Here is a 43,024-nt window from a genome sequence, read left to right as displayed (position 1 = left end):
CTCCACACCCGAAGCCCTGCGCTGCCTCAAACGCCGCCTGGCCCGCGTCGTCTACGGCCACCTGCACACCGACCACAACAATCGTCAAAAGCCTTGCCAAGCGGCAGCGGCTTGACATAGGAGAAACGTGTGGCCACGATCAAGATCGATACGCCGGGCGGTCCCATCGACGCGCTGCTCTCAGCGCCGGCCGGCGAGGGCCCGTGGCCGGCGATCGTGGTCGTGCACGACGCGATCGGCTACGGACCGGACAACGCGGCGATATCGGCGCGCATCGCCGAGGCGGGCTACATCGCCATCACTCCCGACCTGTACTCGCGCGGTGGCAGGGCCCGCTGTATCACCCGGGTGTTTCGCGAACTGCTCAGCAAGCGGGGTCGCGCGCTCGACGACATCCTCGCCGCCCGCGACCATGTGCTGGGCCTTTCCGAGTGCACGGGCGCCGTCGGCATCGCCGGATTCTGCATGGGTGGGCAGTTCGCGCTGGTGATGTCGCCGAAGGGGTTCGGCGCGTCCGCACCGTTCTACGGCACCCCGCTGCCCCGCCGACTCGACGAGACGTTGACCGGGGCGTGCCCGATCGTCGCCAGCTTCGGCCGCCGCGACCCGATCGGCATCGGGGCGGCGGACCGGTTACGAAAAGTGGTTGCGGACAAGCAGATTCCCGCCGACATCAAGGTGTATCCGGATGCCGGGCACAGCTTCGCGAACAAGTTGCCGGGGCAGCCGCTGTTGCGGATCACCGGTTTCGGCTACAACGAGGCGGCGGCCAGCGACGCCTGGGCGCGGGTATTCGAGTTCTTCGGCGAACACCTGACGGCTACCCCGCGGGGTTGACCGCGGGCTTGATCTCGATGCCGATGTGGATCTTGTCGATGCCACCGCGGATGAGCGCCTGCGGGATCCACCACCACGCATGCCACCAGTAGCGCCGGGTGACCTTGTCGAAGACGCGGCGGGTCTCCTGTTTGGGCAGCACCCGGGCGACCGCTTCGACCGGGTCGCCTTTCGGCTTGCCCAGCGCCGTGGACTTTTGAATCGTCACCCGCGGGGTGTTGTTGATGCGCTTGGTCTTCCACGACCCGTCATCGGTGATGACGAGCAGCTTGTCGTCCTCGGGTGCACCCCAGATCGGGGTGGGCTTGGGCCTGCCGTCCTTGGTGAACGTGGTCAGCAGGATGTACTTCGAGCGGGCGACGTCGTCGAAGGTGTCGGCCATGGTCAACCCGGCTTGATCTCGATGGTCACGTTGTTCTTCATTCCCCCGCGCAGCTTCGAGAAAACGTTGAACGTCTTGCCCAGCAGGCCGTAGCGTTTGCCGATCGCGTCGTAGGTCGCGCCGTTGGCGGACTTGTCGAGAACCGCGGCGACGGCTTCGACCGCCTCCCCCTTGGGGTTGCCGCGCATGTCGCACGGCGCGATGGTCACCCGCGCGGTGTTGCGGATCCGCTTGACCTTCCACGAGGACTCCTGCGTGATGGCGATCAGCCCGTCGCCCTCGGGCACCGCCCAGATCGGCGTCGGCTTGGGTCTGCCGTCCTTGGTGAACGTGGTCAGCAGGATGTACTCGGACTTGGCGACATCGGCGAAGGTGGCAGACACCTCCCCAACCTAGCCCTCCAGGTCGCCTTCGGTCTCGAGCAGCACCTTGCGCAAACCGTCGAGCGTCGCCTGCTCCGGGGCCGCCCACATTCCGCGGTCGGCGGCCTCCAGCAACCGTTCGGCCATACCGTGCAGGGCCCACGGATTGGACTCGGTCATGAACTTGCGGTTCTCGTCGTCGAGCACGTATTCCGCCGACAGCCGCTCATACATCCAGTCGGCCATCACGCCTGCCGTGGCGTCGTAACCGAACAGGTAGTCGACCGTAGCGGCCATCTCGAACGCACCCTTGTAACCATGCCTGCGCATCGCGTTGATCCAACGCGGGTTGACCACGCGGGCGCGGAACACCCGGGTGGTCTCTTCGGACAGGGTGCGGGTTCGCACGGCATCGGGGCGGGTGTTGTCGCCGATGTAGGCGGCGGGGTCCTTCCCGGTCAGCGCACGAACGGTGGCGATCATGCCGCCGTGGTACTGGAAGTAGTCGTCGGAGTCGGCGATGTCGTGTTCGCGGGTGTCGGTGTTCTTGGCCGCCACCGCGATTCGGCGGTACTGCCGGCTCATGTCGTCGGCGGCCGGTGCGCCGTCCAGACCGCGGCCGTAGGCGAATCCGCCCCACGCCGTGTACACCTCGGCGAGGTCGGCGTCGTCGCGCCAGTTGCGGCTGTCGATCAGCTGCAGCAGCCCGGCACCGTATGTGCCCGGTTTCGAGCCGAAAATCCTAGTGGTGGAGCGACGCTCGTCGCCGTGCTCGGTCAGGTCGGCCTGGGCGTGCGCGCGGACGTAGTTGTCCTCGGCCGGTTCGTCGAGGCCGGCGACGAGGGCCACGGCGTCGTCGAGCATCGTGACGACGTGTGGGAAGGCGTCCCGGAAGAAACCGGAGATGCGCACGGTGACGTCGATGCGAGGCCGTCCGAGGTCGGCCAGCGCGATCGGTTCGAGATCGACGACCCGCCGCGACGCCTCGTCCCACACGGGTCGCACACCCAGCAGGGCGAGCACCTCCGCGATGTCGTCGCCGGAGGTGCGCATCGCCGATGTGCCCCACACCGACAGGCCAACCGAGCGCGGCCAGTCGCCGTAATCCTTGCGGTACCGATCCAGCAGCGAATCGGCCATCGCCACACCGGTTTCCCAGGCCAGCCGTGACGGCACCGCCTTGGGGTCGACCGAGTAGAAGTTCCGCCCGGTGGGCAGCACGTTGACCAGCCCCCGCAGCGGCGATCCCGACGGGCCGGCGGCGATGAAGCGACCGTCGAGCGCGCGAAGGATATGGGTGATCTCCTCCGCCGTGCCCGCGAGCCGCGGCACCACTTCGGTCGCGGCGAACCGAAGCACCGCGGCGGCGTCGGCGTTGTCGGTCAGCGTGTCGACCACCTCGGGGTTCCACCCCGAATCCTGCAGCGCAGCGACCAGTTTCCGGGCTTGTGCTTCGGCGGCGTCGACGGCGGCGCGTTCGTCGTTGCCGTCCTCGGCGAGGCCGAGCGCTTGGCGAAGGCCCGGCACCGTCTGCTCGCCGCCGAAGAGTTGGCGTGCCCGCAGCACCGCGAGCACCAGGTCCAGTTCGTCTTCGCCGCTTGGTGTTTGGCCGAGGATGTGCAACCCGTCGCGGATCTGGACGTCTTTGATCTCGCAGAGCCAGCCGTCGACGTGCAGGAGCATGTCGTCGAACGAGTCCTCTTCGGGCCTTTCCTCGAGACCGAGATCGTGGTCCATCTTCGCGGCGCGCATCAGCGTCCAGATCTGCTGACGGATCGCGGGCAGCTTGCCGGGGTCAAGCGCCGACACGTTGGCGTGCTCATCGAGCAGCTGCTCCAAACGCGCGATGTCACCGTAGGTTTCGGCGCGTGCCATGGGCGGGATCAGATGGTCGACGAGCGTGGCGTGGGCGCGACGCTTGGCCTGGGTGCCCTCACCGGGATCGTTGACCAGAAACGGGTAGATCAGCGGCAGATTGCCCAGCGCGGCATCGGATCCGCAGGCCGCCGACATGCCCAGCGTCTTTCCCGGCAGCCACTCCAGGTTGCCGTGCTTGCCGAGGTGCACGACCGCATCGGCGGCGAACACCGACTCGATCCACCGATACGCAGCCAGATAGTGGTGGCTCGGCGGCAGATCCGGATCGTGATAGATCGCGACCGGGTTCTCACCGAAACCGCGCGGCGGCTGCACCATCAACACGACGTTGCCCGCCTGCAGGGCTGCGATGACGATCTCACCGTCGGGGTCGGCGCTGCGGTCGACGAACATCTCTCCTGGCGGCGGACCCCAGTGTTCGACGATCGCGTCGGTGAGCTCGGCAGGCAGCGTGGCGAACCAGTCGCGATACTCCTTGGCCGACACCCGGATCGGGTTCCCCTCGACTTGACCTTCGGTAAGCCAGTCGGGGTCCTGGCCGCCGCGTTCGATCAGATTGTGAATGAGTGCGTCGCCGTCACCGGAGGCGATGATGGTGTCGAGGTCGCCGTCACCGTCGCCGATCCGGTAGCCGTGCTCGCGCATCGCGCGCAGCAGCGCGATCGCGCTGGCCGGCGTGTCGAGCCCGACGGCGTTGCCGATGCGGGCGTGCTTGGTCGGGTAGGCGGAGAACACCACCGCAATCCGCTTGTCCTGCACCGGGATTGCACGTAACCGCGCATGGCGGACGGCCAGCCCGGCGACCCGGGCGCACCGTTCACGATCGGGCACGTACGAGGTGAGGCCCTCGTCGTCGATCTCCTTGAACGAGAACGGAACCGTGATGATGCGCCCGTCGAACTCCGGCACGGCGACCTGGGTAGCGACGTCCAGCGGCGAGAGCCCGTCGTCGTTGTTCTGCCACTGCGCCCGTGGGCTCGTCAGGCACAGCCCCTGCAGGATCGGAACGTCCAGCGCCGCGAGGTGCGCGACGTTCCATGCGTCATCCGTGCCGCCGGCTGACACGCTCGACGGGGTGGCGCCGCCTGCCGCCAGCACCGTCGTGATCAGCGCGTCGGCCGTCCCGAGCAGTTCGAGCAGGTCCGCGTCGGCGGTGCGCAGCGACGCGCAGAACACGGGCAGCGCACGGCCACCGGCATCCTCGATCGCGTCGCACAGCGCGTCGACGTAGGCGGTGTTGCCGGCGAGATGTTGCGCGCGGTAATAGAGCACGGCGACCGTGGGTCCGTCGCCGCCGCCGTCGCGGGGCACGACGCCCCACAGCGGTGTGCTCTCGGGCGGTGAGAACCCGAAGCCGGTCATCAGCAGGGTGTCGCACAGGAACGCGTGCAGGTGACGCAGGTTCGTCACGCCGCCCTGAGCGAGATAGACGTGTGCCTGCAGCGCGACCCCCGCGGGCGTGGTCGAGCGACCCATCAACTCCGCGTCTGGTGACTGTTCGCCGCTGACCACGACGGTGGGCACGCCGCTGCCCACCACCTCGTCGATGCCGTCCTCCCAGGCGCGGTAGCCGCCGAGAATCCGCACCACCACGACATCCACGCCGCTCAGCAGTTCACCGAGTTCACCGTCGACCAGCCGGGACGGGTTGGCCCACCGGTAATTGGCGCCGCTGGACCGGGCGGTGATGAGGTCGGTGTCAGAGGTGGACAGCAGTAGTACGGCAGGTTCCGGCACCCCCCATTCCTACCCCACACGCTCACCCCCGTTTTCCGCGAGCGTGCGGGTCTGTCGACGACACGCCGCGTAGTGTGCGCACGCCACGCACCGTCGGCGGGCGCGAGCGTGCGGAACGTGCTGAATTCTCGCGGCGTGTCGTGTGCAGACGCGCACGCTCGCGCAAGAAGGGTGAGGTGTCTAGCGGCGGTTCCAGCGGCCGTAGGTGCTCTGCGGATAAGGCAGTCCGAGGGCGGCGATCAGTACGACCAGAATCGCACCGAACACGATGAGTTCGAACATCGTCGTTCCTTCCTGACGGGTTACTGCACACGCGTGCAGTAACCCGGAACTTACGACGTCAGCGGGTATTTGAGACCGACTTGTGTGGCACGGATCACTAGAGGTTCTAGTGTGACGGCCGTCACTTTTGCGCGGTGTGGATGGTGAAGTCCGACAGCACCGGCGAAGCCAGCAGCCGACGATGCCGAACGGGTTCCCAGGGGAACAGTTCCGGCAGACCGTTCTTGTCGAGATACCAGCTGTTGCAGCCGGTGGTCCAAACCGTCTGCGGCATAGCGGCTTTCATCTCCTCGTTGTAATCCTTGGTGGCGACGTCCGTAGGGGATGCGGCGATGATGTCGCCGTTACGGATGCGTTCGATCCACCACATCGCGTAGTCGGCCTGGTTCTCGGCGATGATCACCAACGACTGTTGTCCTATCGGAGAGTGCGGGCCCATCAGCATGAACAGGTTCGGGAATCCCGGCACCGCGACCGACCGGTAGGCCTGCGGCCCGTCTGCCCAGGCCTCGTTGAGTGACACTCCGTGCTCGCCGACGATCTCCATCGGACGCACGTAGGCGTGGGCGTCGAAGCCTGTGGCGACGACGAGCAGGTCCACCTCGTGCAGTGTCCCGTCCGCAGTGACGACACCTTTGGGCTCGATGTGGTCGATCGGATCGACGACGACGTCGACGCCCGGCCTCTGCACGGACTGGTAGTAGTGCCCGGCCGCGATGATGCGCTTGCACAGCGCCTGGTAGTTCGGCGTCAGTTTGCTCCGCAGTTCTGGGTCGCGCACCGAGAGGTTGAGATTCCACCGGCACATCGCCGACACCAGGCGGCGACGGAATCCCGGCGAAACCATGGCCTTGGCGAAGAAGTTCTCGTACACGGCCTGCCAGAAGCGGTAGCCGAGACGGCTCATCGCCGGGAAGCGTCGAAGTGCTGCTTTGGTGACCGGTGAGTAGCGCGGGTTCGGGAACGGGAAGACCCATTGCGCGGTGCGTTGGAAGATCGTCAGACCGCGGACGTTCCCGCCGAGCTCAGCGGTGATCTGGACACCGGTCGAGCCCGTCCCGATCAGCCCGATCCGCTTGTCCTGCAAGGACACCGAGTGGTCCCAGCACGATGAGTGAAACATCGGGCCCGCAAACGTGTCCAGGCCGCGAATGTCCGGATAGCGTGGCACGCGCAGGATTCCGGTGGCGGTGATGACGATGTCGAACGCTTCTGTGCCGCCGGTGGTGCTGACCCACCACGTGCCGTCGCGGTACTGCGCCGATGTCACCGCTGTGCCGAATCTGATGTGGGGTCGAATGTTGCGCTCGGTGGCGATCTGCATGAAGTAGGACTGCACCTCGCCACCCGGCGGCAGTAGCCGCGTCCATTCGGGATTGGACCGGAACGTATACGAGTAGAAGCGCGACGGCACGTCGCAGTGGAGTCCGGGATAGGTGTTGTCGCGCCAGGTGCCACCGACTTCGTCGGCCTGCTCGAAGATCGTGAAGGTGTCGATGCCCGCATCCTGGAGCCTGGCCGCCATGCAGATGCCCGACATGCCTGCGCCGACGATCGCGATACGCACTGCGCGTTTCTCTGCCATCGAACCCCCTCCGGCTACCGGAAGGGTACGCCTGACCAGCGTGGTTGTCGTGGCAATCGGGGCTACGGCACGGTGACGAAACCTTCGGCCACCATCCAGTCCCGCGCGACCTGGCTCGGGTCGCGGCCCTCCACGTCGACCTGCTTGTTCATCTCCATGATCGCCTCGTTGGTCAGTGCGGCCGTCACCGGTGCCGTTACCTCGGCGATCTGCGGATGTGCTTCGTAGAAGGCATGTTTCATGGTCACCGACGGGTTGTAGTGGGCGAAGAACTGCTTGTCGTCGACGAGTACCACGAGGTCGAGCGCGGAGATGCGGCCGTCGGTGGTGAACACCTCGCCGAAGTCGCACTGCGTACCGTCCGCGGTGGCCTGATAGATGATCCCGACCTGCAGTACCGGCGTCTGCGCCCGCGCCGGATCGAACCCGTAGGCCGCCGCCATTCCGGGAAAGCCGTCCTGGCGGGCCCGGAACTCGGTGTCCACGCACGTACGCGCGGCCGCCGGATCGCGCTTGACCAACTCGGCGTACTGGGAAAGCGTGCGCACACCGGTCCGCTCGACGACCGCCCTGCTGGCCGCCAGCGCGTAGGTGTCATCCATCGGTGCGGGCGGCAACCACACCATGTCGTTGCGGGCCAGGTCCTCGTCGCGGACGGCCTCGAACTGTCTGCGGCTGTCGGGAATCGGCTTCTCGTGGCCGAGGTAGTTGATCCATGCGTTGCCGGTGAACTCGTAGGCGACGTCGACCTGACCCGACAACTGGGCTTCCCGGGTGCTGCGTGAGCCCACGATGCCGGTGAGGTCACGCACGTCGGCACCGGCGGCGGTCAACGCGAACTCCAGGATGTATCCCAGGATCACCTGTTCGGTGTATTCCTTGGAGCCCACCGTGATTTGCACTCCTTCGAGTGCGGCGACGGGCTGGATGGAGCCCGGGCCCACCTTGAGCGGCACGGTGCTGCCCGCTCCCAGCCCGCACCCGGCGAGCAGCAGGCAGGCCAGCGCGGCGATCGAGCGGCGGATCATCGAAGGCCCTTGGGATTGAGGTAGAACTCGGCCAATCCGCCCATCCAGTCGACCAGCAGGGCGAGGCAGACCGCGAGCACGCTGCCGAGGATCAGGGTCACGTTGTCCTGCAACTTGTATCCGGTGTCGATCAGGATGCCCAGACCGCCGGCGTTGACGAGGAAGCTCAGTGTCGCGGTTCCCACGGCGAGCACCAACGACGTGCGCAGTCCGGCCAGGATGTACGGGATCGCCAGCGGCATCTCGACCCGCGTCAGCACCGAACGTCGCGACATGCCCTGTCCCAGTCCCGCATCCACCAGCGATCGGTCCACCTGATTGATGCCGAGGATGGTGCTGGCCAGCACGGGCAGCAGTGAGTACAGCGCGATCGGAAGGACGCCGATCCAGAACCCGGTCCTACCCGACCACAGGAACAGCAGCACGAGCAGCCCGATGGCCGGCGCAGCCTGGCCGATGTTGGCGACGCCCATGAACAACGGGCGCAACAGTTTTGCGCCGGGGCGGGTGACCAGTACCCCCAGCGGAACGCCGATGGCGAGCACGATCGCGGTCACCGCCACGGTGATCAACAGGTGCTGCCAGATCAGTGTGGCGATGTTGCCGGGGTTGATGTTCTCCTGCTGGGTGGCGGTCAGGTCGCGGTTGAACGCCCAGAAGATCACGGCGGCAGCGATGATCAGCACCAGGACCGGCTGGATGAGCAGTCGTGTGCGCTCGCCCGAATTGGCACCCGACGACTGAGCGGGATCCGCGACCGCGGTCATGGCTGTCCGTCCGTGTCCGCCTCTGCCGACGCCCTCAGCCAGGTGATCGTGTCGATCAGTGTGTCCAGGGTGACGACGCCCTCGTACCGGCTGCCGGCACCCACGACCACCGCCGACGCGTGCTGGTCGGCGAGGATCGCCTCGAGCGCGTCCTCGAGCGTGGAATGTGTGCTGACGACATCGAGCGGTTCGACGACATCGGCCAATGTCGTGGCGTGCGCGAGTTTGGCGCCCCGGACCCAGCTGACCGGCCGGTCGCGGTCGTCGAGCACAACGACCCAGTCGAACTCGCTGCCCGCCAACGTCTTCCGCACATCGTCGATCGAAGCCGTCTGGCGCACCGAGGGATGCGGCCGCAGCTCGACATCCTTGATCCGCGTCAGCCCCAGCTGGCGCAACGAGGCGCCGGAGCCGACGAAGCCGGCCACGGTGTCGTCGGCTGGGTTGGCCAGGATGTTCTGCGGCGTGTCGTACTGCAGCACCTTGGACTGGTTGCCCAGCACGGTGATCCGGTCACCGAGCTTGACGGCCTCACCGAAGTCATGGGTGACGAATACGATGGTCTTGCGCAATTCGCCCTGCAACCGCAGCAGTTCGTCCTGCAGCGTGCTGCGGGTGATCGGGTCGACGGCGCCGAAGGGTTCGTCCATCAGCAACACCGGAGGGTCCGCGGCCAACGCGCGCGCGACGCCCACACGTTGCTGCTGCCCACCGGACAGTTGGCGTGGATACCTGTCGGCGTACTGGCTCGGCTCCAGCCCGACCATGTCGAGCAGTTCGTCGACCCGTTCGGCGATGCGTGTGCGGTCCCAGCGCTGCAACCCGGGCACCAGGCCGACGTTCTGGCGGATCGTCATATGCGGGAACAGCCCGGCCTGCTGGATGGAGTAGCCGATCGAGCGGCGAAGTTCGGTCGGGCGGATCGACAACGCGTCCTTGTCGCCGATCATGATCGTGCCCGACGTCGGCTCCGACAACCGGTTGATCATCCGCATCATCGTGGTCTTCCCGCAGCCCGACGGGCCGACGAACACGACGATCTCGCCTGCGGGGATCTCGAGCGACACGTCGTCCACCGCAGGGCGGTCGGAGCCGGGATAGACCTTGGAGACGTGGTCGAGCAGGATGCGCACGCCGGTGCTACCGTTCGAGGCCGTGTCGTCCGGTGCGATGTGCTCTGCCTTCGAATGCCCTGTCATCGAATACCTTTCGACGTGGTGAGGCGGCCGATCAGGACGAGCACCGCATCGAGCGCGAGCGCGAAGATGACGATGAGCAGCGTCCCGGCCAGCGCCATCGGGACGGCCGTCGGGCTGCCCACCCGCGCCAACCCGGTGAAGATCAGGTTCCCCAGCCCCGGTCCTTTGACGTAGGCGGCGATCGCGAGCACGCCCATCGACATCTGCGTGCTGATCCGCATGGCCGACAGGATCGACGGCCACACCAGCCGCAGTTCCACCCGGGCCAAGGTGTCGAGCCTGCTCATCCCGATGCCCCGCGCCGCGTCGGTGAGCGCGGGGTCCACCGCGGTGAGCCCGACGATCGTGTTACGCACAATCGGAAGCAGTGAGTACAGCACCAGCGCCGTGATGCTGGGAACCACGCCGAGCCCGAACAACGGGATCAGCAGACCGAGCAGCGCGAACGCCGGGACGGTCATGATCACGCTGGATGTCGAGGTGGCGAGGTTGGCGGCCACCGGGTTGCGGTAGGTCAGCACACCGATCACCACGCCGACGATCGTCGCGATGAGCACACTCTGGACGACCGCGCTGACGTGCTGGTAGGAGTCGAACGCCAATTGCGCCTGGTGGGTCCAGATGTAGTCCCACAGTGCCCTCACGGCGGTGAGCTACCCGATCTTGATTGAGCCGAAACACCTGCCCTGTTCGATTCGCGCTGAGTCGAACGGTTTTCGTCACACGGTCCTGAGGCCAACCTGATCACTACGTTCATGCACCGTCTGGAGGTTCTCACGTGCCGTCATCGTTGCGGGTGGTCAAGCTCGGGGCTCACATCGGCGCCCGGATCGAAGGCGTCGACCTCAGCGCCGGGGTCGACGCGAGCACCGCGTCGGCGATCAACGCGGTGCTGCTCGAACACAAGGTGATCTTCTTCCGCGACCAGCACGGTTTGGACGACGACGGTCAGCTCGCCTTCGCGCAGGCGTTGGGCACCCCGACCGCCGCGCACCCGACGGTTACCTCGCGCGGGGACCGCTTCCTGCCCATCGATTCCCGCTACGACAAGGCCAACAGCTGGCACACCGACGTGACGTTCGTCGACCGGATCCCGAAAGCGTCCATCCTGCGCGCCATCACCCTGCCGCCGTACGGCGGCACGACGACATGGGCATCCACGGAGGCCGCCTACGACCGTCTGCCGGCGCCGTTGCGTGCGCTGGCCGAGAACCTGTGGGCCGTGCACACAAACCAGTACGACTACGCCACGCTGCACGACGAGCCGGGCGCGGCGCTCACCGCCGAACAGCGGTCATACCGCGATGAATTCGTCTCCGACTACTACCAGACCGAGCATCCCGTGGTCCGCGTGCATCCGGAGACCGGTCGGCGGGTGCTGCTGCTCGGCCACTTCGTCAAGAACTTCGTCGGGCTCGGATCGACCGAATCGGCCACCCTGTTCAACCTGCTCCAGGCACGAATCACGAAGCTGGAGCACACGATTCGATGGGACTGGCGACTCGGCGACGTCGCGCTGTGGGACAACCGCGCCACCCAGCACTACGCCGTCGCCGACTACGACGATCAGTACCGCCGGCTCAGCCGCATCACCCTGGCCGGGGACGTCCCGGTCGACATCTGGGGCCGGCCAAGCCGCGCCATCGTCGGTGACGCCTCGGCATATTCGGCCGTGGTGAAAGCCTCCGGCGGGCAGGCCCCGGCGCTGGCCAGCTGATCAGAGCCGGACGCACTCCCGAGACAGCAACGCTTCGTCGAGGTAGGCAAAGCGCTGTGGATAGTGGTTACGCGCGGGTTGGCGGCCGCTGTGGTGCCAGAGCCCGCGCACCGCATCCAGCGCCGAGGGCCAGTGCCGGTGCGTCGGTGACGGGAATCGGGCGGCCGCGGTGCCGAAGCGCACCTGCTCTTCGGTGATCAGCGTCGGTTCGGCCGTCGGCGCCGGACGTGTTGAAGAGTGTTCTGTCGACGGACGCCTCGTTCTGGTCAGTTCGGTCATGGCGACTCTCCCACCGTGCTCGCCCGGTCCACCTCGGACCTGGATGTTTGTGAAGTTAGGAGCCCGCGGTAGGCCACGCACGCGTAAGGCGCTACCTGTGTTTGCGGGGACCACCCACGGACTACCGTGAACTCGTGGCCAGGACCCGCGACCAGGACGCCTGCCCCGGTGCGCTGCAGGTGCATCGGGCGGCTGACGGCGCGTTGGCGCGGATGCGCCTGCCGGGCGGGGTGATCACCGCCGCGCAGTTGGAGGCGCTGGCACGGGCGTCCACCGACTGGGGCGCGGGCACGTTGGAACTGACGTCGAGGGGCAACCTCCAGATCCGCGGCGTGACCGACACCGGGGCGGTCGCCGAGGCCGTGGCCGCGGCGGGACTACTCCCTTCGCCGACCCATGAGCGCGTGCGAAACATCGTCGCCTCGCCGCTGTCGGGTCGGGTGGGAACAGCCGCCGACATCCGTGGGCTGGTCACCGAACTCGACGACGCCATCCAGGCCGATCCGGAACTAGCCACGCTGCCCGGCCGCTTCCTGTTCGGCATCGACGACGGGCGCGGCGACATCTCCGGTCTCGCCCCCGACATCGGCCTGCACGGCGCGGCCGCCGACGCCGCGCTGTTGCTGGCCGGGCGCGACACCGGTGTCCGGGTGCCGATGCAGACGGCGGTGTCGACGATGGTCGACGTGGCCCGTCGCTTCGCTGCCACGCGCCAAAATGCTTGGCGTGTCAAGGAACTCAGCGAGACCGGTGCCCTGCTGGGCGGGCTGGTGCCGTCGGTGGAACCGGGTACGGTCTGGCCGGCGGTGACCCGGCCGCCCGTCGGTTGGCTCCAACAGCACGACGGCCGCATCGCGCTGGGTGCGGCGGTTCCTCTGGGAGTGCTGCCCGCCCGCACGGCGGAGTTTCTCGCCGCGATCGAGGCGCCGATGGTGATCACGCCGTGGCGCTCGATGCTGGTGTTCGACCTCGCCGAGGACGTCGCCGACGTCGCGTTGCGCGTGCTCGCCCCGTTGGGCCTGGTGTTCGACGAGAACTCGCCCTGGCTGTCGGTCAGCGCGTGCACGGGGCGCCCCGGCTGCGAGCACTCAATGGCCGACGTCCGCGCCGACGCCGCCGCCGCGGTGGCACAACCGGCCGCGGGCCACCGCCACTTCGTCGGATGCGACCGGGCCTGCGGCAGCCCGCCCACCGGTGAGGTGCTCGTGGCAACCGGAGACGGATACCGGACGCGCGACGCTCACCCGTAGGGTGATCGCGTGCTCGACTACATCCGCGACGCCGGGGAGATCTACCGACAGTCGTTCGCGACGATCCGCGACGAGGCGGACCTGTCGCGGTTTCCCGACGATGTCGCCCGAGTGGTCGTGCGGTTGATCCATACCTGTGGTCAGGTCGACGTCGCCGACCACGTCGCGTACCGCGATGACGTCGTCGCCAGAACCCACGCCGCGCTGAACGCCGGCGCCCCGGTGCTGTGTGACTCGTCGATGGTCGCCGCGGGGATCACCAGGTCGCGGCTGCCCGCCGACAACGAGGTGGTCTCGCTGGTGGCCGATCCGCGCGCCGCCGACCACGCCGCGCGCCTCGGCACCACCAGGTCCGCGGCGGCCGTCGATCTGTGGGCCGACCGGCTCGACGGCGCGGTGCTGGCGATCGGCAACGCACCGACCGCGTTGTTCCGGCTGCTGGAGCTGCTCGATGAGGGCGCCCCGACTCCCGCGGCGGTGCTCGGCGGCCCGGTCGGCTTCGTCGGCTCGGCGCAATCGAAACAGGAACTCATCGACCGCCCCCGCGGGATGTCCTTTCTGGTGGTGACCGGCCGTCGCGGCGGCAGCGCGATGGCCGCCGCGGCCGTGAATGCGATTGCGACGGAACAGGAATGAGGGGCAGGCTCTGGGGTGTCGGGCTGGGCCCCGGTGATCCGGAACTGGTGACCGTGAAGGCGGCACGAGTGATCGGCGAGGCCGACGTCGTGGCGTACCACAGCGCACGGCACGGCAAGAGCATCGCGCGCGGTATCGCCGAACCGTACCTGCGCCCGGGTCAGATCGAGGAGCACCTGGTCTATCCGGTCACCACCGAGACCACCGACCACCCCGGCGGCTACGCAGGCGCGATGGAGGACTTCTACCGCGAGGCCGCCGACCGCATCGCCGCCCACCTGGAGGCCGGCCGCAACGTGGCGCTGCTCGCCGAGGGCGACCCGCTGTTCTACAGCTCCTACATGCACATGCACACCCGGCTCACCGAACGGTTCGACGCGGTCATCGTGCCGGGGGTGACGTCGGTCAGCGCTGCGTCGGCGGCGGTCGCCACTCCCCTCGTCCAGGGTGACGAGGTGTTGACGATCCTGCCGGGCACGCTGCCCGCCGACGAGCTTCGACGCAGGCTCGCCGACACCGACGCGGCGGTGATGCTCAAACTCGGTCGGTCGTATCCGGCTGTGCGCGAGGCACTCTCGGCAACGGGTCGGTTGGGCGACGCGTTCTACGTCGAACGGGCCAGCACGCCGCAGCAGCGGGTGTTGGGCGCCGGCGAGGTCGACGACGCGACCGTTCCGTACTTCTCGCTGGCCCTGCTGCCGGGCCGACGCGATCGGGATGCGCCGACCGGAAGCGTCGCGGTGGTCGGACTGGGTCCGGGCAGCACCGACTGGATGACTCCCCAATGCCGTCGTGAACTCGCCGCGGCCACCGACCTCATCGGCTACGGCCCCTACCTCGACCGGGTGGGCAACCGCGCCGGCCAACGCAAGCATCCCAGCGACAACACCGACGAGCCCGCCCGCGCCCGACTCGCGTGCACGTTGGCCGAGCAGGGCCGCACGGTCGCGGTCGTGTCCTCCGGCGACCCGGGGGTTTTCGCGATGGCGACCGCGGTGCTCGAGGAGGCCAAGCAGTGGGCGGGTGTGTCGGTGCGGGTGATCCCGGCGATGACGGCGGCGCAGGCCGTCGCCAGCCGGGTCGGCGCGCCGCTGGGCCACGACTACGCGGTGATCTCGCTGTCGGACCGCCTCAAGCCGTGGGACGTGATCGAAGCCCGGCTGACCGCGGCCGCGGCGGCCGACCTGGTGCTGGCGATCTACAACCCGGCGTCCAAGACCCGCACCTGGCAGGTCGGCGCGATGCGCGACCTGCTGCTCAACCACCGCGATCCCGGCACCCCGGTGGTCATCGGCCGCGACGTGTCCGGTCCCCGGGAGGAGGTCAAGGTGGTGCGCCTGGCGGACCTGGACCCCGGCGACGTCGACATGCGGTGTCTGCTGATCGTCGGCTCCTCGCAGACCCAGTGGTACACCGATGACGGCGACCGGGTGTTCACCCCGCGCCGCTATCCGGAGTGAATCTGGGGGCCTACCCGGGTTGCGCGGTGACCTCGATGATCCCGTGAGCGCCACGTTCGGCGTCGACCATCGCGTGGGTGACGAACGGATAGCGCCCGGGCTGATCGAAGCTCAGCTCGACGAAACCGCCTTGGGCTGCTGACAATCCGAGGGCCTGCGCGCCGCCGGGGCCCGGCCGCAGCCGGTAGTCACCCTCGGACCACACGGTGTCGAATTGGCCGCCGACGACGTGAAAGGAACTGCCCCGGTTCGGCCCGGCCGCGAGTACCCAAATCCGCACTCGCTCGCCGATCCGCACGGTCAGCGGCGCGTGGTCGTACTGGTTGGCGTAACCGTTGAACACCACCAGGTCGGGCTTGTCGGCGGCGACCTTGGCGGCGTCGACCTCGCCGCCCTGCGGGCCGAGGTAGTACTCCGACTGCACGAGAAGGTATTCGCGGTCGACGGGCGCCAGGTCCGGCGGGACGATGACCACCGCGCCGAACATACCGTTGGCGATGTGCACCGACATCGGCATCGTCGAGCAGTGATACATCCACACACCGGCACGGCTCGCGGTGAACCGGTAGACCAGGCGTTCGCCGGGTTGGATGGTGCGCATCGGCACGTCCGGGGCGAGCGCCCCGGCATGGAAGTCGATCGAGTGCCCGATCGTGCTGTCGTTGACAAGGGTGACCTCGAAAACGTCGCCGACCTCGCCCCGCAGCGTCGGCCCGGGCGCCGTGCCGCCGAATGTCCACTGCCGCTGCGTGATTCCCGGCGACACTTCTCGCGTCGCTTCGGTCACCGCCAGGGTGACGCGGTGATCGGGCGTCGCGGCGGCCAAGGCCGCGTCCCGCGGCACGAAATCCGGGCCGGGTGTCGCCGCAAGACTGCGCGCGACGTCGTCACCGGCGATCGACGTCGCACTCACCTGGTCGTGGTGGCCGGCGTGCGCCTCGGCCCCCGTCGCGCGCACCGACATGGTCATCCCCATCTGCCGGTGCCCGGCCACCGAACACCAGCCGTCCATATCGGCGCCGATCACCCCGGCGTCGAGGACGGCGGTTTCCCCGACCGCGAGGCGCCCGGTGCTGGCCCCGTTGGCCAGGACCAGATCGTGACGGTCCGAACCGCTGTTGACGAGGGTGATCACCAGCCGGTTGCCCACGGGCACGTCGATGGTGTCGGGCACGTAGCGCATCCCCTCGACATGCACCTCGACCTCGGTGGTCTGTCCGGTGGCGGTCACCGATACCTGCGGCTCGTCGGCGATACCGACCGCGGCGGGGTCGGCGGCCACCGCGGCCGCGGCCGTCAACACCACGACGGCCAGCCCGGCCGCCGCGACGCCGAGCCGCTGTCGCACCGGCGGCCCCGACGGCGGCGGTCCCGGCGTCGACGGCGTATCGCGGAGCTTGCGTGCCCGCCACACCGCCCGCACCAGCAGCGGCAGGAACGCGGCGTAGGCGGTCAGCACCAACACCGACGCCGCCACCCGCAGCAGGCTCGGAGTCGGCAGTACGCACAGCAGCAGCGCGACGTTGGCGACGGCCAGCCGCCACGGTGCGCCGCGTTCCAGTTCGATTGTCGCCGCGATGGAGGCGGCGCGCCCGCCGACGACGATGGTGGTCAGGTACGACAGCGCACCGAGCAGAACCTGAACCAGGAACCCGGCGAGCATCGCCGCGGTGAGCGGATCGGCCCGGTCCAGCAGTGCGGACCATGTCGGTACGGTGGCGAAGGCGACCACGGCGTAGCTCAGTGAGCCCAGCAGCCACACCACCCCGCAGAGCACCGACAGCGTCGCGAAGTTGCCCGGCCGCTTGCGGCGGACCTCGTCGAGGTGGGGCCACAGCACGTAGCCGACCGAAACGAGGTAGGCCAGCGCGCCCGCGGCGCTCATCATCGGCGAGCCGGCCACCGCCGCCGACACCGCCACCACCAAACCTCCGACCAGCAGGGGCAGACCGCGCCGGGCGGCGACCTCGACTCCGTCCGCCATCCGGGTGCGCAGCATCGTCGGCCACAGGGTCACCAATGTGCCCAGCACCGTGAGCCCGATGAACCCGAACAGGTTGACCGCGGCGTGGGCCACGACGAACCGCGCGTGCAGGGCGCCGGGCAGCGTCGCGTTGGCCATCGCGACGCCGAGCCCAGCCCCGACCGAAAGCAGCGCTGCCGCAGCGACGTAATAGCGCACGGTGTCGCCGAAGCGCGAAGGCAGCGCGCTGCGCAGTTGCCGCACCAATGTGACGGCGTGGGTCAACGCGACGGCGGCGACCGCGACACCACCGGCCAGCACCACCGGCCAGAAGGAGACGGCCATGCCTGCCACCACCGCGACCGCGCCGACGTTGAAAACCGCGAGGGTCCAGGCCTGCCCGGACCTCGACGGGTCTTGTGGACGGCGCAGAAGCGCATCGGTGAAGTGTCGGCTCCAGATGAGGATCGCGTTGCCTGCCGCCCCCAGACCGAGCAGGTGGATCAGCAGCCAACTCGATATCGGCACCGACCTGTGAACCAGCGCAATCACGACAAGTGCTGTGAGCCAGGCGAATACGATCGCCCCGACCCGCAGATGCCACTGGGAGCGGTTCATACCGGCGTCCCGATCGTCTGCCGCGCGGCCGCGCGGACCGCGACGCCGACGAACGCGAGCACCGCCACGATGTTAAGGACGCCCCCGGCCTGCACCGCCCACTCGACGCCGCGCACGTCACCGATGACTATGCGCAACAACAGCGATGCGTGCAGCAGCATGACCGGCCCGTACATCGCCGGGGTGTACGGCAACGGACGTCGCAGCACTGCGGGCAGGATGACCGGTGCGTGGGCCATGATCATCGACAGCACGAACCCGAGCATCACCGCGTGCACGATCGCGTCGTATCCACCGCCCGAGCTCACCGCGCCGACGAGAAGCCACGCCAGGCCGGGAACCAATAGCCACGCGTAGCCGGCCAGCAAGCCCACCGCCATATAGCGTGTGAGGCCTGTGGTGTGGATGGTTCGCCTGGCGACGTCGAATCGAAACAGCCAGCATGCGACCCCGAGGACCGCCGCACCGAGAAGTGCGAAACCGACTGTCGGCCAGACTAATTGCGTCACCGCACCGATGACGAGTGTGACCGTTGCCGCGCCGAGCAGCATCTCGGCGCGGGTATCCGACAGCGCCACCCGCGCCAGTTCCAGGCGCTCCCCCGCGATGGTCAGGATGAGGAAGCCGGCCAGCCAGCCGAGCAGGTCCGGCGCGGGAAACCCGGCCGCCCACAGCAGCGCCGCTCCGGTCGCCAACACCGCACCCGCGGCCTGAACCAGCACCGCTGCATCCCAACTGCGCTGCCACAGCGGCACATACACCGCGACCAGTAGCGAGGCGCCAGCCAGAAGGGCGGTATCGGCGAAGAGTCGCGGGGCAGGGCTGACGAGAAGAATCGCCCCCAGCCCGGACAGCGCCGGGGCCAGATAGCACCACCACCGGCCCGATGCCACAGCGCGTTCCAGCGCGATCACGGTGCCGACGAACCCGAGCACGAGCACGATGCCGTGCACCTCGGCCAGCTGGACCGTCTCCACCGGGGCGGGCAGCCCGAGACGCAACAGCGCGGCGTCCAATCCGGCCAACAGCGCGAACCCTCCCGGTATCAGCAACACCGCCCGGAGCGGAATCCGACTCTCAGTCATGGCTTTTCACCACCGGATCGGGTAGGAACAGCCGACAGGCGCCGGGTTCGGCGAACGGGATCAGGTCCAGGCCCGGCCCGGTCGGCGCATCGACGCTGTGCAGCAACCCCTCGACGATGCCGAGGTGGACCTGGCAGACCACGCTCGGGTAGCGACGGGCGGCCTCGAGCAGCGGACAGCGCCGCAGCGCCACCCCACGCTGCGGCCCGTCGTCTTCGGGAGCAAAACCCAGCCGGGCCAGTGCATCGAGGACCGCCTGGCGCGGATCACTGTCGGTGCGGCCGATCTCCTCGGCTACCTCGCGGCCCCATTCGACGCCGGCCGCGCGGGCGTCGCGCTCGGGCTCGGCGCTGGTCCGGGCGATGTGCCCGGCCAGCGCCGTCGCGAGGCTGGCGTAGTCGCGGACCCGCAACGCGGGGTCCGCCGCCGAGGGCCGGTACAGCGCCGCCGGCCGGCCACGTCCGGCGGCGGGTTCGGTGGTGCGTTCGACGAGGCCGAGGTCGACGAGCGCATCCAGGTGCTCGCGCACCGTGTTCTGATGCAGCCCCAGTTCGAGGGCCGCGTCGACAGTCCGAACCGGAGCGTGCACCCGCACGTGCTCGAGCACCCTCAACCGCTGTCCCGACAACGGCACGGGACCGGTTGCGGACGGCACCGGCGAAGGCCCGAGAGGCGGTGCGCTATTTACCACGGAAATTATTGTAGTAAATTGCTAGCTGTAGGACCAGCACAGCCGAAAGGAATCCGTCATGACTGTCAACGGACTGATCGTCGCCACCACACCCGCGGACGCGGAGGCGGCCGAGACGGTGAAGACTCACCACGCTGAGCTGGCCGGACACCTCAAGACGCTGACCGAGGCGATGTTGTCGGCGGCCGAAGGCGGCGCCGGTTTCGAAGCGGCGCGCGCCGCGGCCACCGAATTTCTGACCGACGAGTTGCTACCGCACGCCGCAGCCGAGGAGGCCCGGCTGTATCCGGCCGCCGCCCACACCGACCGGGCCCGGCCGCTGATCGAGTCGATGATCGCCGCGCACCGAGTCATCGGCGGTCTGGTGGACCACGTCCGCACCGAACAGTCTCCCCTGCGTGCCGCGGCGGCCGGGCACGCGCTGCGGGTCGTGTTCGAGGCCCACCTCATCGACGAGAACGACCGGATCCTGCCGATCGTCGCCTCCGACCCGGAAATCTCGCTCGCAGACTCCCTCGACGGAATGCACGAACTGATCGGCGGGCACCACCATGCCGAGGGCGGCCACAGCTGCGGTTGCGGAGCCGACGCCGAGGAGCCCGTGCTCGACGTGCGCGAGGTGCCGCACTCGATCCGGCACGCCACGGTGTTCGGCGCGTTCGACGCGGTTCCGGTCGGGAGCGCGTTGGTGCTCGTGGCTCCCCACGACCCGGTGCCGCTGCTGCGCCAACTGCACGACCGCACCTCGGGCCGGATCTCGGTGGACTACCTCGAACGCGGGCCGGAGGCCTGGAAGCTGCGCCTTACCCGGCACTGACGCGTCGCGAGGGTGTTAATGTCCGGCGCGTGACATCCGTACTCGCCATTCCACGGGGGCCTAAAGATGTAACGCCCGCGTGGCTCGGATCAGTGCTGAGAACCGACGTCGACACGGTCGAGGTCACGCCGATCGGAACGGGCCAGACCGGCGCCACGTACCGAGTGTCGGCGACATACGGCGCGGACACCGACCTGCCCGCCTCGTTCGCGATCAAGCTGTCCGCGCAGGACGACGCGGTGCGGGAGCGGGTTGCGCTGGGATACCGATCCGAGGTCGAGTTCTACTCGCTGATCGCCGACCGGATGCGAATTCCCGTCCCGCGCAGTTTCCATCAGGACATCTCCGACGACGGCACCGACGTCGTCCTCCTGCTCTCGGATATGGCGCCCGCGGTGCAGGGCGACCAGATCGCCGGGTGCAGCCCAACCGAGGCGCGGCTGGCCGTCGAAGCGCTGGCCGGGCTGCACGGCCCGAGTTGGTGCGCGCCCGAATGGATGGACCTGTCCGCCATCGTCATGCCGAAACCCGGTGACGACGAAGCCGCCAAGGACATGGGCGATGTCTGCAAGATGGCCGCCGACATCGTCATCGACCGCCTCGGATCGTCGATCAGCCCCGAGGATCAGGAAACACTGTCCGCGGCAATGGCTTCGGTCACCGACTGGCTGAAGGCCGAACCGGACCGCTACGCACTCATGCATGGCGACTACCGGCTCGACAACATGTTGTTCGATCCCGACCACACCCGCATCACGGTGGTCGACTGGCAGACCATCGGCATCGGGCTACCGACGCGCGACCTCGCGTACTTCACCGCAACCAGCCTCGAACCGGCGGTGCGCGCGCAGATCGAGCGTGACCTCGTCGAGCGCTACCACCGTGCGCTGATCGGTTACGGCGTCGGTGATTACAATCTCGCCACCTGCTGGAACGACTACCGTCTTGGCGTCGTGCAGGCGCCGCTGCTCGTGGCGCTCGGTACAGCGTTCGCGACGTCGACCGAGCGAGGCGACGAGATGATGCTGGCGATGTTGAGCCGCGGCTGCCGGGCGATCCGCGAACTGGAGACCATGGAGCTCATCGCATCGTATCGGTAGGCCGACCGGTGAAGTAGGAAGTCGGTGCCCGCAGGCCGCGGATGATCGAGGCGGTTGCTGCTCCCAGCTTGCTCGACCGTGGCACTGCAGAATCCCCTGACTTCTTCTGGTATCTGAAGGATCCGGCGGGCAACTTCTCGGAGTACTACTCCTACATGGATACCGTTCCGGAAGACGAACTGTGGAGCCCAGAGGTGCTTCACGGCCTGCGGGGGCTCTACGCCTGGGGGCCGCCCCCTCCACCGTCGTTCCTCGAACCCGACGACCTCGCAGCCCTGATGATCGGTGCCCACTCTGCTGCGAGGCAGTGAGCCACCGCGCAAGAGCCCTGCAGTCAGTCGCTCGTCGGCGCCTTCCGAATCGCCGTGACCCATTCGACCGCCTCATCCGCCGTGGCGACGCTGGTCACCCCCGCGGGCAGCGGTGGCCGGTCCACCATCACCACCGCGACCCCCAGCGCGGCGGCGGCGTCCAGCTTGGGCCGCGTCATCGACCCGCCGCTGTTCTTGGTGACCAGCGCGTCGATGCGATGCTCACGCAGCAGCGCCAGCTCCTCGTCGTAGCGGTACGGCCCGCGCGACAGCAGGACCTGATGCCGCGACGGCAGGTCCCCGACATCGGGTGGGGTGACGGCACGGATAAGGAACCACGCGTCGACGCTCCCGAACGCCGCGGCGCCGGATCGCCCGGTGGTCAGAAAGACCCGCTGAAACCCCTCGGCGGCAACGACCTTCGCGGCCTCGCGATCGTCATTGACGACGATCGCGTCACCGGCCGGCCAGGCGGGTCGCGCCACCACCAGGTGCGGCAACTCCAGTTCGGCGCAGACGGCGGCGGCGTGGGCGGTCATCGTGGCGGCGTACGGGTGCGTGGCGTCCACGACGGCGTCGACCTGTTCGCCGCGCAGCCACTGCCGCAGGCCCTCGACGCCACCGAACCCGCCGATGCGCACGTCGCCGACCGGCAGCGCGGGGTCGGGCACCCGTCCGGCGAGGGAGCTGATCACCTCGACGTCGGGGTGCAGCCGCGCGGCGAGTGCACGCGCCTCCGATGTGCCGCCCAACAACAGGATTCGCATCAGTGTCGTCCCCGCCGTATCCGCCCCGACGAGTACAGGTAGCTGTCGGCGAACCCCTCGGCCGTCAGCACGTCGCCGACGACGATGACCGCGGTGCGGGTGATGCCCGCCGCCTTCGTCTGCTCCGCGAGATTCTCGAGCCTGCAGCGCACCACCTGCTGCTGGGGCCACGACGCGAACGCGACCACCGCACAGGGCGTTTCGGGCCGGTAACCACCGGCCAGCAGGTCCGCGGCGATCGTATCGATCTGCGCGGCCGCCAGGTGCAACACCAGTGTGGCGCCCGGCGCCGATAGTGTCTGCAGGTCCTCCCCCGGCGGCATCGCAGTCGACAGGGTGGCCACCCGGGTCAGTGTGACCGTCTGCGCGACACCGGGAACCGTGAGCTCGCGGCCCAGTGCGGCCGCAGCCGCGGCGAATGCCGGTACACCGGGCACGATTTCGTAGTCGATGTCGATTTCGTCGAGGCGGCGGCACTGTTCGGCCAGGGCACTGTAGATCGAGGGATCGCCGGAGTGCAGCCGCGCCACATCGAGATTCGCGGCGTGGGCGTCGGCGAGTTCGGTGATGATCTGGTCGAGTGTCAACGGCCCGGTGTCGACGACGCGCGCGTTCGGCGGGCACAGCGCGAGCAGATCCTCGGGCATGATCGAGCCGGCATAGAGGCAGACCGGGCAGCGCTGCAGCAGTCGCTGTCCCCGAACGGTGATCAGGTCGGCAGCACCGGGGCCGGCGCCGATGAAGTAGACGGTCATCGTTTGGTCACCGTCCACTGGGTGATGGGCATGGCAGGGCGCCAGCCGGTGAAGCCGCCGAGCGGCTCTCCGCGGTGGTACTCGAAGCGCCGCAGCTCCCCGCCGCGACGTGAATACCACTGAGCAACAAGAGATTCGGATTCGACCGTGACGGCGTTCGCGACGAGCCTGCCGCCGGACGGCAACCGCTCGAAGCACGCCTCCAACAGGCCGGGTTGGGTGATGCCGCCGCCGATGAAGACGGCGTCGGGCGCCGGTACGGAGTCGAAAGAACCGGGCGCATTGCCCTGCACCTCGACGCGCGCACCGAACGCAACGCTGTTCTCGGTGATGCGTTTGCGGCGTTGCTCGTCGCGTTCGAACGCCACCGCGCGGCAACCCGGCCCGCTACGACACCATTCGATCGCGATGCTGCCCGATCCGGCTCCGACGTCCCAGAGCATTTCGCCGGGCCGCGGCGCCAGGGCGGCCAGCGTCACCGCGCGCACCGGTTGTTTGGTGATCTGACCGTCGTTGGCGAACATGTCGTCGGGCAGCACCCCGAGCCGCCGCTCGTCGGGCAGGTAGCGCACCGCGACCACGTTGAGGTCGTCGACGTCACCGGGAGGCCGCGCCGCCCATTCCCGTGCTGTGGCGGTCCGGCGCCGCTCGGCTGGTCCGCCCAGTTGCTCGAGCACGCTGACCTCGGAATCGCCGCGGCCGGTGTCGGTCAGCAGACGCGCCAACGCCGCGGGAGTGGAACGGTCGCGCGACATCACGACCGCCTGCCCGCCGCGGCGCACCGCGATGTGCGGGTCAGCCGACACCAGGCTGATGACCTCGGTGTCCTGCACCGCCCAGCCCACCCGCGAGCAGGCCAGGGTCACCGACGACACGTGCGGCAGCACCGCCACCCGGTGCGCGCCGTACAGCCGGATCAGCGAGTTGCCGACGCCATGCAGCAGCGGGTCGCCGCTGGCCACCACGTGCACGTCGCCCTCGGCCCCGTCGAGCAGCGTGCGCAGGGCGGGCAGCATCGGTGACGGCCACTCCCGCCGCGGCGCGGTGACGGTGTCGTCGAGTAGCTCCAGTTGGCGCCGCGAGCCGCAAATCACGATGGCTCTTGCGAGTTCGGCCTTTGCGACCGGCGACAGTCCGGGCATTCCGTCGGCGCCGATGCCGACGACGACGATCACCGCGGTAACCTCCGCCACACGAACCGCGGCGTCATCCGGAACGCCGCCGCCAGCACGGCCAGCGGCGCGGGTACCCACACCGTGGCGCGGCCCTTACGCAGCGCACGCACGGTGGCGTCGGCGACCCGCCCGGGCGTGCTGGACAGCGGCGCCGGTGCCATGCCCTCGGTCATCCGCCCGATCACGAAACCCGGCCGAACCACGAGCAGGTGCACCCCCGAGCCGTGCAGGGCGTCGGCGAGCCCGCTGCAGAACCCGTCCAGCCCCGCCTTCGCGGACCCGTAGACGTAGTTGGCGCGTCGCACCCGGACGCCGGCCACCGACGAGAACGCGACAATGGCCCCGGCGCCCGCGCCGCGCATCGTCGCGGCCAGCACGGTCAACAGGCTGACCTGGGCGACGAAGTCGGTGTGCACGATCGCCGCGGCGTGCGCGGGATCCTTCTCCGCCAGGGCCTGATCGCCGAGGATGCCGAAGGCGAGCACCGCGGTGTCGACCGGGCCGTGTTCGGCGACGATGGAGTCGACGAGCGGTCCGTGGGAGTCCAGGTCGTCGGCGTCGAACTCGCGCACGTGCACGGTGACGGCGCCGGCCGCGCGGACGGCGGACACCTCCGCGGCCAGCTCGTTGGAGCGGCGCGCCGCCAGCAGCACCACCGCTCCGGGTGCCAGGCGCGTGGCCACCTCGAGGCCGATCTCGCTGCGCCCGCCGAAGACCACGACCAAGGGCGGACGAGAGTCAGCCGTGTCTGTCATGGCTGCGATTATGTCCTGCGCTACGGTGAAGCCCGATGGCCCAGTCCAGCCGCCGGGCGACCACCCGGCTCACCACCGACGCGCTCGCGTTCTTGTCCGAGCGTCATCTCGCCATGCTGACGACCCTGCGTTCGGACAACTCGCCGCATGTCGTCGCCGTCGGTTTCACCTTCGACCCGGCGACCCACATCGCCCGCGTCATCACCAGCGGCGGGTCCCAGAAGGCCGTGAACGCCGAGCGCCAAGGCGTCGCGGTGCTGAGCCAGGTCGACGGTGCGCGGTGGTTGTCGCTCGAGGGCAAGGCCAAGGTCAACACCGATCCCGACGCCGTCCGCGACGCCGAATTGCGCTACGCACAGCGCTACCGCACGCCGCGGGTCAACCCGAAACGCGTTGTGATCGAGGTCCGTGTCGAGCGGGTGCTGGGCTCCTCGGACCTGCTGGACCGGGTCGCCGACTAAACCGCGGCTCAGCCGACGGGCACGACCACCAACTCGTGCGGCCGGTTGTTCACCGGCTCCGCGCCGTCGGCGGTGACGACCACGATGTCCTCGATGCGCGCGCCCCACTCGCCGGGAAAGTAGATGCCCGGCTCGACGGAGAACGCCATGCCCTCCTCGAGGGTCAGCGTGTTGCCGGCGACGATGTAGGGCTCCTCGTGCACCGACAGTCCGATGCCGTGGCCGGTGCGGTGCACGAACGCGTCGGCCAGGCCCTCGGCGGCCAGCACGTCGCGGGCGGCGGCGTCGACCTGTTCGGCGGTGACGCCGGGCCGGACCGCATCGACCGCGGCGCGCTGGGCGCGCTGCAGCACCGCGTAGCGACGGGCGATGTCGGCGTCCGGTTCGCCGATGCTGTAGGTCCGGGTGGAATCGGAGTTGTAGCCGGGCTCGTACGGTCCGCCGATGTCGACGACCACGATGTCACCGGCGAGCAGTTCGCGGTCCGAACACTCGTGGTGCGGGTCGGCACCGTGCGGCCCTGAACCGACGATGATGAATGCGACCTCCGAATGTCCCTCGGCGACAATGGCTTCGGCGATATCGGCGGCGACGTCGGCTTCAGTGCGGCCGGGCACCAGGAAGTCGGGCACCCTGGCGTGCACCCGGTCGATGGCCGCACCCGCCTTGCGCAGCGCGTCGATCTCGGCCGGATCCTTGATCATCCGCAGCCGGCGCAGCACGTCGGTGGCCAGCACCGGCACCGCGCCGAGGACCTCGGCGAGAGGAAGCAGGTGCAGGGCGGGCATGGAATCGGTCACGGCGCTCTTCACCGTCCCCCCGCCGAGCGCCTCGCCCACGAGCGCGTACGGGTCGTCACCGTCGACCCAGTCGCGCACCGTCAAGCCGAGTTCAGGCACCGCCGACTCCTTGAGCGCCGCCAACTCCAGCCGGGGCACCACGATGGTCGCCTCGCCGTCAGCCGGCAGCACCAGCGCGGTGAGCCGCTCAAAGGTCTGCGCGCGCGAACCGACCAGATAGCGCAGGTCGTAGCCCGGCGTGATGACCAGGCCCGCCAGGCCGGCATCGGCGGCGGCCGACGCGGCGGCACGCAGCCGGGAGGCGTAGACATCGGTGCTGAATCGGTTGGCCGTCATGGGATTCAGGCTAATCCGCGCCCGCATCGGTGGCGACCGCGCTCGTCGGTCGCGCTACTGTCAGTGACCGTGGCCGCTCCCCTCGTCCTGCTCGACGGCGCCAGCATGTGGTTTCGCTCCTACTTCGGGGTGCCCAACTCGATCACCGCGCCCGACGGCCGCCCCGTGAACGCGCTGCGCGGCTTCCTGGACGCGATGGCCACGGTGATCACCCGGGAGCGCCCCGGCCGGCTCGTGGTGTGCCGCGACGACGACTGGCGACCGCAATGGCGCGTCGACCTCATTCCGTCCTACAAGGCGCACCGCGTGCTCGAGGAGAACCCCGAGGGCGAGCCCGACGTCGAGGAGGTGCCCGACGAGCTCACCCCGCAGGTGGACATGATCTTCGAGATCCTCGACGCGTTCGGCATCCCGACCGCGGGCGCTGCGGAGTGCGAAGCCGACGACGTGCTGGGCACGCTGGCCGCGCGTGAGAAGCGCGATCCCGTCGTGGTGGTCAGCGGCGATCGCGACCTGCTGCAGTTGGTGCGCGACGAACCGGTCTCCGTGCGGGTGCTCTACCTGGGCCGCGGCCTGGCCAAGGCCACCAAATGGGGTCCGAAGGAAGTGGCCGAGACGTACGGGGTTCCGGTGGATAGGGCGGGCCCGGCGTACGCCGAACTGGCACTGCTGCGCGGCGATCCGAGCGACGGCCTGCCCGGCGTGCCCGGTATCGGAGAGAAGACAGCCGCAACGCTGCTGGCACAGCACGGCTCGCTGGAGAACATCCTCGCCGCGGCCAACGACCCGAAGTCGAAGATGAGCAAGGCGTACCGAACCAAGCTGCTCAAGGCCGCCGACTACATCGAGGCGGCGGCCCCGGTGGTCAAGGTGGCCACCGACGCCGACCTGGACTGGTCGACCCCGAGCGACACGCTGCCGCTGTCCGCCGAGCATCCCCGCAAGGTCGTCACACTCGCCGAAACCTACGGCGTCACGTCATCGATCGGGCGGCTGCAGAAGGCCCTCGACGGGCTCGACGGCTAGCGACGACCAGGGTTACTTGGGCCTGCCGACCTCGTAGGTGCCCTCGTCGTCCTGGAAGGTCACCGTCACCTGGCGCTTGGTGCCGTCGATGCTGACCTCGCAGTTGAAGGTGCCGCCCTTCTCGACGGTCGGATTCTGGCCGTCATTGCACTTGACGTCCTTGACGTTGGTGGCGCCGTACCCGTTGGCCTCGTCGGTGAGAATCTGCTGCACCCCGGACTGCGCGGCGTCGATGTCGAGCTTGGTGGTGACGAAGAAACCCGGCTTCCAGAAGCCCAGCACCAGCACGACCGCGACGATGACCGCCGCCAGCAGGCCGATCACGCCGCCGATCACGGCCAGCGAGCGCTTCGAACCATCCTCCGAACCCGGTTGGCCGTACTGCGGGTACTGGCCGAACTGACCCGGCTGCTGGCCGTACTGGCCCGGTTGCTGTCCGTACTGGCCGGTCTGGTCAGCGTACTGGCCGGGTTGCTGCTGGTAGCCCGGCTGACCGGGCTGCGCGTATGGCTGCCCGTAGTGCGGTTGGCCGTACTGCCCCGGCTGTTGATACGCCTGCGGGGTGTACTCGCTGGGCTGCTGTCCGTACTGTTCGCCACCCGGGTACTGCTGCGGCGGCTGATACGCCGGCTGCTGGTACTGCGGGTACTGCTGCTGGCCCTGCGACGGGTCGTAGGCAGGCGGCTGCCAGCTGGGCGCCGCCTGGGTCGCGTCGCCGCCCTGGGGCTGCCACGGCTGGTTGGCCGATGGATCGCTGGACGGCTGGTCCGAAGGCTGTTCCGGCTGCTGGCCTGGCCACGACTGCGTCGGATCAGATCCCTGCGGTCCGCTCATATCACTCCTTGTTCACCCGCGGCCGAGCCGCGGATACCTCGGCGTCTTGCCCCCGACACATTACCCCGCATCAACAGCGACGACGCCGCGTCGAACGTCGTTTATCGCGCGTTTCGCGGCGCTCCGCAACGCGGCGCTGGGTGCGGCGTTGCGCACCTGGTCGAGCAGGTCGAGGACCTGTCGGCACCACCGGACGAAATCACCCGCCGACAGCGGTGATCCGCTGCCTGTGGCATCCGAGGCGGCCAGGGCGCTGGTCAGGTCGCCGGTGGTGGCCCACCGGAAAATCGCGGCGACGAACCCGTCGTCGGGTTCGCGGCTGCCGGTGATGCGGTGGCGCTGTTCGTCGGCGCGCAACTCGGTCCACAGCCGCTGCGTCTGGTTGAGGGCGCGACGCAGTCTGCCGGTCGGGATGTCGGAGCCTTCGCGAGCGCCCGGCGTGTCACCGCGCGCTTCGTAGAGCACCGCGGACACGACGCCCGCCAGCTCGGCGGCGTCGAGTCCCTCCCAGATGCCGGTGCGCAGCGCCTCGGCCACCAGCAGGTCACTTTCGCTGTAGATGCGGGCCAGCAGGCGGCCGTCGTCGGTCACCTTGGGGTCGTCCGCGGCGCCGCTGATGAATCCGCGCTCGGTCAGCAGCACCACGATCCGGTCGAACGTGCGCGCCAGCGAGTTGGTCGCCGCGGCCACCTTCTGCCGGATCTGGTCGTTGTCGCGTTCGATGCGCAGGTACCGCTCGGCCAGCCGCGCCTTCTCCTCCCGGTCTGGACGGTGGTGAACCGGGTGCGCGCGCAATTGCTCGCGCAGCGCGACCAATTCGGGGTCGATGTCGCGTTCGGCCGCGGCGCTCCCGCTGCGCTTGCCTTTTCTCGACGGCACGTCGAGGCGTTCGGCCGCCGAGTTGAGCGCCGAGGCGAGGTCGCGCCGGGCTCGCGGGTTGCGGTGCTCGACGCGTTTGGGCAACGGCATGGTGCCCAGCGGGGCAGACGTTCCCGCGTAGTCGGCCGACGAGATCCGCCCCGCCCAGCGGTGTTCGGTCAACACCAGCGGGCGCGGATCCTCGTCATCGCGGGCCGGTTCGAGCACGACGGCCAAGCCTCCGCGGCGACCGTGGGTAATGGTGATGATGTCGCCGCGGCGCAGCGAGGCCAGCGCCTCGTTGGCGGCCCTGCGCCGCTGCAGCCGCGAGGCCCGCGACTGCGCGCGTTCGCGTTCGGAGATCTGCATCCGCAGCCGGACGTAGTCGAGGATCGCCTCGTCGCCCAGTTCGGCGCTGATCTCGGTGAGCATCCGCTCACCGCGCTCGATACCGCGGCGCAACCCCACCACCGAGCGGTCGGCCTGGTACTGCGCGAACGAACTCTCCAGCAGTTTGTGCGCCTGGGCCGGGCCCATCTGCCGGACGAGGTTGATGGTCATGTTGTACGACGGCGCAAACGAACTGCGCAGCGGGAACGTTCGGGTCGACGCCAACCCGGCGACCTCTGCCGGTTCGACATCCGGGGTCCACAGCACCACGGCGTGGCCCTCGACGTCGATGCCGCGGCGGCCCGCCCGCCCGGTCAGCTGCGTGTACTCGCCGGGGGTCAACGGCACGTGCTGTTCGCCGTTGAATTTCACCAGCCGCTCCAGCACCACCGTGCGTGCGGGCATGTTGATTCCCAAAGCCAGTGTCTCGGTGGCGAATACCGCCTTCACGAGCCCGGCGGAGAACAGCTCCTCCACGGTGTGGCGGAACACCGGCAGCATGCCGGCGTGGTGGGCGGCCAGCCCGCGCAGCAGGCCTTCGCGCCACTCGTGATAGTCGAGGACGATCAGGTCGGACTCGGGCAGATCCCCGCAGCGGCGGTCGACGACCTCGGCGATGCGGGCGCGTTCCTCGTCGGTGGTCAGCCGCAGCGACGACCGCAGGCACTGCTTGACGGCGGCGTCGCATCCCGCGCGCGAGAAGATGAAGGTGATTGCGGGCAGTAACTCTTCGCGGTCCAGCGTGGCGATCACCTCGGGCCGCGACGGGGGCCGGTACATAGTCGGCCTGCCCCGGTTGCGGCCGCGACCGCGCGGCTGCCAGTCGGACAGCCGATCCGCTTCGCGCCGATGTGCGATGTGCCGCAACAACTCCGGATCGACGAGTAGCTCCCGGTTGGGTTTCGTGGTGCCGCGGGCCGCCCGGGTGGCGCGGTAGTCGAACAGGTCGAACAGCCGCTTGCCGACCAGGACGTGCTGCCACAGCGGGACCGGACGGTGTTCGTCGACGATGACCGCGGTGTCCCCGCGCACGGTCTGGATCCAGCCGCCGAACTCCTCGGCGTTGCTGACCGTCGCCGACAGGCTCACCAGCCGCACCTCGTCGGGCAGGTGCAGGATGACCTCTTCCCACACCGCGCCGCGCATGCGGTCCGCCAGGAAGTGCACCTCATCCATCACGACATACGAAAGACCGTGCAGCGTCGAGGAATTCGCATAGAGCATGTTGCGAAGAACCTCGGTCGTCATGACCACCACATCGGCGTCACCGTTGACCGACTGATCACCGGTGAGCAGTCCGATCTTCTCCGGGCCGTAACGCAGCACTAGGTCGTTGTGCTTCTGGTTGCTCAACGCCTTGATCGGCGTCGTGTAGAAGCACTTTCCGCCGGCCGCCAGCGCGAGGTGCACGGCGAACTCCCCCACCACCGTCTTGCCCGCGCCGGTGGGTGCGCACACTAGCACACCGTGCCCGATCTCCAGTGCCTCGCAGGATCGGCGTTGAAAGTCGTCGAGTACAAACGTCAACTGTTCGGTGAAACGGGCCAGCTCGCAGCCCAATTCACTAGGTGGCGTCGTCATCGACCACATGTCGTGCGGACGTCGGCACGGTGCTGGACGCTTCGATGGGTTCGGCGGGTTCGATCGGCGCGGCCGCGTCGTCGGAGATGTCTTCGAGCGCGGCCCGACGCGCCTTGCGTCGGTCGTGCAGCCGCGCGATCTGTATCGCGAACTCGAGCAGCACCGTCAGGGCGAGAGCCAGTGCCAGCATCGAGAACGGATCCGATCCCGGGGTGAACAGCGCGGCGAACACGAACAGCGCGAAAATCAGGCCGCGGCGCCACGCTTTGAGCCGCTCATAGGTCAGCACTCCGACCGCGTTGAGCATCACGATCAGCAGCGGGAACTCGAAGCTGAAACCGAACACCAGCAGCAGGTTGATCAAGAAGCCGAAGTACTGATCGCCGGACAGCGCGGTGATCTGCACGTCGCTGCCGACGGTCAGCAAGAAGCCCAGCGCGGTGGCCAACACCACGTAGGCCAGCACCGCCCCCGCCACGAACAGCGTGGCGCCGACGGTGACGAACGCGACCGCGAACCGGCGCTCCTTCTTGTACAGCCCGGGCGTGATGAACGCCCACATCTGATACAGCCACACCGGGCAGGCCAGCACGATGCCCGCGGTCAGCGCGACCTTCAGCCGCAACATGAATTGGTCGAAGGGTGCGGTGGCGAGCAGGCGGCACTCGTCGTCCGGCGCGATCGTCGCCCGCGACGAGGCGGGCAGATCGCAGTACGGGCCGCGCAGCCAGTCCCCGAGGCTGGGCAGCCCGAACACGCCGTTGCTGTACCAGAGGAAGCCCAGGATCGTGGTGAGGACGACGGCGGCCGCCGAGATCAGCAGCCGGGTGCGCAGCTCCTGCAGGTGCTCGACCAGCGACATCGTGCCATCGGGGTTGACCCGCGAGCGCCGTCGGCGAGGATCGAGCTTCTTGAAGAGTCCTGGGGTCTGCACGGCATGCCTACTGACGCGGCAGCGTGGCCGCGATCAATCGATTCTCGGCGTTCAGGCCGGACGTTTGTCCGATGGATGCTCGGGCTCCGGAGCCGCAGCGTTGTCAACGCGCTCCGAGGCGATCGGAGTAGCCGGCGGCGTATCCGACTTGGAATCGGCCTGCATCTCCTTGATCTCCGACTTGAAGATCCGCATCGACTTGCCGAGCGAGCGTGCCGCGTCCGGGAGCTTCTTGGCACCGAAGAGCAGCACGAATACGGCGATAACGATCACCCAGTGCCAGGGTTGTAGACCGCCCATTTAGGTCACCTCCAGACGTCGCGGCCAGTCTACCGTCACTCGGCCTCCGCGCCGTAGGCGCGCAGCGCGGCGTGCGCCGATTCCCGCACCCTCTCGGCCAACTGGGCGGGTTCGAGGACCCGCACCGCCGACCCGAAACCGAGCACGAAGCGGGCCATCCAGTCGTCGGAGGCGTAGGTCATCGCGGCCTCCCAACCGGCGCCGTCGGGCAGTTCCCGGCTGACCCGCAGCGGGTAGTAGTCGAACATCCACGCCGCCGACCGGTCGATCAGCAGAAGTGCTGAGGGCAGGGAGGGGTCCGCGTCGAACAGCGAGGTGTCCGGTTCGGCCTGCACCGCCGGCGGTGGCGGCGACGAGGGCTCGTCGAGCACCTGCGCGTCGACGATGCGGTCGAAACGGAACAGCCGCACCCCCTCGGCGGTGCGGCACCACGCCTCCAGGTAGCTGTGGTCGCCGACCAGCACCACACGGATCGGGTCGACGATGCGGCTGGTCAGCATGTCGTGCGACGCCGAGTAGTACTCGATGGACAAGGCGTGTCCGTCGCGCACCGCCTCCCGCACCGCCGCGGCCGCGTCGCTCTCGATCGGCGCGGGCTCGTCGACCGCGGCACCGTCCTGGCCCACCGTGCCCGCGGCGGACTCGATCTTCGCGATCGCACTGCGCGCAGCCTCCGGGTCCACCATGCCGGGCACCTCGGCCAGCGCGCGCAGGGCCACCAGCACGCCCGTCGCCTCCGGCGATGTCAGCCGCAGCGGGTGGTCGATACCCGCGGTGAACGTCACTTCGATTGTGTCGCCGGAGAACTCGAAGTCGATCAGGTCGCCGGGTCCGTATCCCGGCAGCCCACACATCCACAGCTGGTTCAGGTCTTCGCGCAACTGCTTGACGCTGACGCCGAGATCGGAGGCCGCCTCTGCGTAGGTGATCTTCGGGTTGGCCTGGAAGTACGGCACCATGTTGAGCAGCCGGACCAGGCGCGTCGATACGGCCGTCATGCGCGATCCGCCTTCGCTACTCGCTCGCAAGTCACTGTTGTCCCGCCTGGGCCGTCAACCGAGCCACCACGTCGTCGCGCAACGAGTAGGGCTCGAGTGCCACCGCGTCGGGACCGTAGCTGGCGACCTCGCGGGCCAGCCGGTCGAACATTCCGATGTCGATGGTGATGACCTCTCCCGCGCGGCCGTTGTGTGTCTGCGGAGTCGCCGAGGCGGCCCGTCGCCGCAACGCGGTGCCTTTGCCGTCGGCGATCCACACCCGCGCCTGGCCGCCCGATGGCCACTCGCCCACTGCGCGTTCGACGACTTCGCGTAGGTCGACGCCCTGTGGTCGCTTGACCGCACCGGGCGGTCCGATCGTGGTCACCTCGGCGCCGATGCGGGAGAGCCGGAACGTGCGGGTGGCGTCGCGGTCGCGGTCGTGTCCCACCAGATACCAGCGGCCCCGGTGCGTGATGACGCCCCAGGGTTCCACCGTGCGGGTGGTGTAGGGGTCGCTGCGCGACGGTCGGTGCGGGAACTGCACGGCTTGTCCGGAGTCGATGGCGGACAACAGGATTCCGAGCACCTCCTCGGACCCGCGCAGCCCGGGCAGTGCCGCGGTCGACGTGATCGCCGGTGCGGCCTCCACGGCGTCGATGTCGATGCCCGCCGCGCGCAGTTTCAGCAGCGCACCCTGGGTGGCGGTGATCAGCTCCGGCGATTCCCACAGCTGGGTGGCCACGGCGACGGCGGCCGCCTCGTCGGGGGTCAGTTCGACCGTGGGCAGCGCGTAGGCCTCCCGGTTGATCCGATAGCCCTCGGTCGGGTCGAATTGCGAGACCCGCCCGGTCTCCAGCGGAATGCCCAAGTCGCGCAACTCGTTCTTGTCGCGCTCGAACATGCGGGAGAAGGCTTCATCGCTGGCGCTGTCGGCGTATCCCGAAACCGTCTGGCGGATCCGCTCGGCGGTGATGAAGTTGCGCGTCGACAGGAGTGCGATCACGAGGTTCATCAGCCGTTCGACTTTGGAGATCGCCATTCGACCCAGCTTAGAGCTTGCCGCCCGCCGGCCGAGCGCCTACATGGAGGCGATCAGCCGCTTCACCCGCTCGTCGACCGACCGGAACGGGTCCTTGCACAGCACCGTGCGCTGCGCCTGATCGTTGAGCTTGAGGTGCACCCAGTCGACGGTGAAGTCGCGGCCGGCTTCCTGCGCGGCGCTGATGAACTCGCCGCGCAGTTTTGCCCTGGTGGTCTGCGGCGGCGTGTTGACGGCCGCCTCGATGTCCTCGTCGGTGGTGATCCGCGCGGCCAGTCCCTTGCGCTGCAGCAGATCGAACACCCCGCGGCCGCGCTTGATGTCGTGATAGGCGAGGTCGAGTTGGCTGATCTTCGGGTCGGACAGCTCCATGTTGTAGCGGTCCTGATAGCGCTGGAACAGCTTTCGTTTGATGACCCAGTCGATCTCGGTGTCGACCTTGGCGAAGTCCTGGCTCTCCACGGCGTCGAGTTGGCGTCCCCACAGGTCGACGACCTGCTGGATCTGCGTGTTGGGCTCCCGGCTCTGCAGGTACTCGACGGCGCGGGTGTAGTACTCGCGTTGGATGTCCAGGGCGCTGGCCTGTCGGCCGCCGGCCAGGCGTACCGGGCGCCGGCCGGTCAGGTCGTGGCTGACCTCCCGAATCGCGCGGATCGGGTTGTCCAGCGAGAAGTCGCGGAACGCGATTCCGGCCTCGATCATCTCGAGCACCAGCGACGCCGTGCCCACCTTGAGCATCGTGGTGGCCTCGCACATGTTCGAGTCGCCGACGATGACGTGCAGCCTGCGGTACTTTTCGGCGTCGGCGTGCGGTTCGTCGCGGGTGTTGATGATCGGTCGTGACCGGGTGGTAGCCGACGACACGCCCTCCCAGATGTGCTCGGCGCGCTGGCTCAGGCAGAAGGTCGCGGCCTTGGGAGTTTGCAGCACCTTGCCCGCACCGCAGATCAACTGGCGGGTGACCAGGAACGGCAGCAGCACGTCGGAGATGCGCGAGAATTCTCCGGCCCGCACGATCAGGTAGTTCTCGTGGCAGCCGTAGGAGTTGCCCGCGGAGTCGGTGTTGTTCTTGAACAGGTAGATGTCGCCGCCGATGCCCTCGTCGGCCAACCGCTGTTCGGCGTCGATGAGCAGATCTTCGAGCACCCGCTCGCCCGCCCGGTCGTGGGTGACCAACTGCGTGAGGCTGTCGCACTCGGCGGTGGCGTACTCGGGGTGGCTGCCCACGTCGAGGTAGAGCCGGGCGCCGTTCCGGAGGAATACGTTCGAACTGCGGCCCCACGACACGACTCGCCGGAACAGGTAGCGCGCCACCTCGTCGGGGCTGAGCCGACGATGGCCGTGGAACGTGCAGGTGACACCGAATTCGGTCTCGATGCCCATGATTCGTCGCTGCACCTCATCGAGACTACTTGCTGCTCGCCGGTCGCGGTGGGCAAGCCGCGCCGAAGAAGGCAGCGGACGTTCGCTTGACACTCGCGTCAAAGTCCGTAAGGGACGTCGGCCTGTGGATAACTTCAGCAGCGCAGACGCCGATTCTGTCAGCATGAGCCATGGGGGAAATCGTCGAGGTCGACGTGTCGCAACTGCGCACCGTCGCCGAAAAGGTCATGACCGCCGCCGACCGGATCGCCGAGATGCGTTGGCCCGAATTGAATCCGGGTGAGCTGCCCGGCGCGGCCGTCGCCGATGTCGCCATGACAGCGCCCGTCGCACCCGGGCTCGCCGAGGTCGTCGCGAACATGCGCGGCTGGGCCCTCGCGGCGCGGATCTCGGCGGACGCTTTCGAGCGCGCCGAGCAACGCACCGGCGACCGCGTCGGGCGGTGACGCGGCCGACCATCGGCCAGGCCCACACCTGGTCTCCCGGCGCGCTGGGCCTGATGGCCGACGGGTGGGACCGCAACGCCCGGTCCGTGTGCGTGCACGCCGACTCCCTGGCCGCCGAATTCAGCTTCTGGACCGGTGCTGCCGCTGAGACGGCCCGTCACCGCGCGAAAAGCATTGTCGCGACGGCCGATACGCTCTCGCGCGCACTGGTGCTCGCCGCCGCGGCCGCCCGCGACGGCGCCGCCCAGATCAGCGCCGCCCGAGCCGACGTGATGGCCGTGGTCGCCACCGCGCGCGCCGAAGGCTTTTCCGTCGACGACGCCGGGGTGGTCGCGGTGCACGACCCGCCGTCGCCGCTGCTGGTCGCGCTGTCCGGAGGTGCCCCACCGGTCGCCGTCGAGATGCTCACCGTGCGTGCGGCCGAGCTGACCGGCCAACTCGCCGAGGCACTGGACCGCCTCGACGCCGCCGACGCCGACGCTGCCGCCGACATCGCCGAGGCCTTCGTGTTCCCGGCCGCCGGTAGTCAGGCCGCCGATGCCGACGTCGTCGCCGCATGGCCGGTCACCAGCCAGGACCGGATCGCCGATCAGATCGCGGCCATGACACCCGAGCAGCGACAGCGGCTGATCGACGACTTCCCTTCGCAGGTGGGCAACACCGACGGCGTGCCGTGGCAGATGCGGGTCGAGGCCAACCGCACCAACGTGGCGCAGGCCGTGCTGCGCGAGCCCGATCCGCAGCGGCTCGCGGTGTACCGGGAGCTGCTCGGAGAGATCGACGATCCCGCAGGCGGCCACGCCCGCCTGGACCGCCAGGTGCTGGCGTTCGACCCCGGCCGTTCATCGCTGGTGGAGCTGCACGGCAACGTCGCAACGGCCTCCAGCGTCGCCGTGCTCGTACCGGGGCTGAACACGGCGATCACCGGCTCGGCGGCCAACGTCGGGACCGCGCGCCGGTTCGTCTCGGCGACCCGCGGCGACGTCGCCGCCATCACCTATCTCGGCGGGCCGTTTCCGCGCGGCGACAACGTCGTGAGTGGTCTGGCGGCGGCGGCCGACCCGCGGTACGCGCAGGCCATGGCGCCGCGGCTGGTCGCCTTCACCGAAGACGTCGATCGCACGGTGGACTCGACGGGCCGCCGGATCCCTGTCACCGTCGTCGGCCACTCCTACGGCGGGTCGATCGTGGGCACCGCGGAGGCGTTGGGCATGACCTCGGACCGCACGATGTACGTCGCCGCCGCGGGGGCGGGCGTCGGGGTGCACGAGCCCGGTGACTGGCACAACAGAAACCCACATGTGTTGCGCTTCTCCATGACACCGCCCGGCGACCTCATCGCGGCCGTGCAGGGTATCCCGGGCGGCCCGCACGGCGCCGACCCCGACGAGATGGCCGGTGTGATCACGTTGCCCGCAGGCCGGTACGACGACGGACGCCCGATGGCCGGCCCCAGCGCCCACTCCGACGTGCTGAACGCACCCTCGGACGCATGGCGCGCGATCCTGGGGGTCATCACCGGTGATATCGGCAGGGATCGTGCAACCTCGCAACAACCGGGATGACATCTGGCCAAAATAAGCCGGTGTGGTCGCGCAGCTCGCCCGTCGACGGGTTCCGGCTCGCCTACGACCGGTTCGGCACCAGGGGCGCGCCGCCGGTGGTACTGCTGCACGGCTGGCCCGGTAACCGCCACGACTATCGCCGGGTGGTGCCGCTGCTCGGGGATGCCGCCGATGTCGTCGTGCCGGACCTGCGGGGGTTTGGCGGCTCGGACAAACACGCGGTCGCGATCCGGCACTTCTACAGCGCCACCGCGCAGGCCGGCAGCATCATCGGCCTGATCAAGGAGCTCGAGCTGTCCGAGGTGGTGCTTGCCGGCTACGACGTCGGCAGCCGCGTCGCGCAGAGCGTCGCTCGCATGCAGCCGGACCTGGTGCGCTCGCTGGTGCTGTCCCCGCCGCTGCCCGGTGCCGGTGACCGCGTCCTGACCGCGAAGGCGCAGAGCGAGTTCTGGTATCAGTCCTTCCACCAGTTACCGCTGGCGGGCCAGCTGCTCGACGGGAACCCCGACCTGGTCCGCGACTACCTACGGCACTTCTGGACGCATTGGTCAGGGCCGAATTTCGCCGTGTCAGAAGACGATCTGGAACGACTGGTGGCCGACTACGGTCTGCCCGGGGCGTTCACCGCGTCGATCGCGTGGTACCGCGCGGGCGCCGGGATGATCGCCCAGTCGCTCACCGAACTGCCGCCCGAGCGTGCCATCAAGATCCACTTACCCACCGATGTGGTGTGGCCGCACCATGATCCGCTGTTCCCGGCCGCATGGTCGGACCGACTCGGGCACTACTTCAGCGACGTGCACGTGCACTTCGCTTACGACGCGGGACATTTCGCGCCGTTGGAATGCCCTGAGCAGTTCGCCGAACTCATCCTCATCCGGGCGCGGCCGACGCCGGCCGCCGGCTGACCTACTCTCCGGCGGGTTCGGAGTCCTGCGGCGTCTCCTCCACCGCGGGCAGCAGCGTCTCCAGGGCGGAGCCGGTGATCCGACGGAACGCGCGCCGTGGCCGATTGGCGTCCAGGATCGCCACCTCGAGTGTCGAGGGACCCAGCACACGCTGTTCGGTGCCACCGTTACCCGCGGCGTGCAGGGCGTCGATCGCGATCTTCATCGCATCTTCGAGGCCGGCGTTCTCGGTGTAGGAGTCGTTGAGGGCGGCGATGATCGGTTCGGTCGTTCCGCCCATGACCACGAAGTGGGGCTCGTCGGCGATCGACCCGTCATAGGTGATGCGGTACATCTCCGGAGGTTTGGACTCGCCGTAGTGGGCGACCTCTGCGACACACAGCTCGACCTCGTAGGGCTTTGCCTGTTCGGTGAAGATGGTGCCCAGCGTCTGGGCGTATATGTTGGCCAGCTGACGTCCGGTGACGTCGCGGCGGGCGTAGGCGTAACCCCTGGTGTCGGCGTACTGGATGCCTCCGCGGCGCAGGTTGTCGAACTCGTTGAACCGCCCGACGGCGGCGAACCCCACCCGGTCGTAGAGCTCGCTCACCTTCTGCAGCGAACGGGAGGGGTTCTCGGCGACGAACAGCACGCCGTCGGCGTAGGCCAGCGCCACGACGCTGCGCCCCCTGGCGATACCTTTGCGCGCGAGCTCGGACCGCTCACGCATCGCCTGTTCGGGCGAGATGAAATAGGGAAAGCTCACGAATCTCCCCGCGCATCGGTCGAACGGTGGACAGCGTCCGGGCCGAATGTGTCAGCGCGCGAACGGTTTTCGATCACCAAACGGGCGAACTCGGCGATGCGCTCCTCGGTCACCTCTTCGGCGCCGTCGGCGTCGATGATCACCGCGGTCGGGTAGATACCGCGCACGAGGTCGGGCCCACCGGTCGCCGAATCGTCGTCGGCGGCGTCGTAGAGCGCCTCGATGGCCACCCGCAGCGCCGAATCACCATCCGTCACTTGCGCATACAGCTTCTTCATCGACGACTTGGCGAAGATGGAGCCCGAGCCCACCGACTGGTAGCCCTCTTCTTCGAAGTTCCAGCCGCCCGCCGCGTCGAAGGACACGATGCGCCCTGCCGCTTGCGGGTTGGGGTCGTCGAGGTCGTAGCCGGCGAGCAGCGGCAGCGCCACGAAACCCTGCAGGGCCGCACCGAGGTTGCCGCGCACCATGGTCGCGAGCCGGTTCACCTTGCCGGGGAAGGTCAGAGCGACGCCTTCCAGCTTCTCGTAGTGTTCGAGTTCGACGGCGTAGAGGCGGGCGAACTCGACCGCGATGGCCGCCGTCCCGGCGATGCCCGTGGCCGTGTAATCGTCGGTGATGTACACCTTCTGCACATCGCGGCTGGCGATCATGTGGCCCTGGGTGGCGCGGCGGTCACCGGCCATGACCACGCCCCCGGGGAACTTCAGCGCGACGATCGTGGTGCCGTGGGGCGCGAAGTCGGAATGGGCGTCGCCTGCGTGGGCGGCGGCCCGGTGAGCGGGTAGAAGTTCGGGCGCCTGGCGGCGCAGGAGTTCAGAGAAGGACGACAGGTCCACGGGAACGGATGGAGCTCCAGGTAGGGGCGAGGGAAAGGCCAGCTGATCACGGTGCGGCCAGGTCACTGTCCACCCTTCTGGACGTATGCGCGCACGAAGTCTTCGGCGTTCTCCTCGAGGACGTCGTCGATCTCGTCGAGCAGGTCGTCGGTGTCCTCGGCCAGCTTCTCGCGACGCTCCTGCCCGGCGGCCGTGCTGCCGGTGAGGTCGTCGTCCTCGCCGCCACCACCGCCACGCTTGGTCTGCTCCTGAGCCATCGCTGCCTCCTGCGTAAGTTGTCGGCGGGCTCACTGCTGCCCGCCGTGACTCCACATTACCGGTCGCCGCGCTGATTGCCTGCGATAGCGCGCCTAGTTGGTGAGCTGTTCTACCAGTTCCACGGCGCTGTCCACGGAGTCCAGAAGGGCTCCGACGTGCGCCTTACTGCCCCGCAGCGGCTCCAGCGTGGGAATCCGGACCAGCGAATCACCGCCCAGATCGAATATCACCGAGTCCCAGCTCGCCGCGGCGATGTCGGCCCCGAAGCGGCGCAGGCACTCACCGCGGAAGTACGCGCGCGTGTCGGTCGGCGGGTTGTCGACCGCGTCCAGCACCTGCTGCTCGGTCACCAGCCGCTTCATCGACCCGCGCGCCACCAGCCGGTTGTAGAGGCCCTTGTCCAGCCGCACGTCGGAGTACTGCAGGTCGACCAGGTGCAGCCGCGGTGCCGACCAGCCCAGGTTTTCGCGATGACGGAAACCTTCGAGCAGGCGCAGCTTGGCCGGCCAGTCCAGGATCTCCGCGCACTCCATCGGATCGCGCTCCAGCAGGTCGAGGACTTCGGCCCACATCTTGACGATGTCGGCGGCCCGCGGGTCCGGATCACGGCTGTCCACGAGCTTGGCCACCCGGTCGAGGTACATCCGTTGCAGCGCAAGGCCGGTCACCTCGCGACCGTCGGCCAGCGCGACGGTGGCGCGCAGCGACGGGTCGCGGCTGATCACATGCACCGCGTGCACGGGACGGGCCAGCGCGAGATCGCTGAGATCCATCCCCTCTTCGATCAGGTCCAGCACCAGCGCGGTGGTGCCGAGCTTGAGATACGTCGAGGTCTCCGACAGGTTCGCGTCGCCGATGATCACGTGCAGCCTGCGGTACTTGTCGGCGTCGGCGTGCGGCTCGTCGCGGGTGTTGATGATGCCGCGCTTGAGTGTCGTCTCGAGGCCGACCTCCACCTCGATGTAGTCGGAGCGCTGCGACAGCTGGAAGCCCGGCTCGTCGCCGGAGGGACCGATGCCCACGCGCCCCGAACCGGTCACGACCTGGCGCGACACCAGGAACGGCGTCAGCCCGGCGATCACCGCGGAGAACGGGGTCTGCCGGCTCATCAGGTAGTTCTCGTGCGACCCGTAGGACGCGCCCTTACCGTCGACGTTGTTCTTGTAGAGCTGCAGTTTCACGGCGCCGGGCACGCTGGCGACGTGCCGCGCGGCGGCCTCCATCACCCGCTCGCCCGCCTTGTCCCAGATCACGGCGTCCAGCGGGTCGGTGCACTCGGGTGCGGAGTACTCCGGATGGGCGTGGTCGACGTACAGGCGGGCACCGTTGGTCAGGATCATGTTCGCCGCGCCGACCTCGTCCGCGTCGACGACCGGCGGCGGCCCCGCCGACCGGCTGAGGTCGAAGCCACGGGCGTCGCGCAGCGGCGATTCCACCTCGTAGTCCCAGCGCGTGCGCTTGGCACGCTGGATCCCGGCCGCCGCGGCGTACGCGAGCACAGCCTGGGTGGAGGTCAGAATCGGATTCGCGGTCGGGTCGGACGGCGACGAGATGCCGTACTCGACCTCGGTCCCGATAATCCGTTGCATGTCGTCAAGCCTAGGTGACGGCGGAAAGTAGCCTGCGACCGTGCCATCCGATCAGGTCGATCCCGCCCCCATCGATGCGGCGCGCCGTCAGGCCGCCGAACGGTGGTTCCTCGTGCACGGCCTGCCTGCGGTACTGCGGCCCAGCCGTTCGGTGCGCCAACTGTGGTCGCGGTCGGCCCCCGCCCTCGCCGCATTCGCGGTGCTGATGGCCAACACCGTCGCCGTGGTGTCGTTGACGGGTAAACACGCGATCGACATCGACGGACGGCCGACGCGGGGCGAGTGGTTCGTGCTGGTGCTGCTGATTCTGGTGCTG

At 68.8% G+C, this 43,024-nt stretch carries 41 protein-coding genes and 2 pseudogenes (1 of these 43 only partly in view); 15 read left to right on the top strand and 28 right to left on the bottom strand.

Going from position 1 to position 43,024, the window contains the following annotated elements; genetic code table 11:
* Positions 1-115, top strand: a pseudogene (locus CEX88_RS26305) (IS110 family transposase); the annotation flags it as partial.
* 14 nt (positions 116-129) lie between these two features.
* Complete coding sequence (locus tag CEX88_RS11380; protein WP_094293567.1) at positions 130-837, top strand: dienelactone hydrolase family protein; 708 nt, start codon at positions 130-132, stop codon at positions 835-837.
* On the opposite strand, the gene CEX88_RS11375 is transcribed toward CEX88_RS11380, so the two are convergent.
* From CEX88_RS11375 to CEX88_RS11340, 8 genes are all read right to left on the bottom strand, one after another.
* Positions 821-1,219, bottom strand: coding sequence for a PPOX class F420-dependent oxidoreductase (locus CEX88_RS11375; protein ID WP_064393909.1), 399 nt, complete (start codon positions 1,217-1,219; stop codon positions 821-823). The genes CEX88_RS11380 and CEX88_RS11375 overlap by 17 nt on opposite strands.
* A 2-nt stretch (positions 1,220-1,221) precedes the next feature.
* Positions 1,222-1,602, bottom strand: a complete 381-nt coding sequence (locus CEX88_RS11370) for a PPOX class F420-dependent oxidoreductase (RefSeq protein WP_064418252.1) — start codon at positions 1,600-1,602, stop codon at positions 1,222-1,224.
* Positions 1,603-1,611: 9 nt separating this feature from the next.
* The gene (cobN, locus tag CEX88_RS11365) at positions 1,612-5,196 is read right to left on the bottom strand and encodes a cobaltochelatase subunit CobN (RefSeq protein WP_094293565.1); all 3,585 of its coding nucleotides are present in this window, start codon (positions 5,194-5,196) and stop codon (positions 1,612-1,614) included.
* Positions 5,197-5,599: 403 nt separating this feature from the next.
* Positions 5,600-7,063, bottom strand: a complete 1,464-nt coding sequence (locus tag CEX88_RS11360) for a flavin-containing monooxygenase (RefSeq protein ID WP_094293564.1) — start codon at positions 7,061-7,063, stop codon at positions 5,600-5,602.
* A 62-nt stretch (positions 7,064-7,125) separates the two neighbouring features.
* Positions 7,126-8,091 carry a glycine betaine ABC transporter substrate-binding protein gene (locus CEX88_RS11355; RefSeq protein WP_094293563.1) on the bottom strand — a complete coding sequence of 322 codons (966 nt, stop codon included), beginning with the start codon at positions 8,089-8,091 and terminating at the stop codon, positions 7,126-7,128.
* Positions 8,088-8,858 carry an ABC transporter permease gene (locus CEX88_RS11350; RefSeq protein WP_094293562.1) on the bottom strand — a complete coding sequence of 257 codons (771 nt, stop codon included), beginning with the start codon at positions 8,856-8,858 and terminating at the stop codon, positions 8,088-8,090. Before CEX88_RS11350 ends, CEX88_RS11355 begins: the two co-directional genes overlap by 4 nt.
* Positions 8,855-10,057: an ABC transporter ATP-binding protein gene (locus CEX88_RS11345; RefSeq protein WP_094293561.1), complete on the bottom strand. Its 1,203-nt coding sequence runs from the start codon at positions 10,055-10,057 to the stop codon at positions 8,855-8,857. The genes CEX88_RS11350 and CEX88_RS11345 overlap by 4 nt, the downstream gene beginning before the upstream one ends.
* Entirely contained in the window at positions 10,054-10,701 is a 648-nt protein-coding gene (locus CEX88_RS11340; RefSeq protein ID WP_094293560.1) for an ABC transporter permease, read from the bottom strand. The genes CEX88_RS11345 and CEX88_RS11340 overlap by 4 nt, the downstream gene beginning before the upstream one ends.
* Before the next feature lie 134 nt (positions 10,702-10,835).
* Between CEX88_RS11340 and CEX88_RS11335 the strand changes: the two genes are divergently transcribed.
* Positions 10,836-11,774, top strand: coding sequence for a TauD/TfdA dioxygenase family protein (locus CEX88_RS11335; RefSeq protein ID WP_094293559.1), 939 nt, complete (start codon positions 10,836-10,838; stop codon positions 11,772-11,774).
* Here the strand turns inward: CEX88_RS11335 and CEX88_RS11330 are convergent, their stop codons facing one another.
* Positions 11,775-12,053 carry a hypothetical protein gene (locus tag CEX88_RS11330; protein ID WP_094293558.1) on the bottom strand — a complete coding sequence of 93 codons (279 nt, stop codon included), beginning with the start codon at positions 12,051-12,053 and terminating at the stop codon, positions 11,775-11,777.
* 134 nt (positions 12,054-12,187) lie between these two features.
* Here CEX88_RS11330 and cobG point away from each other — a divergent pair, with 134 nt between their 5' ends.
* From cobG to CEX88_RS11315, 3 genes are read left to right on the top strand one after another with little or no spacing between them, the layout of a single operon-like run.
* On the top strand, positions 12,188-13,303 hold the full coding sequence (gene cobG, locus CEX88_RS11325) for a precorrin-3B synthase (protein ID WP_094293557.1): 1,116 nt from the start codon (positions 12,188-12,190) through the stop codon (positions 13,301-13,303).
* Positions 13,304-13,312: 9 nt separating this feature from the next.
* Positions 13,313-13,939, top strand: a complete 627-nt coding sequence (locus tag CEX88_RS11320; RefSeq protein WP_094293556.1) for a precorrin-8X methylmutase — start codon at positions 13,313-13,315, stop codon at positions 13,937-13,939.
* Positions 13,936-15,399 (top strand): precorrin-2 C(20)-methyltransferase, encoded by a 1,464-nt coding sequence (locus CEX88_RS11315; RefSeq protein WP_094293555.1) that lies wholly within the window; start codon positions 13,936-13,938, stop codon positions 15,397-15,399. Before CEX88_RS11320 ends, CEX88_RS11315 begins: the two co-directional genes overlap by 4 nt.
* Before the next feature lie 10 nt (positions 15,400-15,409).
* Here CEX88_RS11315 and CEX88_RS26525 read toward each other — a convergent pair whose 3' ends face one another.
* The 3 genes from CEX88_RS26525 to CEX88_RS11300 are packed head-to-tail and all read right to left on the bottom strand — an operon-like array spanning position 15,410 to position 19,720.
* Entirely contained in the window at positions 15,410-17,980 is a 2,571-nt protein-coding gene (locus tag CEX88_RS26525; RefSeq protein WP_094293554.1) for a multicopper oxidase domain-containing protein, read from the bottom strand.
* The gene (locus tag CEX88_RS11305) at positions 17,977-19,065 is read right to left on the bottom strand and encodes a hypothetical protein (protein ID WP_202931455.1); all 1,089 of its coding nucleotides are present in this window, start codon (positions 19,063-19,065) and stop codon (positions 17,977-17,979) included. The genes CEX88_RS26525 and CEX88_RS11305 overlap by 4 nt, the downstream gene beginning before the upstream one ends.
* Positions 19,058-19,720, bottom strand: coding sequence for a helix-turn-helix transcriptional regulator (locus CEX88_RS11300; RefSeq protein ID WP_238382043.1), 663 nt, complete (start codon positions 19,718-19,720; stop codon positions 19,058-19,060). The genes CEX88_RS11305 and CEX88_RS11300 overlap by 8 nt, the downstream gene beginning before the upstream one ends.
* A gap of 94 nt (positions 19,721-19,814) precedes the next feature.
* On the opposite strand from CEX88_RS11300, the gene CEX88_RS11295 reads away from it, so the two are divergent.
* The 3 genes and pseudogenes from CEX88_RS11295 to CEX88_RS11285 all read left to right on the top strand — a co-directional run.
* Complete coding sequence (locus CEX88_RS11295; RefSeq protein ID WP_094293551.1) at positions 19,815-20,573, top strand: DUF2249 domain-containing protein; 759 nt, start codon at positions 19,815-19,817, stop codon at positions 20,571-20,573.
* 92 nt (positions 20,574-20,665) lie between these two features.
* Positions 20,666-21,673: a phosphotransferase family protein gene (locus CEX88_RS11290; RefSeq protein ID WP_202931454.1), complete on the top strand. Its 1,008-nt coding sequence runs from the start codon at positions 20,666-20,668 to the stop codon at positions 21,671-21,673.
* A 98-nt stretch (positions 21,674-21,771) separates the two neighbouring features.
* Positions 21,772-21,984, top strand: a pseudogene (locus CEX88_RS11285) (VOC family protein); the annotation flags it as partial.
* Positions 21,985-22,007: 23 nt separating this feature from the next.
* On the opposite strand, the gene CEX88_RS11280 reads toward CEX88_RS11285, so the two are convergent.
* Genes CEX88_RS11280 through CEX88_RS11265 form a run of 4 tightly spaced genes read right to left on the bottom strand, consistent with a single transcriptional unit; the run spans position 22,008 to position 25,436 of the window.
* Positions 22,008-22,751: a cobalt-precorrin-6A reductase gene (locus tag CEX88_RS11280; protein WP_094293549.1), complete on the bottom strand. Its 744-nt coding sequence runs from the start codon at positions 22,749-22,751 to the stop codon at positions 22,008-22,010.
* Entirely contained in the window at positions 22,751-23,506 is a 756-nt protein-coding gene (gene cobM, locus CEX88_RS11275; RefSeq protein WP_094293548.1) for a precorrin-4 C(11)-methyltransferase, read from the bottom strand. Before cobM ends, CEX88_RS11280 begins: the two co-directional genes overlap by 1 nt.
* Positions 23,503-24,681 (bottom strand): precorrin-6y C5,15-methyltransferase (decarboxylating) subunit CbiE, encoded by a 1,179-nt coding sequence (cbiE, locus tag CEX88_RS11270; RefSeq protein WP_094293586.1) that lies wholly within the window; start codon positions 24,679-24,681, stop codon positions 23,503-23,505. The genes cobM and cbiE overlap by 4 nt, the downstream gene beginning before the upstream one ends.
* Complete coding sequence (locus CEX88_RS11265) at positions 24,678-25,436, bottom strand: decaprenylphospho-beta-D-erythro-pentofuranosid-2-ulose 2-reductase (RefSeq protein WP_094293547.1); 759 nt, start codon at positions 25,434-25,436, stop codon at positions 24,678-24,680. Before CEX88_RS11265 ends, cbiE begins: the two co-directional genes overlap by 4 nt.
* A 35-nt stretch (positions 25,437-25,471) precedes the next feature.
* Here CEX88_RS11265 and CEX88_RS11260 point away from each other — a divergent pair, with 35 nt between their 5' ends.
* Positions 25,472-25,897, top strand: coding sequence for a F420-dependent biliverdin reductase (locus CEX88_RS11260; protein ID WP_094293546.1), 426 nt, complete (start codon positions 25,472-25,474; stop codon positions 25,895-25,897).
* Positions 25,898-25,905: 8 nt separating this feature from the next.
* On the opposite strand, the gene CEX88_RS11255 is transcribed toward CEX88_RS11260, so the two are convergent.
* Positions 25,906-27,033 (bottom strand): M24 family metallopeptidase, encoded by a 1,128-nt coding sequence (locus CEX88_RS11255; protein WP_094293545.1) that lies wholly within the window; start codon positions 27,031-27,033, stop codon positions 25,906-25,908.
* Between the two features lie 69 nt (positions 27,034-27,102).
* Here CEX88_RS11255 and CEX88_RS11250 point away from each other — a divergent pair, with 69 nt between their 5' ends.
* Positions 27,103-28,059 carry a 5'-3' exonuclease gene (locus CEX88_RS11250; protein ID WP_094293585.1) on the top strand — a complete coding sequence of 319 codons (957 nt, stop codon included), beginning with the start codon at positions 27,103-27,105 and terminating at the stop codon, positions 28,057-28,059.
* Positions 28,060-28,071: 12 nt separating this feature from the next.
* Here the strand turns inward: CEX88_RS11250 and CEX88_RS11245 are convergent, their stop codons facing one another.
* From CEX88_RS11245 to pafA, 7 genes are read right to left on the bottom strand one after another with little or no spacing between them, the layout of a single operon-like run.
* Positions 28,072-28,893: a DUF4333 domain-containing protein gene (locus CEX88_RS11245; RefSeq protein ID WP_094293544.1), complete on the bottom strand. Its 822-nt coding sequence runs from the start codon at positions 28,891-28,893 to the stop codon at positions 28,072-28,074.
* A gap of 60 nt (positions 28,894-28,953) precedes the next feature.
* Complete coding sequence (locus CEX88_RS11240; RefSeq protein ID WP_094293543.1) at positions 28,954-31,722, bottom strand: DEAD/DEAH box helicase; 2,769 nt, start codon at positions 31,720-31,722, stop codon at positions 28,954-28,956.
* A complete protein-coding gene (gene tatC / locus CEX88_RS11235; RefSeq protein WP_094293542.1) occupies positions 31,706-32,656 on the bottom strand; it encodes a twin-arginine translocase subunit TatC in 951 nt (316 codons plus the stop codon). Before tatC ends, CEX88_RS11240 begins: the two co-directional genes overlap by 17 nt.
* 51 nt (positions 32,657-32,707) lie before the next feature.
* Positions 32,708-32,956: a Sec-independent protein translocase subunit TatA gene (gene tatA, locus CEX88_RS11230; RefSeq protein WP_066842621.1), complete on the bottom strand. Its 249-nt coding sequence runs from the start codon at positions 32,954-32,956 to the stop codon at positions 32,708-32,710.
* Positions 32,957-32,991: 35 nt separating this feature from the next.
* A complete protein-coding gene (locus CEX88_RS11225) occupies positions 32,992-33,954 on the bottom strand; it encodes a helix-turn-helix transcriptional regulator (RefSeq protein ID WP_094293541.1) in 963 nt (320 codons plus the stop codon).
* Between the two features lie 31 nt (positions 33,955-33,985).
* Complete coding sequence (locus tag CEX88_RS11220) at positions 33,986-34,975, bottom strand: helix-turn-helix transcriptional regulator (RefSeq protein ID WP_094293540.1); 990 nt, start codon at positions 34,973-34,975, stop codon at positions 33,986-33,988.
* 39 nt (positions 34,976-35,014) lie between these two features.
* Positions 35,015-36,373, bottom strand: a complete 1,359-nt coding sequence (gene pafA, locus CEX88_RS11215) for a Pup--protein ligase (RefSeq protein WP_094293539.1) — start codon at positions 36,371-36,373, stop codon at positions 35,015-35,017.
* 155 nt (positions 36,374-36,528) lie between these two features.
* Here pafA and CEX88_RS11210 point away from each other — a divergent pair, with 155 nt between their 5' ends.
* Genes CEX88_RS11210 through CEX88_RS11200 form a run of 3 tightly spaced genes read left to right on the top strand, consistent with a single transcriptional unit; the run spans position 36,529 to position 39,277 of the window.
* Complete coding sequence (locus tag CEX88_RS11210) at positions 36,529-36,804, top strand: DUF7162 family protein (protein ID WP_094293538.1); 276 nt, start codon at positions 36,529-36,531, stop codon at positions 36,802-36,804.
* Entirely contained in the window at positions 36,801-38,369 is a 1,569-nt protein-coding gene (locus tag CEX88_RS11205; RefSeq protein WP_238382042.1) for an alpha/beta hydrolase, read from the top strand. The genes CEX88_RS11210 and CEX88_RS11205 overlap by 4 nt, the downstream gene beginning before the upstream one ends.
* Positions 38,370-38,389: 20 nt before the next feature.
* A complete protein-coding gene (locus tag CEX88_RS11200) occupies positions 38,390-39,277 on the top strand; it encodes an alpha/beta fold hydrolase (RefSeq protein ID WP_094293537.1) in 888 nt (295 codons plus the stop codon).
* A 1-nt stretch (position 39,278) separates the two neighbouring features.
* Here CEX88_RS11200 and prcA read toward each other — a convergent pair whose 3' ends face one another.
* The 4 genes from prcA to dop all read right to left on the bottom strand — a co-directional run bounded on the left by prcA (position 39,279) and on the right by dop (position 42,708).
* Positions 39,279-40,022 (bottom strand): proteasome subunit alpha, encoded by a 744-nt coding sequence (gene prcA / locus CEX88_RS11195; RefSeq protein ID WP_064393941.1) that lies wholly within the window; start codon positions 40,020-40,022, stop codon positions 39,279-39,281.
* Positions 40,019-40,927: a proteasome subunit beta gene (gene prcB, locus CEX88_RS11190; protein WP_094293536.1), complete on the bottom strand. Its 909-nt coding sequence runs from the start codon at positions 40,925-40,927 to the stop codon at positions 40,019-40,021. The genes prcA and prcB overlap by 4 nt, the downstream gene beginning before the upstream one ends.
* Complete coding sequence (locus CEX88_RS11185) at positions 40,924-41,118, bottom strand: ubiquitin-like protein Pup (protein WP_064393943.1); 195 nt, start codon at positions 41,116-41,118, stop codon at positions 40,924-40,926. The genes prcB and CEX88_RS11185 overlap by 4 nt, the downstream gene beginning before the upstream one ends.
* A 93-nt stretch (positions 41,119-41,211) precedes the next feature.
* Positions 41,212-42,708, bottom strand: coding sequence for a pup deamidase/depupylase (gene dop / locus CEX88_RS11180; RefSeq protein ID WP_064350045.1), 1,497 nt, complete (start codon positions 42,706-42,708; stop codon positions 41,212-41,214).
* A 40-nt stretch (positions 42,709-42,748) separates the two neighbouring features.
* On the opposite strand from dop, the gene CEX88_RS11175 reads away from it, so the two are divergent.
* A protein-coding gene (locus CEX88_RS11175; RefSeq protein ID WP_238382041.1) for a hypothetical protein crosses the window boundary here: on the top strand, positions 42,749-43,024 show its 5' end (the start). 894 nt of this gene lie beyond the right edge of the window; the window shows 276 of its 1,170 coding nt (coding positions 1-276); it begins with the start codon at positions 42,749-42,751; its stop codon lies off the right edge, out of view.

Origin of the sequence: Mycobacterium neumannii, from assembly GCF_002245615.1 — a bacterium.
Classification (GTDB): Bacteria; Actinomycetota; Actinomycetes; order Mycobacteriales; family Mycobacteriaceae; genus Mycobacterium; species Mycobacterium neumannii_A.
Note: the sequence above shows the minus strand (reverse complement) of the source record. Positions and strands in the feature narration are given on the sequence as shown.

Bases quoted from the DNA above. Each gene is read 5' to 3' on its own strand.
- CEX88_RS11375 (WP_064393909.1), bottom strand. From the start codon at position 1,219: ATGGCCGACACCTTCGACGACGTCGCCCGCTCGAAGTACATCCTGCTG.
- CEX88_RS11360 (WP_094293564.1), bottom strand. From the start codon at position 7,063: ATGGCAGAGAAACGCGCAGTGCGTATCGCGATCGTCGGCGCAGGCATG.
- CEX88_RS11355 (WP_094293563.1), bottom strand. From the start codon at position 8,091: ATGATCCGCCGCTCGATCGCCGCGCTGGCCTGCCTGCTGCTCGCCGGG.
- CEX88_RS11350 (WP_094293562.1), bottom strand. From the start codon at position 8,858: ATGACCGCGGTCGCGGATCCCGCTCAGTCGTCGGGTGCCAATTCGGGC.
- CEX88_RS11345 (WP_094293561.1), bottom strand. From the start codon at position 10,057: ATGACAGGGCATTCGAAGGCAGAGCACATCGCACCGGACGACACGGCC.
- CEX88_RS11330 (WP_094293558.1), bottom strand. From the start codon at position 12,053: ATGACCGAACTGACCAGAACGAGGCGTCCGTCGACAGAACACTCTTCA.
- CEX88_RS11315 (WP_094293555.1), top strand. From the start codon at position 13,936: ATGAGGGGCAGGCTCTGGGGTGTCGGGCTGGGCCCCGGTGATCCGGAA.
- CEX88_RS26525 (WP_094293554.1), bottom strand. From the start codon at position 17,980: ATGAACCGCTCCCAGTGGCATCTGCGGGTCGGGGCGATCGTATTCGCC.
- CEX88_RS11305 (WP_202931455.1), bottom strand. From the start codon at position 19,065: ATGACTGAGAGTCGGATTCCGCTCCGGGCGGTGTTGCTGATACCGGGA.
- CEX88_RS11295 (WP_094293551.1), top strand. From the start codon at position 19,815: ATGACTGTCAACGGACTGATCGTCGCCACCACACCCGCGGACGCGGAG.
- CEX88_RS11280 (WP_094293549.1), bottom strand. From the start codon at position 22,751: ATGCGAATCCTGTTGTTGGGCGGCACATCGGAGGCGCGTGCACTCGCC.
- cobM (WP_094293548.1), bottom strand. From the start codon at position 23,506: ATGACCGTCTACTTCATCGGCGCCGGCCCCGGTGCTGCCGACCTGATC.
- CEX88_RS11265 (WP_094293547.1), bottom strand. From the start codon at position 25,436: ATGACAGACACGGCTGACTCTCGTCCGCCCTTGGTCGTGGTCTTCGGC.
- CEX88_RS11260 (WP_094293546.1), top strand. From the start codon at position 25,472: ATGGCCCAGTCCAGCCGCCGGGCGACCACCCGGCTCACCACCGACGCG.
- CEX88_RS11255 (WP_094293545.1), bottom strand. From the start codon at position 27,033: ATGACGGCCAACCGATTCAGCACCGATGTCTACGCCTCCCGGCTGCGT.
- CEX88_RS11245 (WP_094293544.1), bottom strand. From the start codon at position 28,893: ATGAGCGGACCGCAGGGATCTGATCCGACGCAGTCGTGGCCAGGCCAG.
- CEX88_RS11240 (WP_094293543.1), bottom strand. From the start codon at position 31,722: ATGACGACGCCACCTAGTGAATTGGGCTGCGAGCTGGCCCGTTTCACC.
- tatA (WP_066842621.1), bottom strand. From the start codon at position 32,956: ATGGGCGGTCTACAACCCTGGCACTGGGTGATCGTTATCGCCGTATTC.
- CEX88_RS11225 (WP_094293541.1), bottom strand. From the start codon at position 33,954: ATGACGGCCGTATCGACGCGCCTGGTCCGGCTGCTCAACATGGTGCCG.
- CEX88_RS11220 (WP_094293540.1), bottom strand. From the start codon at position 34,975: ATGGCGATCTCCAAAGTCGAACGGCTGATGAACCTCGTGATCGCACTC.
- CEX88_RS11210 (WP_094293538.1), top strand. From the start codon at position 36,529: ATGGGGGAAATCGTCGAGGTCGACGTGTCGCAACTGCGCACCGTCGCC.
- CEX88_RS11185 (WP_064393943.1), bottom strand. From the start codon at position 41,118: ATGGCTCAGGAGCAGACCAAGCGTGGCGGTGGTGGCGGCGAGGACGAC.
- dop (WP_064350045.1), bottom strand. From the start codon at position 42,708: ATGCAACGGATTATCGGGACCGAGGTCGAGTACGGCATCTCGTCGCCG.